The organism is Actinacidiphila polyblastidii, assembly GCF_036353415.1.
In the GTDB taxonomy this organism is placed as follows: domain Bacteria; phylum Actinomycetota; class Actinomycetes; order Streptomycetales; family Streptomycetaceae; genus Actinacidiphila; species Actinacidiphila polyblastidii.
The window spans coordinates 1-57192 of the sequence record NZ_JAZEWV010000010.1 but is presented as its reverse complement, the minus strand read 5'-3'; the positions used below and the strand labels follow the sequence as shown (position 1 = coordinate 57192).

Sequence of the window (57192 nt, the reverse complement as noted above, 5' to 3'; positions counted from 1 at the left end):
CCTCGACGTCCGCGAGGTAGACCGCGATGCGGAACTCCTCGGGGATCGACTGCAGGGCCGACTTCACGTCGGAGTCGGGCAGGTGGTCGAGCGCCTGCGACTCCGCCGACCGCAGGCCGGTCGACATGTGCGACTCGGCGCGCGCCAGCTGCCAGTCCTCGATCTCCTCCGAACCGCTGCGCAGCGGTTCGCGCTGCTTCTTGCGGTAGGAGTTGATGAAGCTGTTGGTGAGGATGCGGTACAGCCAAGCCTTGAGGTTGGTCCCCTCGCGGAACTGGTGGAAGGAGGCATACGCCTTCGCGTACGTCTCCTGGACCAGATCCTCCGCGTCGGCCGGATTGCGGGTCATCCGCAGCGCGGCCGAGTACATCTGGTCGAGGAAGCCCAGGGCGTCGCGTTCGAAGCGCTCGGTGCGCTCCACGTCGCTCTCCTGCGCGGCCCCACCGGACGTACCCGCGGTGTCCGCCGAGCTGTCGTCGGTGCCGGTGACCGGACCCACCTCCTCAGAAACGCGTGCGTGTCCCAAAGCGGACACGCTCGTCTCGGAGGATATGACACGCGGGCCGACCACGCCTGATCCGGCCTTTCCGTGGTCCTTCCCGGACCACTCGGCCGCCCAGTCCAGGAAGGGCGCCCCGGTGGCCGCCGGGCCGCCCGCCGCACTGGCTGCGGCGACCTCTGCCTGGGGCCGGCATGCGGCTGAAACCATGCGGCTGCCTCTCTCACCGTGCTCGTCGCTACTTGCTGGTTGTTTCGTCGGTCGCTACCCACAACACACTGCCCGGTGTCGTCATTCCCGGGGAGGACACGGCCCCGCGAGCCTGGTGGCGCCGATCCCGGGACACGGCACGGGAGCGCGCCGGCGAGGAGGCGGGGCGGGGCGATACGGGGTGAGGCGGGCTACGCGGGACGCGCCGCCGGTCAGCTCCTGGCCGGTCCGAGGCCGGCCAGGAAGCCGGCGGCCGCGCCGGTGACCAGCTCCAGGGCGGCCTGCTGGGTGAGGCCGGCCCGCTTGGGCACCGCGAAGCCGTGGTCGGCGTACGGGACCTCCACCGGCGCACGGCCCGCGGGGAACTCCTCGGGCCGGCCGAACGGGTCGTTGCCGCCCTGGACGATCAGCAGCGGGCAGGCCGCGGCGCCCGCCGCCAGCTCCTGCGCGCGGGACTTCTCCGGGCGGCCCGGCGGGTGCAGCGGGAAGGCGAGCAGCAGCAGCGCGGCGGCGCCCAGCTCGGCCGCGGTCCGGCAGGCGACCCGCGCCCCGGCGCTGCGCCCGCCCGCGACGACCGGCCGGCCGGACGCGGCCAGCGCGGGCCACACCCCCGCCCACCCGGTGTCGAGCGTGCGGGGCGCGGGCGCGAGCTTCCTGCCGGCGACCCGCCAGGGCTGCTCCACCAGGGCGACGGTCACCCCGCGCGGGGGCAGCGCGGCGGCCAGCGCCACCAGGTCGCGGGCCTCGACGCCGCCGCCCGCGCCGTGGCCGAGTGCGAGCACGCACCGGGCGGCGGTGCGCGCGGGCGGCCGGTGCCAGGTGATGCGGGCCTCGCCCGCGCCGGTGTCGACGATCTGACGGGTCGGCGCCGGCGTCTTCGGCGCGGGGTGCGGGTCGTGCGGGTCGTTCCCGGGGTCCATCAGAACAGCGTCTCCTCCTCGGGCCCGGCCAGCTCCTCGACCAGCTCGGGCCCGTTGTTGCGCACGCTGCTCACCGCGCTGCCGACCGGGTACGCCCGCAGCAGCCCGGTCGGCGGCGCGGCGAGCAGCGCGCGCACCTCGTCCGGGTCGGTGGTGCCGGGGTCCAGCCAGGCGTCCCAGCGGTCGCGGGTCATCATCAGCGGCATCCGCGGATGCAGGTCGGCCAGCGCCCGCGGCCCGGTGCCGCCGTATCCGGCCAGGTCGGTGGTCTCGGCCTCGGTGGTGATCACCGTGCAGGTGCTCCACCAGGCCCGGGGGTGGTCGTCGGGCAGCGTGCGGTCGCGCCAGAACTCGTACAGCCCGGCCATCGCGAAGACCGAGCCGTCGGCGGGCGTGACGAAGTACGGCTGTTTGCGGGCCCGTTTCCTCCTGCCCTCCTCCTCCAACTGCCGCTCCTGCGGGGCGGTCTGCCACTCGTAGTAGCCGTCGGCGGGTATCAGGCAGCGGCGGGCGGTCAGCGCCCGGCGGAAGGACGGTTTCTCGTGCACGGTCTCGGACCGCGCGTTGATGAGCTTCGCGGCGCCGTCGGGGCTCTTCGCCCAGGACGGCACCAGGCCCCAGCGCAGCACCCGCAGCTGGCGCACCGGATCGGGGGAACCGGAATCGCGTACCGGACGGTCCAGTACGACGTGGACCTCCTTCGTCGGGGCCACGTTCCAGTCCGGCGCGAGCGCCTCGGTGGGGTCCCACTTGCGGACCTCGAAGAGTTCCGCGAGATCCTCGGGTTTCCGGCTCGCCACGTATCGACCGCACATAGCTGCCACACTGCCACGACCCGGCGGCAGAACAGGCCCCGATCGCGCGCAACGGGCCGGAAAACGCCGGGAACGCACGGCGAACGACCAAGGAGTGGGCGAGGAATGAACGTCGCGAGCATCACCGAGATGTGGCACCGGCTGACCGGTACCCAGCCCGACCCGTCGCGCTGGCTGGTCCTGGTGACCGCCCTCATCGCGCTGGGCGCGGTGGCGTCGCGCGGGGTGTGGCACGTCACGCGGAACGCGGTGACCATCGCGCACGAGGGCGGCCACGGGCTGGTCGCGCTGCTCTCCGGCCGCCGGCTGGACGGCATACGCCTGCACTCCGACACCTCCGGGCTGACGGTCTCGCGCGGCAAGCCGTACGGCCTCGGCATGGTGCTGACCGCCGCGGCCGGCTACACCGCGCCGCCGCTGCTCGGACTGGCCGGCGCCGCGCTGCTGGCCGCCGGGCACATCACCGCCCTGCTGTGGGGCGCGACCGCGCTGCTCCTGGTCATGCTGGTGATGATCCGCAACGCCTACGGCGCGCTGACCGTCGTGATCGCCTGCGCGCTCTTCCTCGCCGTGTCGTGGCTGACGAAGGCACAGGTGCAGGCCGCGTTCGGGTACCTGGTGGTGTGGTTCCTGCTGCTGGGCGGCGCCCGTCCGGTCGCGGAGCTGCAGCGCACCAGGCGCCGGGACGGCAGCAGGTCCTCCGACCCCGACCAGCTGGCCTGGCTCACGCACACCCCGGCCGCGCTGTGGATGCTGCTCTTCTACACGGTCGCGCTGTGCTCGCTCCTCGGCGGCGGCAGCTGGCTGCTGCGGGCCTGATCCGCGGCGGTCCTGGCGTGACGGATGGGACAAGGAAGAGTGACCTCCTGTTTCCAGTGGGTTTCGCCGGATTCGCCGACTTATCTCCCCGTACTCAAGCCACTACGCTTGCGCCCATGACCGACAGCACCGCTCAGCGCGACCTGTGGCCGGCGCCTGGCGCGCCCGCTGCGGTGGACGCCACCGTTCCCGTACCCGGTTCGAAGTCGGTGACGAACCGGGCCCTGGTGCTGGCCGCGCTCTCCGCGGAACCCGGCTGGCTGCGCCGCCCGTTGCGCAGCCGCGACACCGTGCTGATGGCCGAGGCGCTGCGCACGATGGGCGTGCAGATCGACGAGACCGTCAACCCGGACGGCGGCGAGGCGTGGCGGATCATCCCGGCCGGGCTGCACGGCCCGGCCACCGTCGACGTCGGCAACGCCGGCACCGTGATGCGCTTCCTGCCGCCGGTCGCCGCGCTGGCCGACGGCCCGGTGCGGTTCGAGGGCGACGCGCGGGCGTACGAGCGCCCGCTGCACGGCGTCATCGACGCGCTGCGCGGCCTCGGCGCCAGGATCGACGACGAGGGACGCGGCTCGCTGCCGCTGACCGTGCACGGCGCCGGGTCGATGGCCGGCGGCGCGGTGGAGGTGGACGCCTCGGCGTCCTCGCAGTTCGTGAGCGCCCTGCTGCTGTCGGCGCCGCGCTTCAACAAGGGCCTGGAGCTGCGGCACAGCGGCCGTACGCTGCCCTCGCAGCCGCACATCCGGATGACCGTGGACATGCTGCGCAAGGCCGGCGCCAAGGTGGACGCCCCGCAGGACGGCGGCGCCGCGAACGTGTGGCGGGTCGCCACCGGGGCGCTGCTCGGCCGCGACCTGACGGTGGAGCCCGACCTCTCCAACGCCGCGCCGTTCCTGGCCGCGGCCCTGGTCACCGGCGGCCGGGTGACCGTCCCCGGCTGGCCGCGCCGCACCACCCAGCCGGGCGACGCGCTGCGCGACCTGTTCACCCGGATGGGCGGATCGTGCGAACTGACCGACCGGGGGCTGGTGCTCACCGGCAGCGGCCGGGTGCACGGCCTCACCGCCGACCTGCACGAGGTGGGTGAGCTGGCCCCGGTGATCGCCGCGGTGGCCGCGCTCGCCGACGGCCCCTCAGAGCTGACCGGGATCGCCCACCTGCGGCTGCACGAGACCGACCGGCTGGCCGCGCTCGCCAAGGAGCTGGGCGGCCTCGGCGGCGACGTCACCGAGACCGGTGACGGGCTGCGCATCCGCCCGCGCCCGCTGCACGGCGGGGTCTTCCACACCTACGAGGACCACCGGCTGGCCACCGCGGCCGCCGTGATCGGCCTGGTGGTCGACGGCGTCCAGGTGGAGAACGTGGCGACGACCGCGAAGACGCTGCCCGACTTCCCCGAGCTGTGGACCGCGATGCTGGCCGGCGACCCGGTGCCGGGCGCGGGCTCCGGTCCGGTGCGGGCGCAGGGCTGAGCGGTGCGGCGTTACGGCAAGAACCCCGACGAGGACGACATCCGCAGCCGTCCCAACCCCAAGGGCAACCGCCCGCGCACCAGCATCCGCCCCAAGCACGAGGACGCCAGCGCGGGCATGGTGCTCACCGTCGACCGCGGCCGGCTGACCGTGCTGGTCGACGGCCGCGCCGTCACCGCGATGAAGGCGCGCGAACTGGGCCGCAAGTCCGCGGTGGTCGGCGACCGGGTGGCCGTCGTCGGCGACCTGACGGGCGCGAAGGACACCCTGGCCAGGGTCGTCCGGGTGGAGGAGCGCCGCTCGGTGCTGCGCCGCACCGCCGACGACACCGACCCGTACGAGCGGGTGGTCGTGGCCAACGCCGACCAGCTGGCGATCGTCACCGCGCTGGCCGACCCGGAGCCGCGGCCGCGGATGATCGACCGCTGCCTGGTCGCGGCGTACGACGCGGGCCTCGAACCGCTGCTGGTGCTGACCAAGTCGGACCTCGCGCCGGCCGGGCCGCTGCTGGAGACGTACGGCGCGCTGGACCTGGCGCACGTGGTGACCAACCGGGACGACTTCCTGACCGGCGGCGTCGACCAGATCAGGGAGCGGCTCGCCGGGCGCGTCACCGCCTTCGTCGGGCACAGCGGCGTCGGCAAGACCACCCTGGTCAACGCGCTGGTCGAGCGGCAGCGCGTCACCGGCCACGTCAACGCGGTGACCGGCCGGGGCCGGCACACCACCACGTCCGCCCTCGCGCTGCCGCTGCCCGGTGACGCGGGCTGGGTCATCGACACCCCGGGGGTGCGGTCCTTCGGCCTCGCGCACATCGACCCGTCCCGGGTCATCCACGCCTTCCCCGACCTGGAGGCGGGCACCGAGGAGTGCCCGCGCGCCTGCTCGCACGACGAGCCGGACTGCGCGCTCGACGCCTGGGTCGCCGAGGGCCACGCCGAGCCCGCCCGGCTGGACTCGCTGCGCCGCCTGCTGGCCACCCGGGAGCGCCGGGAAGGCGACTGACGGTCCGCTTCAGGGGCAAGCTGTGTGATGATCGACGGCGGCGGTTCGGTGAAGTGGCGTGAAGTGAAAGACGGAGGCTCCGATGGCCTGGCTCCTCGTGGTGGTCGCGGGGCTCTTCGAGACCGGGTTCGCGGTGTGCCTGAAGCTCTCGCACGGGTTCAGCCGGCTCTGGCCGACGATCGCGTTCTGCCTGTTCGCACTGGGCTCCTTCGGCCTGCTGACGCTGTCCCTGAAGAAGCTCGACGTCGGCCCCGCGTACGCGGTGTGGACCGGCATCGGCGCGGCGGGCACCGCGATCTACGGCATGGCCTTCCTCGGCGACCTGGTCTCCTCGCTCAAGATCGTCTCGATCTCGCTGGTCATCGCCGGCGTCATCGGCCTGCAGATCTCCGGCTCGAGCCACTGAGCAGGGCGACCGGCCCCGGTCTCCCCCGCCTCGACCTCTGCCGCCTCGACCTCTCCGGCCCGGACCTCTCCCGCCCCTTCGGCCCCGGCCAGGCCCGCGCGCCCGACCGCCGGACGGACGGACGGCCCGTCAGCCGGGCGGTCAGGACAGCAGGCCGCGGACCAGCTGGGCGACGCGCAGGCACGCGGCCTCGTCGCTCGGCGCGGGCGCGATCACGTACGACAGGGTGAGGCGCACCGCCGCCTCGCAGGCCCAGGCGATGTCCGAGCCGGCCGCCCCCGGACCGCGCTGCGGTCCGGCGACGTGGCGCAGGTGCGGGAACTCGGCCTCCAGCGCGGCCACGGTGCGCGCGTGCAGCGCGGACACCAGGTCGGGCAGCACCGCGGGTGCGGCCGCACCGCCCGAGCCGGCCGCGGCGCCGCCCTGGGGGTGCGCGGCCCGCGGGTCCGCGGCGCCGGTCAGCGCGGCGCGGACCAGGGCGCTGCGGCGGGCGGTGCGCAGCGTCCAGCCGGCGGCGGCCGCGAAGCACTCCGCGGCGTCGGCGCCGCCGCGCCGGGCGAGCGCCAGCACCCGGTCGACGCCGGCGAGGTACGCCTCGCCCTCCCGCCGGGCGAGCGCCCTGGCCAGCCCCTCCTTGCTGTGGAACTCGTTGTAGAGGGTCTGCCGGGACACCCCGGCCGCCGCGGCCACCTCGACCATCCGGATCGCCGTCCACGGCCGGTCGCCGAGTGCGGCGGAGGCGGCGTCCAGCAGCGACTCCCGTGCGGTGGGCATCGTCGCCTCCAAACCGCCGCGTGCGGTCCGTGCGTCCTGCCGTCCCCGGCCGCGGCCGCCGTCGGTTGAGAATTGACGCGCCCCGCACCGCTGTCAAGGCTCCGCGCACCGGCGGACGATGGCGGGCCGGGGCCGTCGGCGGATGCTACCGCTACTGTTCGGCTCATGCCCGACTACAACGACGACCTGCGTCTGGCCCACGTGCTCGCCGACGCCGCCGACGCCGCGACCATGTCCCGTTTCAAGGCACTTGACCTCAAGGTCGAGACGAAGCCGGACCTGACGCCGGTGACCGAGGCGGACCGGGCCGCCGAGGAGCTGATCCGCGGCCAGCTCGGCCGCGCCAGGCCGCGCGACGCCGTCCTGGGCGAGGAGTTCGGCAGCGACGGCGGCGGCGCGCGCCGCTGGATCGTCGACCCGATCGACGGCACCAAGAACTACGTGCGGGGCGTGCCGGTGTGGGCCACGCTGATCGCGCTGGCGGTCCGCGGCGAGCAGGGCGACGAGGTGGTGGTCGGCGTGGTCTCCGCCCCGGCGCTGGGACGGCGCTGGTGGGCGGTGAAGGGCGCGGGCGCGTACACCGGACGCAGCCTCAGCTCGGCGAGCAGGCTGCGCGTGTCGCGGATCGCGAGGCTGGAGGACGCCTCGTTCGCGTACTCCTCGCTCAGCGGCTGGGAGGAGCAGGGCCGGCTCGACGGCTTCCTGCACCTGTCGCGCAACTGCTGGCGGACCCGCGGGTACGGCGACTTCTGGCCGTACATGATGGTCGCGGAGGGGTCGGTGGACATCTGCGCGGAGCCCGAGCTGAGCCTGTGGGACATGGCGGCGAACGACGTGATCGTCCGCGAGGCGGGCGGCCGCTTCACCTCGCTGGACGGCGTGCGCGGCCCGTACGGCGGGAACGCGGCGGCCTCCAACGGCCTGCTGCACGAGGAGCTGTTGGGGTATCTGGGGCGCGCCTGACCTTTGAAGTGCGCGGGAGTTGAGCCCCGCGCGCCCCCTTGCCCGGCCCGGGTGGGCGTGTGACCATCAAAGTGCCCCCGCTTGTGAATTTGTGAAAACATTCACGCACGGCACCCGGCCGCTCACAGAAGGCCCCCACCCCCAAGGAGGTGCACCTTCATGCTGGTCCGCGACGCGATGAGCACGGTGGTACTCACCATCGGCCCCGCCCACACCCTGCGCCAGGCCGCCCAGCTGATGTCCGCCCGCCGAGTCGGCGCGGCCATCGTCCTCGACCCCGACACCTGCGGCCTCGGCATCCTCACCGAGCGCGACGTGCTCGACGCGATCGGCGCGGGTCTCGACCCCGACGGCGAGCACGCGCACGCCCACACCACCACCGACGTCGTCTTCGCGGCCCCGCGGTGGACCCTCGACGAGGCCGCCGCCGCGATGCTCCGCGGCAACTTCCGCCACCTGATCGTGCTGGACGGCAGCGACCTGGTCGGCGTCGTCTCGGTCCGCGACATCGTCCGCTGCTGGTCGCCGGCGCACGCGCGGGTCCCGGCGTAGCCGCGCCGCCACTCGGGCGCCCGGACACGGCGATGGGGCCGGAGCCCTTTGGCGTCCGGCCCCATCGGCCTCACGGTCAAGCGCCGGGCCGGCCGCGGAGGGCCTGGACCGCGGCCTCCAGCGGCTTGCCGTAGTCGCGTGCCGTCCGCCGTGCGCAGTCGTCCTGCGTCATCGGCGCCGCCGGCATCGTCGGATCCGATCCTACGATGGACTCTGTCCAAGTCAAGAAAAGAGCCAGTAACGGATTCATTCTGCTTCAGGAACCCCGCTGCTACGCTGATACACATGAGCGACCTGCTGGAACGACTGCGCGACCGCGGCTGGCGGATGACCGCCCAGCGGCGTGTCGTCGCCGAGGTCCTCGACGGCGAACACGTGCACCTGACCGCCGAGGAGGTGCACGCCCGCGCCATCGCGCGGCTGCCGGAGATCTCGCGCGCCACCGTGTACAACACCCTCGGCGAGATGGTCACCATCGGCGAGATCCTCGAGGTCGCCACCGACGGCCGCGCCAAGCGCTACGACCCGAACGCGCACCGCCCGCACCAGCACCTGGTCTGCTCGTCCTGCGGCACCATCCGCGACGTGCACCCGCAGGGCGACCCGCTGAGCGCGCTGCCCGCCGGCGAGCGGTTCGGCTTCGCGGTCTCCGCGGTCGAGGTCACGTACCGGGGCCTGTGCCCGGACTGCGCGCGCTGACGCTCGCCGATCCTGGCGGCCAGCCGCCGCACCGCGGGCTCCGTACGGGTCCTGCCGATCCACAACGTCTCCGGCAGCACGTCGTGCGGCGCGCGGCTCAGCCCCTCGAACACCTCGCGCGCCACCCCCGGGTCGGGGTCGTTGGCCAGCGGGGCGAGCAGCCCCGGCAGGTCGTCCCGGCGGGCCAGCCGGGCCACCGCGCGGGCGGCGGCCCGCCGCACCGACGCGTGCGGATCGGCGAGCAGCCGCGCCAGACGCGCCGCGTCGGAGGCGTCACCGCACTCCCCCAGGCCGGCCGCGAGCCCGGCCAGCAGCCGGGGCTGCCCGCCCGGCCTGCCCTCCACCGCCTTGCCCAGCTCCCTGCGGTAGACGCCCGCCGGCGGCTCCCCGCGCTGGTAGAGCTGCCAGCGGGCCTGCGCCCTGACCATCCTGGCCCGGTCGGCCAGCAGTGGCGCCAGGCGCTTGGCCGGCACGTCCGCCGGCAGCGCGGCCACCGCCAGCTCCCGCACCCCCGCCGCCCGCGCGCTGAGCAGCGGGCCGGCCTGCTCCGGGTCGATCTCCAGCAGCCGCTGCGCGCACAGCCTGCGGCACACCTGGTCGCGGTCGTGCAGCGCCGCCCGCAGCAGGTCGCCGCGGACGTACTCGCCGAGGTCCAGGGCGAGTTCCACGCCGAAGCGGCGCGCGGCGGGATCGGCGTCGACGGCCAGCGCGCGCACCGCCCTGCGGTGCGGCGGCCCGACCAGCACCCCGCGGTAGGCGGACAGCGCCGCCGCACCGTGGCAGCGGCCGCGCAACGCGAGCAGAACCCGCACCGCGGCGGCCGCCTCGTCCGGGTCGGTGCGCAGCACGAGCGCGCCCAGCGCGCGCCCCCGCACCTCCGGCACGTGGTCGGCGCAGCGCAACGCCAGCAGCGCGGCGGCCTGCGGACCACCGCTGCGCGCCAGGCCCGCCACGGCCTGCTCCCGTACGTGGCCGTCCGCGTCCAGTGCGGCGAGCAGCAGATGCAGCGGGCTCGCCGGTCCCGTCGCCGCCGGGCCCGGCCTGGCCCGGCGGTCCAGGAGCAGCAGCAGGCGGGCGGGCGCCCGGCCCAGTTCCTCCATGGCGGCGGCCCGGTCGTACGGGTTCCCCGCCGCGGCCCGGTCCGCGGCCCGCAGATGCGCCAGCAGGGCGGCCACGTCCTCGCCCCGCCCGGAGAGCGCCGCGGCGCACCGCTCCGGCCAGCGCCCCGGCTCCCCAGGCCCCCGGCCCCGCCCCCGCTGTCTGCGCAGCATGCCTCCAGGATCACCGCCGCGCCCGCGCCGACCAAGCGGCTTCACCACGACTTTGCCCAAGCAAGTCCCAGACAAGGCGAAAGGCCCGGAAGCGTGTGCTTCCGGGCCTCTGCCTTTGGTAGCGGGGACAGGATTTGAACCTGCGACCTCTGGGTTATGAGCCCAGCGAGCTACCGAGCTGCTCCACCCCGCGTCGTTGTGCCTTCACCATACCCGCCCCCCACCCCACCACCAAATCCGTTCCCCCAGGCCCGGCCCGGGCGCGGACCCAGCGCCATCCGGGCGCAGCCCGGGCCTTTCAGGGGCGCGGGGAACGGCGCGACCAGCCACGACGAGGCTGCACCTCGCCACTGGCCCCAAGGGGCTGATGCTGTCGCAGACGGACCACCGGCCGGCGGCCGGTGGTCCGCGCAGTTCCCCGCGCCCCTGGCAGCGCGCAACGCCCACCGCGATCCGGGCACAGCCCCGGGGAAACGGGCGCGGACCCAGCGCCATCCGGGCGCAGCCCGGGCCTTTCAGGGGCGCGGGGAACGGCGCGACCAGCCACGACGAGGCTGTACCTCGCCACCGGCCCCAAGGGGCAAATTGCTGTCGCAGACGGACCACCGGCCGGCGGCCGGTTGCCCGCGCAGTTCCCCGCGCCCCTGAGGGGGCGCAAGCCCCACCGCAGTCCGGGCGCAGCCCGGGGGCAGGGCGCAAGCCCCCACCGCGAACCGGGCGCAAGCCCTACGCAGTCCCGGCGCCGGCGCGCGGACGGGGCGCGACGCCCAGCGCAATCGGGGCGCCGGCCCGTCGTCGGGGCGCGAGCACTACGCGGTCCGGGCAGGGCACGGCGGTCACGCCGTGAGCTCGTGGGCGACCGCGTCCGTGAGCCGGGCGGCGCGCTCCGCGACCTCGGCGGGACCGTTGGCGATGGCCCGCGCACACCAGGACTGCGCCTCGGCGAGCGCACCGCGCCGGGCGGAGAGCAGGGCGAGGCGCAGCGCCGCCCGCCCGTGCCCGGCCTCAGCCGCCCGCGTCCACCACAGCGCCGCCTCCGGCTCGCTGCCCTGCCGGGCGAGCAGCAACCCGAGATTGAACGCGCCGTTGCGCGAGCCGGCCTCCGCCGCCAGCCGGTACCAGTGCGCGGCCTCGGCGACCTCTCCGCGCCGGGACGCGCACATGCCGAGCCGCACCTGGGCGCGGCGGTGCCCCTGGCGGGCAGCCCGCGCGTACCACTCCGCGGCCTCCTCGCTGACCACGACCTCGCCCGCGGCCGCCTCCGCCGCGGCCCCGGCCGCGCTGAGCAGCGAGCCGAGCCGGAAGGCCGCCTCGGGGCTGCCGCCCCCGGCCGCGCACCGCAGGTGCCGCTCGGCACCGTGCAGGTCGCCTTCGCGCTGGAGCGCGATCGCCACCTGGAGCGCTGCCTCGGCGTGCCCGGCCGCGGCGGCCCGCTCGTACCAGCGCCGCGCGGCGTCCTCGTCCTTGCGTCCCGCGTGCAGGATGCCGAGGTTGAAGGCCGCGTCGATGCTGCCCGCCTCGGCCGCCTTGGAGAACCACGGCTCGGCGCCCGCCGCGTCACCGCGCTGCAGCAGCAGCACCGCCAGCGCGTTGGCCGCCTCGCGGTGCCCCGCGTACGCCGCCTTGCGGTACCACTGCTCGGCCTGGGTCGAACGCCCCTGGCCGGCGCAGAGCAGGCCGAGGTTGTACGCCCCGTTGACGTCGCCGGCCTCCATGGCCGTGCGGTACCAGCGCTCGGCGGTCTGCGTCTCGCCCTCCTGGGCGTGCAGCGCGCCGAGCGCGTTGGCCGCGTTGCCGTCGCCGGCCTGGGCGGCGCGCCGCCACCACGTGGCGGCCTGGTCGAGGTCGCCGGCGTCGCGCAGCAGGAACGCCAGCGCGCAGGCGGCCTTGGCCTCGCCGTCGCGCGCCGCGGTCAGGTACCAGTGCTGGGCCTCCTTGGTCTCGCCGCGCTCCTCCAGGAGCGTGCCGAGCCGGAGCGCGGCACGCCGGTGGCGGCGCGCGGCGGCCTGCCGGTACCACTGCTCGGCCTCGCGGTCCTCGCCGCGCTCCGCGCACACCCCGGCCAGCCGGTAGGACGCCTCGCGGTGTCCGTGCTCGGCGGCGACCCGGAACCAGCGCTCCGCGCCGACGTCCTGCCGGTGGTCGAGCAGGTCGGCGAGCGCGTAGGCGCCCAGCGTGTGGCCGGACTCCGCGGCCTGGCGCAGCCAGTACTCGGCGCCGGGCTCGTCGCCGCGCTCGCGGTAGTGCCGGCCGAGCGCGTGCGCGGCGGCGGCGGAGCCGGCGACGGCGGCGATCCGCCACCAGTCGGCCGCCTCGTCGGCGTACCCGCGCTGGTGCAGCAGCAGCGCCAGGTTGTTGGCGGCCGCCCGGTCGCCGTGCCGCACCGCCTCGCGCAGGAACGGCTCCGCGCCGTCGAGGTCGCCGCGGCGCAGCAGCAGGGTGCCCAGCGCGCTCATCGCGGCCGGGTCGCCCTGTTCCGCGGCGCGGCGGTGCCGCACCTCGATCTCCGCCTCCTCGCGCATGGCGAGGGTGTCCTCGTCGGGCAGTTCGGTCAGCAGCACCGGCAGCGCGCCGTCGGGCGCGGCCGGCTCTGCGGCGGCGGCCTCTCCGGTGCGCGGTGCGGGCAGCAGCTCCGCCACGGTCGGGGGCTTCCCCTCCCCCTCCACGGACGTCGCCGACCGACCCGACGACCCACGCTTCTCGCGAATCTGACGAGCGTTCAGCAGTCTTGCACCATCCCCCATGAGCTCCATCGTTGCACCCCTGATACCGGCGTACACCTGGTATACCGCAACCCAGACGGTCACTTCAGCGTTTTGTCGACTTCCCGACAAGGCGTCACACCAAACGCTGACGACGTGCTTTCCCCCATACAAGTGAAGAGGCCCGAAGTCGATTGACTTCGAGCCTCTTCATACAGTAGCGGGGACAGGATTTGAACCTGCGACCTCTGGGTTATGAGCCCAGCGAGCTACCGAGCTGCTCCACCCCGCGTCGTTGTGCCTTCACCGTATCACGGCGCGGGGGGCAAGATCAGCGCGTGCTCTTCTGCGCCTCCCTGGCCCGGCGCAGAGCGTCGGCGAGACGGTCCTGCGCGTCGCCGTACGCCTTCCAGTCGCCCTTCCTCATCGCCGCCTGGCCGTCGTCGTACGCCTGCTGGGCGTCGGTCAGTGCCGCGCTCATCGCGGCGCGGTCGCCCGCGGACGCCGGCGGCTGCTTCCCGGCCGTGCCGCCGGACGCGGGCGGCGCGGCGGCCGGCGGGGGCGCGGCGCTGGAGAAGACGGCGTCGAGCGCCTGGTCGAGCGTGTTCTCGAAGGCCATGGTGCCGTCGAAGTCGACCATGACCTTCTGCAGCTGCGGGTTGTCGGCGTCCGCGGGCCGCACGTACACCGGCTCCACGTAGAGCAGGCCGCCGTCGAGCGGGATGGTCAGCAGGTTGCCGTACTCGATGGTGGAGTCGCCGCGTTTGAGCAGGTTGAGGTCGGGTGCGAAGTCGCGGTTGGAGTTGAGCTTGCTCTGCACCTGCTGCGGGCCCTCCACCTGGGCGCTGGACGGCAGTTTGAGGATGCGCATGGTCCCGTAGTCGGGACTGGTGGCGTCGGAGTCGACGGCCATGAAGGCGGCGAGGGTGCCGCGCCGGTTGGGCGTGAAGGTGGTGGTGAGGGAGAACGCCTGGTCGCTCCGCCCGGGCATCTTCATGCTCAGGTAGTACGGCGGCACCGCCTTGCCGGACTTCGACGCCGGGTCGTCCGGCACCTGCCACACCTCGCTGCCGCTGTAGAACTGCGCGGCCTTCGTCACGTGGTACGTCGTGAGCAGCTGCCGCTGGACCTTGAACAGGTCCTGCGGGTAGTGCAGGTGGGACAGCAGGTCGGCGGGGATGTCCGCCTTGGGCCGCACCGTGTCCGGGAAGGCCTTCATCCAGGTCTTCAGCACCGGGTCCTGGGTGTCCCACTGGTACAGCTGGACCGTGCCGTCGTAGGCGTCCACGGTCGCCTTCACGGAGTTGCGGATGTAGTTGACCTGGTTCTGCTGCGCGACCACCGAGCGCCCGCTGTCGGTGAGCGAGTCGGCCGTGGTGTCGCCGAGCGTGGTCCGCGAGGCGTACGGATAGCTGTTGGTCGTGGTGTAGGCGTCCACGATCCACTGCACCCGGCCGTCCACCACCGCGGGGTAGGGGTCCCCGTCGATCGTCAGCCAGGGCGCGACCGCCTCGACCCGCTGCTTGGGCGTGCGGTTGTAGAGGATCTTCGAGCCGTGGCCGATCGCCCCCGAGTACAGGATCTGCGGCTCGTCGAAGGTCAGCGCGTACGCCGCCCTGGTCAGCGGGTTGTCCAGGCTGACGCCGCCCTTGCCGCGGTAGGAGGTGGTCCGCTCACCGCCCGTCCCGGCGTAGTCCAGCTCCTTGGTGGGGCCTCCGACGATGGCGTACTGCCTGGTCTGCTCGCCGAAGTAGATCTGCTGCGTGTACGGGCCCATGGCGCCGGTCGTCGGCAGGTTGTGCTCGGTGTAGACGGGCTGCCCGTTCGGGTTGCCGGCCAGGCCCGCGGCGTTCGCCGCGCCGTCGGCGCCCGCGCTCCCGGCGCCCGTGCCGCTGCCGGAGCTGCTGCTGTCCGCGTCGCCGCCGGTGACCTCGGTGCTCTTGGCGGCGACTATGCCGTAGCCGTGGGTGTACTTGAAGTGGTCGTTGATCCAGTTCTTCTCGGGGATGCCGTCGCTGTCCAGCTCCCGCACGCCCACCACGGTGTCCTGCTTCTTGCCGTCCACCGTGTAGCGGTCGACGTCCAGCGTGGAGGGGAAGGAGTAGTAGCTGCCGGACTGCTGCATCTGCTGGAAGGTCGGCGCGACCACGTCGGGGTCGAGCAGCCGGATCGACGCGGCCGTGGCGGTGTCGGCGCGCAGCGCCGGGTTCGCGGTGCCGCTGGTGCCGCTGTAGTCGGACACGTCGGCGCTCTTGATGCCGTACGCGGCCCGCGTCGCGTCGATGTTCTTCTGGATGTACGGCGCCTCCTTGGCGGCCTCGTTCGGCTGCACCTGGAACTTCTGCACGATCGCCGGGTAGAGCCCGCCGATCAGGATCGCGGAGAGCACCATCAGGCCGAAGCCGATCATCGGCAGCGACCAGGTGCGGCGCCAGAGGGTGGCGAAGAAGAGCACCGCGCAGATCGCGGCGATGAAGAACAGGATCGTCTTGGCCGGCAGGTAGGCGTTGGCGTCCACGTAGCGCAGGCCGGTCCAGTCGTCGGTGGAGCGCAGCCCGCTGGACTTCACCGCCAGCCCGTAGCGGTCCAGCCAGTAGGCGACCGCCTTGAGGGACACGAAGACGCCGAGCAGCACCGACAGGTGGCCGGTCGCGGCCCCGGTGGCCCGGCCGCCGCCCGCCGCGGTCAGCCGCAGCCCGCCGTAGAGGTAGTGCACGAGCGCGGCGGCGATCAGCGAGAGCACCACGGCGGCGAAGCCGAAGGCCAGCAGGAAGCGGTACCAGGGCAGGTCGAAGGCGTAGAAGGACACGTCCTTGTGGAACTGCGGGTCCTTGGTGTGGAAGGACGTGGCGTTGGTGTAGAGCAGCCACAGCCGCCAGTGCGCCGAGGCCGATCCGCCGGCGATGAGCCCGACCACCGCGCAGATCCCCAGCAGCACCCATGTCTTGTACGGCGCGACGCCCATCCGGTAGCGGTCCAGGCCCTGCTGCTCGGCGGACATCGCGCTCAGCGGCGGCCGCAGCCGGTGCGCCAGATAGACGTTCACGCCGATCGCGACGGACATCAGCAGCCCGAAGGAGCAGAAGAGGCCGACCTTCGTCCACAGGGTGGTGGTGAAGACCGAGGAGTAGTGCACCGAGCGGTACCAGAGCAGGTCGGTCCACAGACCCGCGAAGGTCACGAACACGATCATGAGGAGGGCGAGGACGCCGATCGTGGTGACCAGCGTCCGCGCCCGCCGGGACGGACGGCCGAATCCCGCCCGTGGTCCCGTCGGCCCTCCGTCGCGGTCCGGCATCTGGAATACCAAGGTGCGCACCTCGAAATGTCATGGTTTCAGGGGTGTCCCGGGTCGGACGCCCACTGGTGCAACTTAACTATGCTTTGGCCGGTTCCCGATTCCGGTTGCGGAAGAGGCAGGATATGAACCATGTCCACCATTGCTAACGGGGGGACGCCGCTCGCGGCGAACCCGCTGACCCGGGCCGTACTCGAGATCGACACCTACGCGTCGGGCCTGGGCTGGGACCAGCCCGCCCGGCTCTTCGCCCTCGTCGACACCGCGCAGCTGCGCTCCCAGGAGCCGGGGCTGGCCGACCAGCTGGGCCTGGCCGAGGAGGGGGCCGGCGGCCTGACCCCCATCGAGCAGGAGGAGCTGCCGTCCGGGCAGGCGCTCGACGAGTTCCTCGCGACCATCGCCTGGCCTGGGGTGATCGCGGGCTGCGCGCTGACCGTGGAGCGGCTGATGCTGCCGCCGTCGGCCGAGGCGGCGCTGCCCGAGGACCTGGACGACGCCGCCCTGGCCTCCTGGGTGGCCGGGCACCCGGAGCGCCAGGAGGTGCGGATGACGGTCGCGGTGCTGCGCGACGGCAGTCGCGAGTCCGCGGTGCGGCTGCGCGCCAAGGACGCGCCGTCGGAGGTACTCACCGGGCCCGAGCTGGTGCCCGGTCTCGCGGACGCGCTGACGGCGACCTTCTCGTAGCCCTGCCGGGCCGGTCCGCGCCGGTCCGCCGGCGGGCCGGTCCGCCGGCTTGTCAGCGGGGCCGGCTCAGCTCTTGCAGGACGGCAGCGCCTTGTCGTCGCCCGACTTGATGTCGGCGAGGGCCGCCATCGCGTCGTCCAGGGTCTTCACCTTCACCAGGGTGAGGCCCTTGGGCACGTCCTTGGCGGCCTCCTCGCAGTTGTCCGCGGGAGTGAGGAAGAACTGCGCGCCCTTGTCGCGGGCGCCGATCGTCTTCAGGCTGATGCCGCCGATCGGGCCGACGTTCCCGTTGTCGTCGATGGTGCCGGTGCCCGCGACGAAGTGCCCGCCGGTCAGGCTGCCGGGGGTGAGCTTGTCCACGATGCCGAGCGCGAACATCGTGCCGGCGCTCGGACCGCCCACGTCGGCGAGCTTGATGTCGATGCTGAACGGGAAGAGGTGCTCGATCCCCGCCTGGATGCCGACGACCGCGCGGGTCGGGCCGGAGTCGTGGGACGTGCGCGTGGTGAGCGTCAGGTGCTGCACGGGCGGCGTCTTCTGCTTCACGTCCGCCGCCCGGACGATGGCGAAGGCCACCTTCTCGCCCGGCTTGTGCTTGGTGACCAGCGTGGCGACCTGGTCGGCCTGGGTGACCGCGGTCCCGTCGACCGCCTTGATGACGTCGCCGGCGTGCAGGGTGCCCTCGGCGGCGCCGCCCTTGACCACCGCGGCGACGATCACCCGGGACTGCACCGGGATGTGCAGCTCGCGCAGCGCCGCGACCTTGGCGCTGTCCTGCGACTGGCTGAACTCCTCGGCGTTCTCCTGGTCGGCCTGTTCCGCCGTCTGCCCCTGGGGGTAGAGGGTGTCGTGCTCGACCACCTTGTCGTCGTGCCTGGCCCAGCCCATCACGGCCTCGACGAGGTTCATGTCGTAGTCGGCGCCGGTGACCCGCACGGTGGTCATGTTCAGGTGGCCGGTGGCCGGGTAGGTCGGGTGCCCGGAGATCTGGATCACCGTGTCGCCGCCGTAGTCGCCGAGGGTGTTGACCGTCGGGCCGGGCGACATCTCCGCGTACGGAGTCGGCGTCAGCAGCGCCACGCACAGCAGCGCTATGAGCGTCAGTGTCGAGGCGATCAGCGTCGCGGTGCGGCGTGGCATGGGGTCGACCCTACGGGACAGGACCGGCGACCGGCCCGCGGGGTGAGTCCTCCTCGCCCGCCTCTCCCTGGGCCTGTGCGGCGGCTGTGCGGCCCTTCCTGGCGGCCTTGCGCGCCGCCTTCCTGGCGTCCGCCGCGGCGGCGCGGGCGTCCCGGGTCTGCGTGCCCGCGTCGGCGGCCTCGGCCTCCGCGGCGGCGTTCTCCATCGCGGTCCGGAACCGTTCGTAGCCGGCGAGCGACGCGCCGTCGCCGGTGGAGCGGCGCCGTCCCGCCCAGCGGCCCCAGAACGCCGCCGCGACCGCCGCGACGAGTGGAATGATCAACCAGGCGAGTGCTGCCACTGCGGACTCCCGACCCCGTGCGCCAAATCGGACCAATGAGACGTATCAGCAGATTAATCGCTCATGGACTCAACGCTCGGCCGGGGCGCGGGGTTACGCATCCGGAAATCCCACCAACGGACGGTTACGTCATCAGAGTGGCCCTCGCCGCCGCTCGGGCGGCCGCCGCGGGCGCGGTCGGCGCCCTACGCGCCGACCCAGTCCTCCCGGCCGTCCTCGAAGGTCTGCTGCTTCCAGATCGGCACCTGGCCCTTCAGGTCGTCGATCAGCCGGCGGCTCGCCGCGAACGCCTCCCCACGGTGCGCGCAGGCCACCGCGACCACCACCGCGATGTCGCCCACCCGCAGATCGCCCACCCGGTGGACGGCGGCCAGCGCCCGCACCGGGAAGTCCGCGGCGACCTTCTCCGCGACCCTGCGCAGCTCCGCGCCCGCGGTCGGGTGGGCGGAGTACGACAGACCGGTCACCGCCGCATCCGGGCGGCCGTCGTGGTCGCGCACGGTGCCGACGAAGAGGGTCGTGCCGCCGGCCGCGTCGTCGCCGACCGCGCCGACGACCTCGTCGACCGACAGCGGGGTGTCGCGGATCGCCAGCAGCCGGATCGGGTCGTCGCCGTCGCCGCGCTCTTCGTATGTGGGTGCCATGTCATCCATGCTGCCTCACCTTCCCGCATCGCGGAAAGACTCTTCCGTTTCCACTCCGTGACGCCGGACCGGCGCCGGTGCGGCGAGTGCGCTCACAGCCCGCGGCGTCTGCGCGCCCGGCGGACCGCCGCGGCCGCGCCCACCAGCGCGACGGTGGCGCCCGCCGCGCCCAGCGCGGTCGCGTCCTTGCGGCCGAGCCGGCGGCCCGCCAGCGAACTGCGGCCGGTGACCTCCTCCAGCAGCTCCGTGAGCACCTCCTCGTTGGTCCACCGCGGCCGCCAGCCCGCCTCGTGCAGCCGGCTGCCGCTCACCACCCAAGGGTGCATCGTGTACGCCAGGTCCCCCGCCGGCGAGGGCGTCAGGCCCAGCCGGTGCAGCCGGGAGGCGGCGCCGAAGGCGATCGCGGGCGGCAGCTCCATCCGCCGGATGCCGGACAGCTCCTCCACCTCCTCCTGCTCCAGCCAGCCGTCGCAGCCGACCGCCATCTCGCCGTCCACCTTCTCCAGCACCGCGTACTCCAGCGCCGACACCAGGTCCTCGACGTGGCAGAACTGCCAGCAGGGCCGGCTGCCGGCCACCACGAGCAGCCGCGGCGACTCGAAGTAGCGGGTCAGCGCCGTGTCGGTGCCGCCGACCAGCACCGCGGGACGCAGCACCGTCACGTTCAGGCCCGGGTGGGCGCGCGGCGCGCGGCGGCCCAGCCGCTCGATCTCCAGCAGGTCGTCGACGAAGCTGGCCTCGGAGGTGGCCCGCAGCGGCGCGTCCTCTGCGAGCGGCACGTCGTTGTCGGCCTGGGCGCCGTAGACCATCGCGGACGTGCACAGCACCACCCGGTGCACGCCGGCGGCCGCAGCGGCGGTCAGCACGGTCTGGGTGCCCCGCACGTTGAACGCCGAGCGGGCCTTGGCGTCGGACTCCAGATCGAGGTCGAGCGCGAGGTGCACCACCACGTCCGCGCCGCGCAGCTTCTCGGCGATCGCCGGGTCCCGCACGTCGAGCACCCGCCAGGTCGCCCCGGGCACCTCACCGCGCCGCTCGTCGATCGCCAGCACCTTCCTGACCTGGTCGGACGCGACGAGGCGCAGCGCGAGCGCCTGGCCCACGCCGGAGGCCGCGCCGGTGATCGCGACCACCGGCCCGGCCGCCGCCCGGCCGGTGCTCCGCTCTGGGCGAACGTGTTCTTCTGGGGAACTCACCGGGTGTCTCCCACGGTTGTCTCAGATACGTACGCAGCCATCCTGCCGGACAGGTGTCTAGGCTGGAGGTACAGCCCATCACACCACCCCACACCGACACAGAGCCGAGGAATTCCCGTGAGTGACATCCCATTCGGATTCGGCGTCCCTCCCGAGGAACCCGAGGACGGGGACGAGGGCGCCCCGCGCAAGGGCCGCGGCGACAGCGGTGGCCAGGGCGGCGGCGGCCAGGGCGGCCCGCCCGACCCCTTCGGCTTCGGCGGCGCGAACCCCTTCGGCGGCGGCGGGGACAACCCCTTCGCCGCGATGTTCGGCTCGCTGAACCCCAACGACCTCGGCGCCGCCTTCCAGCAGCTCGGCCAGATGCTCTCGTACGACGGCGGCCCGGTGAACTGGGACATGGCCAAGGACATCGCCCGGCAGACGGTCGCGCAGGGCACCCCCGACGGCGTGAAGGACGCGTCCGTGGGCCGCGCCGACCGCTCCTGGGTGGAGGAGGCCGTGCGGCTGGCGGACCTGTGGCTGGACGGCGCGACCTCGCTGCCCTCGGGCGCCAACTCCGCGGTGGCCTGGAGCCGCGCGGAGTGGATCGAGGCGACGCTGCCGGTGTGGAAGGACCTCGTCGACCCGGTCGCCGAGCGGGTGGCCGGCGCGATGGGCGACGTGCTGCCCGAGGAGATGCAGGCCATGACCGGCCCGCTGCTCGGCATGATGCGCTCCATGGGCGGCGCGATGTTCGGCTCCCAGATCGGCCAGGCGCTCGGCACCCTGGCCGGCGAGGTGGTCGGCTCCACCGACGTCGGCCTGCCGCTCGGCCCCGCGGGCAAGGCCGCGCTCCTCCCGGCGAACGTCGCGGCCTTCGGTGAGGGCCTCGGCATCCCGCAGGAGGAGGTGCGGCTGTATCTGGCGCTGCGCGAGGCCGCGCACCAGCGGCTGTTCGCCCACGTGCCGTGGCTGCGGGCGCACCTGTTCGGCGCGGTCGAGGGGTACGCCCGCGGCATCAAGGTGGACACCGCCCGCCTGGAGGACGCCGTCGGCCAGCTCGACCCGTCGCAGCCCGAGCAGCTCCAGGAAGCGCTGCAGCAGGGCATGTTCCAGCCCGAGGACACCCCGGCGCAGAAGGCGGCGCTGGCCCGGCTGGAGACCGCGCTGGCCCTCGTCGAGGGCTGGGTGGACGCCGTGGTGCACGAGGCGGCGGCCCCGCACCTGCCGTCGGCCGGCGCGCTGCGCGAGACGCTGCGCCGCCGCCGCGCCACCGGCGGTCCCGCCGAGCAGACCTTCGCCACGCTGATCGGCCTGGAGCTGCGGCCGCGGCGGCTGCGGGACGCCTCCCGGCTGTGGGCCTCGCTCACCGACGCCCGGGGCGTCGACGGCCGCGACGGCCTGTGGGCGCACCCGGACATGCTGCCGACCGCCGCGGACCTGGACGACCCGGACGGGTTCGTGCACCGCGAGGGCTTCGACGTCTCCGAGCTGGACAGGATCCTCGGCGAGGCAGCGGGCGGCCACGTGCAGGAGAAGAGCTCCGACCCGGACTCCGGAGCCGATCCGGCCGGCGCCGAAGCCCCCGACCCCGAAGGCCCCTCCGGCGACGCGGGCTCCGGAGAGGCCGGCTCCGGCGGCAAGGGCGACGACGGGAAGTGAGCGCGCTGCACGCGGACGCCGTCGGCGTCCTCCAGGGCTGGACCGCGCCCGACGCCGGGCAGGACGCCCTTCGCCATGAGTATCTGGAGCACCTGGCCGGGCACCCGGACGGCCTGCTGAAGTCCTGCCGCGCCGGGCATCTGACCGGCAGCGCGCTGGTGGTCGACCCGTCGCGCGACCGGGTGCTGCTCACCCTGCACGCCAAGCTGAAGATGTGGCTGCAGATGGGCGGCCACTGCGAACCGCAGGACGCCGCCCTGCGGGAGTCGGCGCTGCGCGAGGCGGTCGAGGAGTCCGGCATTCGCGGCCTGCGGCTGCTGCGCGAGGACCCGGTCAACCTCGATCGGCACCTGACGCCCTGCGCCTGGCACCTGGACGTCCAGTACGCGGCGCTCGCGCCCGAGGACGCCGTGGAGGCGATCAGCGACGAGTCGCTGGACCTGCGCTGGTTCGGGTACGACGAGGTGGCCGAGGTCGCCGACGCGTCGGTGGTCCGGCTGCTGCACAGGACCCGCGCGCTGCTGTAGGGACGGCGGCGGCCCGGCCCCGTATGCCGGGGGCCGGGCCGCCGGTGGTCTGCGGCGCGGCGGCTGGTGCTCCGGCCAGAGCCTTAGCGGTTGGACCAGATGTTGCCCGGGTTCTGGCCGTGTGCGCCCTGTGCGCCGACGCCGAACTGGGCGCGCAGGCCCTGGCCCAGCTCCGCGTTCTGCGGCGGCATCAACTCGCTGGGCTGCACCAGGACGTAGCCCTGGCCGACGAAGTTCAGCTCCCAGCCCTCGCCGGTGTTGCCGCGCCGCCGGAAGACCGAGGAGCTGCTGGTCTGGGCCTGCATCTGGACCCGCAGGCCGGTCGACCAGGCCACCACGGCGTCCGCGTCGCACGACACGTACTTGTCCGGGGTGACCGGCATCATCAGCGGCTTGCCCGAGGTCATCAGGGCGACCTTGCCGCTGCCCGCGATGTTCAGGTTGTACTGGCCGGTGCCGGACAGGCCGAACTGGCTGTCCACCGCGATGACGTCCCAGTGCAGGCCGGAGTCGAGCGCGAGCACGTACGCGCTGTCGACGGTCAGCCCCTCGTGGTCCACGTCCAGGACGTGGATCTGCTGGGCGAGGTTGGCGAGGTAGACGGTGCCCTGCCCCGAGCACCGCATCAGGTCGAGGCCCTCGCCGGTGTGCCGGCGGCCGCTGCGCTGGTGGTGGGACTGGTACTCGCCGTCGAACTCGATCATGCCCTGGTAGGCCACCATCGACCCCTTGCGGGCGAGGCAGTCGGGGCCGGTGCTGCCGTCCAGCCGGACCCGCAGCAGATAGGCGTTCTGCAGGCTGTAGTGGTCCTGGTTCTGGACCTCGGTGAAGGCGAAAAGCGGGCTCTGCATGATGTGTCGCTCCCCCTCAGCCCCGGACCCGGAGCCGGTCGGTGCTGTCCTCGCTGGGCTGTACGACGACGAAGCCCTGTCCGGAGAAGCCGATCTGGAATGCCTCGCCGCTGCCGCGCCCGATCAGCGACGACGCCTTGAAGCTGCGCTTGGCCTTCATCTTCAGCCCCGACGACCAGGCGACGAGCGCGTCGGGGTCGACGTACGTCTCGTCGGCGCCGCTGCCGCAGTCGACCACGATCGGCGTGCCGCGCGAGGTGACGGCCACCCAGCCGACCCCGGACACGCCGACGTTGAACAGGCCCTGGCCGGCGAACTTGGCGAGCCCCTTCACCCGCTCCACGCCCCATGTCAGATGGGCGTCGAAGGCGAGCAGGTTGGTGCCGTTGACCGACACCGACTCGTTGTCGAGGTTGAGGCAGACCACGTCCGCGCCGTAGTCGGCGAGGTAGAGCAGGCCGTCGCCGGTGCACTTCATCAGCGGGGTGCTCTCACCGGTCAGCCACGCGGAGGCCATCTGCCGCACGGCGGGCGGGTTCGGCTCGTACTGCACGAAGCCCTCGTAGGCGACCATCGAGCCGGTCCTGGCGAAGAGGTCCTGGCCGGTCTGCATGGCGACCTGGAGCATCGAGGAGCCGTGGTTCTCCATCCGGGCGGCGACCGGTGCCGGTGCGTACCCCGCGATCATCTGCTGGTCCATGGCGGGTCACACCTCGTAGGGCTGGACGACGATGAAGTTGCCGGGAGCGCCGCGGAACTGGAGGTTCACGGTCTCGCCGCTGTGGCCCGGGTAGGCGCTCCGGCGCAGCCGCACCTGGCTGGAGACGATCACCTGGGCGGCTGCCGACCAGGCCACGATCGCGTTGCTGTCGGCGTAGGTGGTGGGGGTGACCGGCAGGACGACGGGCGTGCCGTGGGTCTTGACGATCACCGTGCCGGTGCCCTGGAACTGCATGGTGAACAGGGCGCCGCCGGGGATGCCGTGCCCCTCGATCCTGCGCACCTCGTGCTGCAGGCTCTCATCGAAGGCCAGCACGTTCTCCGCGGAGACGCACAGGGCGTCGCCCTGCAGCTCGACGGGGTGCAGATAGGCGGCGCTCTCGGCGAAGAAGACCTGGCCGCCGCCGGTGCAGCGCATCAGCTGCATCTCCTGGCCGGTCATGTTCCCGACGACGCGCCCGGTGAAGCCGGCGCCCTTGTAGTTGAAGTCGACCTTGCCCTGGTACAGCACCATGCTGCCCTGACGCGCCAGCACCGGCTGGCCGCCGGCCTGGCTGAGGTCGGCGCGCATCATCTTGGCGTTCTGCTGCGTCCAGCGCTGGCCGGTGGGCAGTTCGCGGTATTTCTGCATGCCGACGGCGATGCCGGCGCCCTGGGTGGGCACCGCGGGCTGCGCGTACGCGGGCTGGCCGAAGCCGGGCGGCTGGGCGTAGCCCGGGGGGGCCGCGCCGGGTTGCGGGCCGCCGAAGGGCGGCTGCTGGTAGCCGGGAGGCGCCGGCGGTCCCGGGGGGCCGGGCGGGCCCGGCTGCCCGGGGAAGGGCGGCGGGGCGAGCGGCGCGATCATCGTCGGCGCCTGGTGGATGTCGGGGGCGCCCGCGCCCGGCGGCGGGGTGAATCCGGGCTGGTGGGCGACGGGTTGCGGCGGCGGGACGGGGGCGCCGAAGGAAGGCGCGGGCGGCGGGGTGGGCGCGGGGCCGCCTGGCGGCGGGGCGAAGCCGGGCGCGGGGGCCGCGGGCGGGGGCGCGAAGCCGGGGGCGGCCTGGGGGGCGGGCGCGGCGGGCGCCGGCTCCTCCTCGGCGACCTCGCCGCCGAAGTTGCGCAGCAGCGCGGCGAGTCCGCCGTCGAAGCCCTGGCCGACGGCGGCGAACCGCCACACGTCCTTGAGGTAGATGTCGGCGAGCATCACGGCGCGCTCGGTGCTGAACTCCGCGCCGGTGAACGCGTACCGGGCGACCTCCTCGCCGCCCGCGACGATCCGCAGGTAGCCCGGCGCGATCTGGGACATCCGGCCGTCGCCGTCGATGGTCGCGGTGAACGACAGCTTCTGGACGGCGGCGGGGACGCGGTCGAGGGTGACCCGGAAGGACTCGGTGTCGCCGGACTGCGCGCCGAGCAGCTGGATGGACTCCTCGGGCGACTTCGGCTGGTTGAAGAAGATGAAGTACCGGTCGTCCGACAGCTCTTCGCGGGCGTCCAGCCCGAAGCAGCTGATGTCGAAGGTGAGGCCCGGTCCGGTGATCTGCACGCCGACGTAGAGATCCGTGCCGGCTGTCAGATCGCTGATCTTGGCCTTGTGGCCACGCTGGAATTCCCTGGCCATGGTGCGACCTTCCCCCATCCCCTCAGTGCTGCTGTGCGCGTTGCGACAGGCTAACCGGTCGCAACGACAGCGGCTATTCCTCGTCGGGCCCCGGCGGGTTGGGCAGCCGCTCGGCGGCGACCACGCCCTCCAGGAAACCGCGGGCCCGCTCGGTGCGCGGATAGCCCTCCAGCAGTTTCCAGAACCGCGGGCCGTGGCCGGGCACCAGGAGGTGCGCGAGTTCGTGCAGCAGCACGTAGTCGATGACGTACTCGGGCATGCCCCGCAGCCGGTGGGACAGGCGGATGCTGCCCTCGGAGGGGGTGCACGAGCCCCAGCGGGAGTTCTGGTTGGTGACCCAGCGGACCGTGTCGGGCACCGCGCGGCCGTGCAGGTACTGGTCGGAGAGGCGTTCGGCGCGGGCCGCCAGCTCGTCGTCGCCGGGCATCCGGCGGCTCTCCTGCGCGGCGAGCTTGTCGAGCATCGTCGCCACCCAGCGCTGCTCCTCGGCGGCGGACATCCGGGCCGGGATGAGGACCACCGTCCGGTCGCCGTCGCGGTACGCCGAGACCGTACGGCGCCTGCGGGCGCTGCGGCGCACCTCGACGGCGCTCCTGCCGGCCGCGGCGCCCAGCGATCCGGGCGCGGCGCCCCCGGCCGTCCCGCCCGCGGCACCCGTCCCACCTGCGCCACTCGCCCCGCTCAGCCCGCCGGGCCGGGCACCTGGGGCAGGCTGACTGGTGAGATTGCGCACTGGATCGGCGGCCACGGCTCGACGTTACCCGCTGTGCCTGTGGGAAGTCCCGTCTCCGTGCCGGTTGCTCCGGGAATCACCTCGGTTCGTACGCATATTGAACGACGATCCCCCACAACCTGTGGATAACTTCGCGGCGCGCGAGGCCGAAGCGGGCATTCTGGGACGCGTCGATGACGGAGAGTGCTCGACAGGTCGCTCCAGGTCCGCGAGGGCGGGTGGAGCGGGTCCGGGCGGATGCGAGGGAGGTGAGGGCGGTGCGACCGGTGCTGAAGTCCGCGCTGCGGCGCGGCTGGCGGGACGGGGAGAGCCTGCAGTTCGGTGTGGACCCGCGGCACGCGGTGGTCCTCGCGCCGGTGGACGGCGCGGCGGCGGCCTTCCTGGAGCTGCTGGACGGCACCCGCGGGATGGACACCCTGACCGTGGACGCCGCCGCGCTCGGCCTCGGTCCCGAACAGGTGCGGCGCCTGCTCGCCCGGCTCGCGGAGGGCGGCGCGCTGGACGACGCGGCGGCCCACTCCGCGCTGTCCACCGCGGTGCGCCACCGGACGCCGCTGCTGGACCGGCTGCGCCCCGACCTCGCCGCCCTTTCCCTGGTCCATCCGGCGCCGGGCGCGGCACCCGCCCGGATACGGCACCGGAGGGCATCGCGGGTGCGGGTGCTCGGCGCCGGGCGGGTCGGCTCCGCGCTGGCCGCGGTGCTGTCGGCTGCCGGGGTCGGCGCGGTGGACCTGGTGGACAGCGGGCGCGTCGAGCCCTGGGACGCCGGTCCCTGCGGCATCCCGGCCGAGCACGTCGGCGACCGCCGCGACGCGGCCGGCCGTGCGGCGGTCCGCCGCGCCGCGCCGGAGGAGCGGCGCCGGCCGGCCGACGCGGGCGGCGGCAGGGGAAGGGCCGGGCCACCCGCGCCGCCGGGCCGCGCCCGGGGCGGTACGGGGCCGGGGTCCGGCGCCAGGCCGGGCCCGCGGTGGAGCGCGGGGCCGGGGGCGGGCGCCGTGGTCACGGTGGTGGCGCCGCGCGACGGGTTGGACGCCTTCGCGCCGGAGGAGGAGCAGGCGCGCGCGCTGGTCGCCTCAGGCGTGCCGCACCTCTACGCGGGGGTGCTGGAGGGCACCGGCGTGGTGGGTCCGCTGGTGCTGCCGGGCCGCACGGCCTGCGGGCAGTGCCTGGGCCTGCTGCTGGCCGGCCGCGATCCGGCCTGGCCGCTGCTGCTGGCGCAGCTGCGGTCCGGCCGCCGGCCCGCGGTCCCGGCCTGCGACATCGCGCTGGCGACCACCGTCGCGGGGACCGCCGCGGGCCACGTGCTGGCCCAGCTGGACGGCCGGCTGCCGCCGAGCGCGGGGGCGCGGCTGGAGCTGCCCTCGGCCGGCCCGGCCGTGCGGACGCTGCCGGTGCCGGGTGACGCCCGCTGCGGCTGCGGGGCGGCGGCGGCCGCCCGGACCGCCGGGCAGGAGGAGCGGGACGAGCGGGACGAAGCGCCGCGCCCCGGCAGAGCTGACCCACTCTTGGCCGGGAGCTTCGCGGCCACCTGGGCGCAGAGAGGCACAATGGCCATGTGACCGACCGGAAATGAGGAGCGCATGTCTGATCTTCCGCGCAAGGCGGTGACCCGCACGGCGAAGCTGGCGGCGCTCCCGCTGGGTTTCGCCGGCCGGGCCACGCTGGGGCTGGGCAAGCGCCTGGGCGGCCGGCCGGCCGACGAGGTCGCCACCGAGCTGCAGGAACGCACCGCGGAACAGCTCTTCAAGGTGCTCGGGGAGCTGAAGGGCGGGGCCATGAAGTTCGGCCAGGCCCTGTCGGTCTTCGAGTCCGCGCTGCCGGAGGACGTGGCCGGCCCCTACCGGGCGGCGCTCACCAAGCTCCAGGAGGCGGCGCCGCCGATGCCCGCACGCACCGTGCACCGGGTACTGGCGGAGCAGCTGGGCTCGGAATGGCGGTCGCTGTTCGCCGAGTTCGAGGACGTGCCGGCGGCGGCGGCGTCGATCGGGCAGGTGCACCGCGCGGTGTGGAGCGACGGGCGCAAGGTCGCGGTGAAGGTCCAGTACCCGGGGGCCGGAGACGCGCTGCTCTCGGACCTGTCGCAGCTGGGCCGGGTGGCCCGGCTGTTCGGGCCGCTGATCCCCGGGATGGACGTCAAGCCGCTGCTCGCCGAGCTGCGCGCCCGGGTCGCGGAGGAGCTGGACTACGGGCTGGAGGCCGCGGCGCAGCACGTGCACGCGGTGGAGTTCGCCGAGGACCCGGACGTGGTGGTCCCGGACGTCGTCCACCAGGCGGACCAGGTGCTGGTCACCGAGTGGATGGACGGGGTGCCGCTGTCGGAGGTGATCTCCTCGGGCAGCCGGGAGATGCGGGACCGGGCGGGGCAGCTGCTGGCGCACTTCCTGTTCGCCGGCCCGGCCCGCACCGGGCTGCTGCACGCGGACCCGCACCCGGGGAACTTCCGGCTGCTGACCGACGGCGGCCCCGCGCAGGGCTGGCGGCTGGGCGTGCTGGACTTCGGCACGGTGGACCGGCTGCCGGAGGGGCTGCCGCTGCCGATCGGCACCGCGCTGCGGCTCGCCCTGGCGGGCGAGGCCGAGCACGTCTACGCGATGCTGCGCAGCGAGGGCTTCGTCAAGCCGACGATCACCCTGGACGCGGACGCCGTGCTCGACTACCTGCGGCCGATCATCGAGCCGGCCGGCCGGGAGGACTTCCCGTTCGACCGGGCGTGGATGCGCGCGCAGGCGGCGAGGATCGCCGACCCGCGCTCCCCGGCCCACCAGTTGGGGCGGCAGCTGAACCTGCCGCCGTCGTATCTGCTGATCCACCGCGTGACGCTGAGCACCGTCGGGGTGCTCTGCCAGCTGGGGGCGACGGTGCGGCTGCGCGAGGAGCTGCGGGAGTGGCTGCCCGGGTTCGAGGCCGGGGGCGCGGCGGAGTCCGCGTGATCCGGTCGCCCGCACCACGGGCGGCCGGTCACCACCAGGCGGAGTCGAGCCTGCCCTCGATGCTGCGCAGATGCCGGCGCGCGCAGCTCTCGCAGAAGTAGACGCGGCGGCCGTTCTCCACCGAACACGTCCAGGTCAGCGGCAGACCCTCGTGTGTGGCGCCGCAGCGGCCGCACGTCGTGCTCTGACCCGTGGTCTGAGAGGTCTTGTGATCCACCGGTTGACGATACCTCCGCGGACGCCGGGTTTGTCGCCGTAACGCACCGCGGGGCCGGTCGGTGTCGACCGGCCCCGCGATGGCGGTGGCGTCAGTGGGCCGGACGCGCGGATGCGGGGAGCGGTTCCGCGCGCGGCCGTTCCACGCTGTTACTGCATGACGGCCATGGCCAGCGCGCGGCGGGCGCGCAGCGAGGCGCGCTCGGCGCGGCGCTGGAGGCGGCGCGCCGCGAGCAGTCGGAGCGACCTGCGTTCGTGCTCCGCCTCCTGCAGGCGCTGTTGCATATGGGCACGGGCCAGGGCTTCTGGCATGAGTTGCATTTCGAGGTTCCTGTTCTGGTGCGACGCGAAGGCGCCGGAGGAGCGTGCGGGGCGTTCGGTGAGCGAGGGGGTCATCGGGGCCTGATTCTTGGGGTCATGCGTCCGGGGACGGTCGATGGTTCCGGGGGCGGTGGTCTTCCTGATGTTCATGCTGCGACAGCGTCCTTGCGCGGGCGGCCACGCGGCCGCTTGCGGGGCACGACGACGCCCTGGATGAACAGCTCGCCGCCCCAGACACCCCAGGGCTCGCGGCGGTCCTTGGCGCCGGCCAGGCAGGCGTCACGCACCGGACAGGTCTGGCAGAGGGACTTGGCGTACTCGACATCGGCCGGGGACTCCGCGAAGAAGACCTCGGGGTCGTAGGTCCGGCACGGGACGGGCACGCCGAGTCGCTCGATCTCGTCGTCGAGTTCGGTCAGGGGCAGCAAGGGGGTCTCCGAGGGGGGCGTTGCGGGCGGGTGGCCGAGGTCGGGCTTGGTTCCGGAGGTGGCGTGCTGGGCGGTATGCACGGTGGCTGCGTTCCTCGTCTGTCGTCCGGCCGCTCTGTGGTTCGGCCGGTTTCCCGGTGGTGCAGGTCTGAAGAAAACAGAAGGGCCGCGGATCCCGGTCTGGGATTCCGCGGCCCTGAAGGTGCCGACCTGATGTGTCGTCAGGCTGGATCACTCCAGGGTTCGAGCCCGCGGAAGGCCCACTTGCCGTGCTGCTGCGTCTTCTGCTGTCCGTTCGCGTGTCCATTGGCGCCTTCTGCGCCCTCGGCGGTACCAGCGCCGGCGCCGTTGGCCGCCGCCGCGAAGGCATAGGCCGTGGCCTCTGCCTTCGCCGCCGCCGCGGGCGCCTCGATCGGTCGCTCACTGCGCACCCGCACCGGCAGGACCGGGAGCAGAGCGGAGGAGACGGACAGACCGGTGCCACGCATGCCGGTGCCGGCAAAGGAGACGTCGAGCGAGCAGGCGGCGATGACCGGACGATCGGTCATTTTGATGGTGGTCATCTGGCTGATCATGGGGCTCGCCTCCTCTCGGCGTCTCGTAAGGACAGTGGAACGGACTTGCTTATTACATCACGACCGGGCGGGCTCTTGGAAGAGCCGTTCTCGACCGCGCTCGTGAAGGCTATGGGGCTCTCCGCGGGATGCGCAAACTATTTTTCTGCTTCTTCTTCAGAAGATTCTTCGGGCAGGTCGGGGGCCTGGTCGGGGAGTTCGGGCAGAGCCGAATCCGGAATCCCCGGTTCCTCGCCGGCGCACAAGGCGAGTACGTCCGCGCCGAACTTCTCGAGCTTGCGCGCACCCACTCCGGGGATCTGCGCCAGCTCCGCCTCGCCGGACGGCCGGACCTCCGCGATGGCCAGCAGCGTCTTGTCGGTGAAGACCACATAGGCGGGATGGCCGACCGCCTTCGCCTGCTCCATACGCCAGGCCCTGAGCCGCTCGTAGAGCGCCTCGTCGAGGTCCGACGGGCAGTCCTCACAGCGCATCAGCTTGATCTCGCCGGCCTCCGACAGCGTGCGCCCGCACACCCGGCACTGCACCGGGCCGCGCCGCTTGCGCCCGCCGGAGCCGCGCTCTGCGCCGGCGCCGCCGCCCGCGCCCCGGGCGCCGCGCGGCGTGGAGCCCGGACGCAGCCCGTCGAGGAACCGGGACGGCCGCCTGCTGCCACGGCCGCCGGGCGAGCGCGACAGCGCCCAGGACAGGCCGAGGTGGAACCGCGCCCTGGTCACCCCCACGTAGAGCAGCCGGCGCTCCTCCTCGACCTGCTCGTCGGTCTTGGCGTAGGTGATCGGCAGGGTGCCCTCGGTCAGCCCGACGAGGAACACCGCGTCCCACTCCAGGCCCTTGGCCGCGTGCAGGGACGCCAGGGTGACGCCCTCGACGGTGGGGGCGTGCTGCGCGTTCGCCCGCTCGTCCAGCTCGGCCACGAAGTCGCCGAGGCCCGCGTCCGGGCGGGCGGCCGCGAAGTCCTCCGCCAGCCGGACCAGCGCCGCGAGCGACTCCCAGCGGTCGCGCACCGCCCCCGAGCCGGCCGGCGGCTCCGAGGCCCAGCCGCGGGAGCTGAGCACCGCGCGCACCTGGTCGGGGATGCCTGACCCGGCCTGGTCGGGGTCGGCCGCGGCCCGTGCGGCGCCGCGCAGCAGCAGCCCCGCCTCGCGCACCTCCGGGCGCTCGAAGAACCGCTCGGCGCCTCGCAGCTGGTAGGGCACCCCGGCGTCGGCGAGCGCCTGCTCGTAGACCTCCGACTGCGCGTTGATGCGGTAGAGCACGGCGATCTCGCTCGGCCGCACCCCCGCGTCCATCAGCTCCCTGATCCGCCGCGCGGCGCCCTCGGCCTCGGCCGGCTCGTCCGGGTACTCGGCGAAGGACGGCTCGGGCCCCGCCTCGCGCTGCGAGACCAGCTCCAGCCGGTGCGCGGCGGCCTGGCCGCGCGCCTGGGCCAGCAGGCCGTTCGCCAGGCCGACGACCTGCGGGGTGGAGCGGTAGTCCCGCACCAGCTTCACGACGGTGGCCTGCGGGTGGCGGCCCCGGAAGCCCAGCAGGAAGTCGGGGGTGGCGCCGGTGAAGGAGTAGATCGTCTGCGAGGCGTCGCCGACCACGCACAGGTCGTCCCGCCCGCCGAGCCACAGGTCGAGCAGGCGCTGCTGCAGCGGGCTGACGTCCTGGTACTCGTCGACGACGAAGTGCTGGTACTGCGAGCGCACGGCCTCCGCCACGTCCGGCCGGTCCTGCAGCACCCCGACGGTCAGCAGCAGCACGTCCTCGAAGTCGATCACCCCGCGGTCCCGCTTGAGCTGCTCGTACGTGGTGTAGACGCGGGCGACCTCGGCCGGGTCGCGCGGCACGTCGCGGCCGGTCTTGGCGGCGGCCGTCGCGTACTCCTCCGGGACGGTCTGGGTGACCTTGCACCATTCGATCTCGCCGGTGACGTCCCGCAGCTCGTTGCGGTCCAGGCGGATGCGGCAGCGCGCGCCGGCCTCGGCGACCAGCTGCACCTTGCGCTCCAGCAGCCGCGGCATCTCGCCGCCGACCGCGCGCGGCCAGAAGTACTGCAGCTGGCGCAGCGCGGCGGAGTGGAAGGTGCGCGCCTGCACGCCGCCCGCGCCCAGCAGCCGCAGCCGGCCGCGCATCTCCCCCGCGGCCCGCGCGGTGAAGGTCACCGCGAGCACGCTCGCGGGCTGGAGGATGCCCGCGCGCACCCCGTAGGCGATCCGGTGGGTGATCGCCCGGGTCTTGCCGGTGCCGGCGCCTGCCAGCACGCACACCGGGCCGCGCAGCGCCGTGGCGACGGCGCGCTGCTCGGGGTCGAGTCCGTCGAGCACCGCGTCGGCGGAGTCCGGCACCGCGGGGAAGAGCGAGTCGTGGAGTGTCGCGTTCACCCCGCCACTGTGCCACTTCCGGCCGTCGGCCCGGGACCGTTGTCCACAGGCGGCCGTCGGCCGGACGTTGTCCACAGGCCGGGTTCTGGCGGCCCGGTCCCGGTGCGACGATGGAACGGACGATGGATCCCCGGGACGGTATTCCCGTTCCGGGGCACGGATCGCGCCGGCGGCCTTCGGGACGGAATGTCCGGGCCCCGCGGGGCGTTCCGCCTAGCACCGGTCGCACGACCGGCCCCCTTGGACGAGGAGCGAGAAGCGATGTCGGGCACTGTGACCATGTACAGCACCTCCTGGTGCGGCTACTGCCGCCGGCTGAAGTCCCAGCTGGATCGCGAAGGCATCACGTACAGCGAGATCAACATCGAGGAGGACCCCGCCTCGGCGCAGTTCGTCGAGAAGGCGAACGGCGGCAACCAGACCGTGCCGACCGTCCTCTTCGCCGACGGCTCCACGCTGACCAACCCCTCGCTGGCGCAGGTCAAGGAGAAGATCGCCGTCTGACCCGGGCACCCGCCGATGCGCCGGGCCGGCCGGCCCGGCGCGGGGTCAGCGTCCGGCGGTGGGCCGGCGTCAGGCGCGGGGTCAGCGTCCGGTGCCGGGCCGCGGCAGCGGCTTGCCGTACCACTGCTCGATCAGGCGGGCCGCGATCGAGATGCCGAACGGAGGCAGCACCTCCCCGGACTCGAACGCGGTCCGCAGGTCGTCCCGGGAGAACCAGCGCGCCTCGTGGATCTCCTCGCCGTCGACGGTGATCTCCGAGGTCGTCGCCCGTGCGGTGAAGCCCAGCATCAGGCTCGACGGGAACGGCCAGGGCTGGCTGGCCATGTACTCCACCTCGCCGACGGTGACGCCGACCTCCTCGGCGACCTCGCGCCGCACCGCGGCCTCTATCGACTCGCCGGGCTCCACGAAGCCCGCCAGCGTGGAGAAGCGGCCCTCGGGCCACAGCACCTGCCGGCCGAGCAGCGCGCGGTCCTCCTCGTCGGTGACCAGCATGATCACCGCCGGGTCGGTGCGCGGGTAGTGCTCGGCGCCGCAGGCGGGGCAGCGCCGGATGTGGCCCGCTGCGGCGATGACGGTGCGCTCCCCGCAGCGGGAGCAGAAGCGGTGCATCCGCTGCCAGTTCTCCAGCGCGACCGCGTGCACCATCAGGCCGGCCTCCAGCGGCGAGAGCAGGCCGCCGACCTCGCGCAGCCCGGCCGGGCGGGCGGCCTCGTCCATCCGGCCGGGCAGCGTGTCCTTCTGCAGCGCGAAGTAGCGCACGCCGTCGGGGTCGATGCCCAGGAAGTAGCGGTGCGTCTCGGTCTCCGGCGCGTCGAACGCCGGTGTCATCACCAGTTCGGTCGTGCCGTCCGGTGTCTCCTCGACCAGCACCTGGCCGCCCGAGACCACGAACACCCGGGTGCTGGGGTGGCTCCAGGCCGCCGCCAGCCACACCTCGTCGAGGCGGTGCTGGGCGGCGCGGTCCACGCCGCTGGAGGTGAGGGCCACGGGTCGCGACGTCGAGTCGAGTCCGGTCAAGGTGCTTCCTACTTCCCCGTCGATCGTTGCCGTGCCGCGGCTCGCCTGCGGGCGGCGGCCGGCTCGTCCCACCGGTAGTGCCAACCGCCGGACGGCACGGAAATTCCCAGGGGCTCGGCGAGGAAGGGGCCGCGATGGTCCTGGTCGTGCCGATCGTGCGTACGGACGGCGCTGTCCGGGGTGAAGCTCATGACCAGCAGCCTAGCGGGGCGCTCCGGACGTACCGGGCGGCGGGCACGCCTACCGTGCACGCCTACCGGGCCGGGCCGGGACGGGCCGGTGCTCAGCCGAGGAGGCGTTCGAGCGCCGCCCGGTCGGGCAGGTCGCGCGGCCGGGAGATCTCCCCGGTGCGCACGTAGAGGAAGGCGGCCCGCACCCGGTGCAGGGGCACACCCGTCCGCTCCGCCCACGCCAGCCGGTAGACGGCGAGCTGCAGCGGGTCGCCGCGGCTGGTGGCGGGATGGCCGGTCTTCCAGTCCAGTACGTCGTACGTCACACCGCCGTCCGGGTCCGCCCGGCCCGGCTCCGCGCCGTCCGGTCCTGCGCCGGCCTCCTCCCGGTACACGGCGTCGATGCGGCCGCGGATCACCCGCCCGCCCAGCGCGAGCTGGAACGGCTGCTCCACGGCGTACGGCCTCCGGTCCGCGTACGGGGTGCGCAGGAACGCCTCCTTCAGCGCGGCCAGGTCGCGTTCGTCGGCGATGTCGTGGACCGCCTCCCCCGCGACCCCGGGCAGGTCCTCGGGCCCGAACAGCGGCCGCACGTCGAACCGCGACTCGACCCAGGCGTGGAAGCGGGTGCCGCGGCGGGCGGCCGGCGCGGGCGGCCTGGGCATCGGCCGGGCCAGCTCCCTGGCCAGCCCGTCGGGGTCGGCGGCGAGCCGCATCAGCTGGGTGGCGGTCAGCGACGCCGGCAGCGGCACGTCCCGCACGGTCGACCTGGCCCGGCGCAGCTCGTCGGCGAGCGCCTCCAGGTCGCGGTCCCAGGAGGCGGCGAGCCGGGTCTCCTCCGGTACGAGCCCGTCGTCGTCGCCGGGCCCGGCCGGCCCCGCCGCACCCGTCCGCGCGTCCGCCGCGTCCGCCGCGGCGTCAGCGTGCGCGAGCACCGTCTTCGCGGCCTGCCGGCGCCGCTCCAGCGCGGCCGGGTCGAGCGGCAGCGGCCACGGCGGCTCGGTCGCGTCCGCCAGCGAGGGGTTCTCCTCGCCGTCGGCGGGCGGCTCCGCCCACGCCTCGACCTCGCCGTGCCCCGCCTCGCAGTGCTCGCGCAGCGCCTCCAGGAAGGCGGAGGGCCCGAACGGCGACTTCTGCGTCGGCCCCCACCAGTGCCCGGAGCCGAGCAGCAGCGACCGCGGCCGGGTGAAGGTGACGTAGCCCAGCCGCAGTTCCTCGACGCGCTGGTGCTCCTTCATCGCGGCGCGGAAGCCCTCGAGTCCGCCGCGGGTCCACTCGGCGACCTCGGGCAGGGTGGCCGTGTCACCCCGCAGGCCGTGCGGCAGCACCTTGGCGTTGACCGGCCACAGCTCCCGGCCGCGGCTGCTGGGGAAGCCCTTCTCGACCAGCCCCGGCACCACGACGACGTCCCACTCCAGGCCCTTGGACTTGTGCGCGGTGAGCACCTTGACGGTGTTCTCGCCGCCGGGCAGCGAGCTGTCCAGGCCCTTCTCGTACTCGGCCGCGGTGCGCAGGAACCCCAGGAACGCCAGCAGCGTCGCCTCGCCGTCCAGCGCGGCGAACCCGGCGGCCACGTCCAGGAAGGCGTGCAGGGTCTCGCGGCGGCGCGCGGCGAGCGCGTGCGGGGACGCGGACAGCTCCACCTCCAGGCCGGTGACGGCCAGCACCCGGTGCAGGACGTCCATCAGCGGGTCGGCGAGCGCCCGGCGCAGCTCCCTCGTCTCGGCGGCGAACCGGGCGAACCGTACCCGCGCCTCGGCGGAGAACGGCAGGTCGGCGCCGTCGCCGGGGGCCAGCGCCGCGCTGTCGAGGAAGGTCTCCAGGGCGTCGGCGAGCGAGACCACCTCGGCCGGGTCGACGCCCTCGACCGCGGCGGCCAGCGGGTCGGCGCCGTCCGCGGGCCGCCCGTGCCGGACCAGGGTGCGGGCCAGCCGGCCGAGCAGCGCCAGGTCGCGCGGCCCGATCCGCCAGCGCGGGCCGGTCAGCAGGCGCACCAGCGCGGCGTTGGCCGTCGGGTCGTGCAGCACCTCGCAGGTGGCGACGAGGTCGGCGACCTCGGGCAGGTGCAGCAGCCCGGACAGGCCGACCACCTCGACGGGCACGTCGCGGGCCACCAGCGCGGCGTGGATCTCGGGGAACCGCCCGGCGGTACGGCACAGCACGGCGATCTCGCCGGGCGGCGTGCCGGTGCCCACCAGGTGGGCGACGGAGTCGGCGAGCCAGGCGGTCTCCTGCTCCTGCGTGGGCAGCAGGGCGCAGCGCACCAGGCCGTCGCGCTCGGCGCCAGGCGCGGGACGCAGCGCCTCGACGCCCTCGTGGCGTGCGCGCAGTTCGGTGGCGAGGGTGTTGGCGAGGTCGAGCAGCCGGCCGCCGGAGCGGCGGTTCTCGCTGAGCGCGTAGCGGTCGGCGGGCCGGCCGTCGGCGTACGGGAAGTGGCGCGGGAAGTCGTCGAGGTTCGCCACCGACGCGCCGCGCCAGCCGTAGATGGCCTGGCAGGGGTCGCCGACCGCGGTCACGGCGTGGCCGCTGCCGCCGCCGAAGAGCCCGGCGAGCAGCAGCCGCTGCGCGACCGAGGTGTCCTGGTACTCGTCGAGCAGCACCACCCGGTACTGCTCGCGGAGGATCACGCCGACCTCGGGTCTGCTCTGCGCGAGGCGGGCGGACAGCGCGATCTGGTCGCCGAAGTCGATCAGGTCGCGGCGCCGCTTCTCCTCGCGGTAGGCGGCGGCGAGGCCGGCCAGGTCGCGGCGGGCGGCGCCGGCCTGGACGACGTCCTTCACCCAGGCGTTGCCGCGCCGCGCCGGGTCGACGGCGGCCAGCTCCGCGGCCAGCCGCTCGTCGTAGCCGCGCAGCCGCTCGGCCGGCACGAGGTGCTCGGACAGCTCCCCGCTCAGCGCGAGCAGGTCGGCGACCAGCGCCGGCAGCCCCTTGGTGAGCGCCGGATACGGGCCGGGCGCGGTCCGCAGCACCTTCGCGGCCAGCTGGTAGCGGGTCGCGTCGGCGAGCAGCCGCGCGGTCGGCTCCAGCCCGATCCGCATGCCGTGGTCCTTCAGCAGCTGCCCGGCGAACGCGTGGTAGGTGGAGATCTGCGGGTCGCCCGCCACCGCGTCGGGATCGCCCGGCTCCCGGCGGCCCGTCCCGGCGGCCGGCGCCGGGATGCCGCCGGGCTCGCCGTCGCCGGTGACACCGGCCTGGGCCAGCGCCCTGCGGACCCGCTCGGACAGCTCGCCCGCCGCCTTGTTGGTGAAGGTCAGGCCGAGCACCTGCTCGGGCGCGACCTGCCCGGTGCCGGCCAGCCACACCACCCGCGCGGCCATCACGGTGGTCTTGCCCGACCCCGCTCCGGCCACGATCACGCCCGGCGCGAGCGGCGCGGTGATGCACGCCAGCTGCTCCGGGGTGAACGGGATGCCCAGCAGCTCGTGCAGCTGCTCGGGTCGGGTGATGCGGGTTGCCACCCTGGTGAGGCTATCCGGCCCGGCCGACACCCCTCACCCGCCCGCCCCGCGCCGGGGGCCGCGCAGCGGCCGCTGGACCGCCGCGGACGGCTCGGAGCGGCGGTCAGACGGACAGGTGGGAGACGCCGAGTGCGGCGAGGGCCACGGTGGCGCCGGGCGGCGGCGGGGATATGCGCGGGGGCCTGCCGAACCCGCTGAACGTCACCGATTCGGTCGCCGCGTCGGTCGCCGCCGAGCCGGTCCCCGCTGAGCCGCCGGCGCCGGAGATGTCGGAGCGCAGGATGTACGGGGTGCCGGTGGCGGCGACGCGGACGGTGGCCCTGTGGCCGGGGGTGGTGTGGACGAGGGTCAGGACGGCTTTCCCGTCGAGGGTCGCCGGGCGGCCCCGCACGACGGCGCCCTGGCCGAGGTTCGACGAGGTGGCGCTCATGAAGCCGGCCACCGAGCAGTATCCGGCGAACTCCGTGGCGGACGGGCGCTGGTCCAGCCTGAGCCACTTGCCGTCGAGCGCCGCGGCGACGCGCGACCCGTCGGGGCCGCCGTGCGCCCGCCAGAACGCGTCGTCCGCCTTCAGATACGTGTTGTCGCGGGTGCCGATGACCTGGACGGAGTCGCCGGCCGCCTGCTCGGCCAGCGCGCAGCCGCCCCCGGCGGTGATCGCCGCGGTCAGGTGGACGCGGCGGCCGCCCTGCTGCTGGTCCATGTCGACGGTCATCGCCGACACCTGCCGCATGGCCTCCTCGGCCTTCGCCAGCTCCTGGCGCGGCGTCATGCCCCCGTACGGTCCCGCGTCGTCGGTCGTCCTGACCGCCACATGGGCGATCGGCGCGTCCCCGCCCTCGTCGCGCCCACCGCCGCCGGAGCAGCCGGCCAGCACCAGGACGCCCACGAGCGCGCAGGCCGCCACGGCGGCCGCGCGCGCTCCCCCGTTCCCCGGCACGCCCCCGCGCGTCGCCGAACGCGACGCACCCCCCGCCTTCGCGCCCCTCACGGCCGCCCCCGCATCCCCATGTCGTTCCGCATCGTCGTTCCGCCCCCTTGGCACCGCACACGATAGCCGCGGGGTACGACAACGCCGGAGCGCGCGCCGCCGCCTGACCTGCCGTCATCGGGCGGGAGCAGGGCGAGACCGGACAGGCGCCGGACGAGACCGGACGTGGCGGCGCGCCGGCGGCGCGCGAGTCGCTCACTCCACGACGTGGCGTCCCTCGGGCCGGGCGGTGCACGCCGCGCGGAAGGCGCAGTGCGCGCAGTGCTGGCCGGCGGCCGGGGTGAAGCGCTCGTCCAGGACCCGGCCCGCCGCCTCCGCGAGCAGGTCCCCCGCCCACTCCCCGGCCAGCGGCTCCTGCTGCTGCACCGCGGGCAGCGTGTCGCCGCCGTCCCGCCGGGTGGCGCCCAGCCGCAGCTGGACCAGCTCCGCGCCGCCCGGCCGCGGGCGCTCCCCGCCGAACAGCGGGTCGACCGCGCCCTCCCGTACGGCCAGCTGGTAGACGGCCAGCTGCGGGTGCCGATCGACCTCGGCCGCCGTCGGCTTGGCGCGGCCGGTCTTGAAGTCCACCACGTAGGCGCGGCCTTCGGCGTCGGTCTCGACGCGGTCCATGCTGCCGCGGATGCGCACCTGCACGTCGCCCGCGTCGAGGGTGACCGCGAACTCCTGCTCGGTGCCGACGACCGTGCGGCCGCGCTCCATCACGTGCCAGCGCAGGAAGCGTTCCAGCGCGGCGCGGGCGTTCTCCTTCTCCTGCCGGGACTTCCAGGGCGCGTCGAAGGCGAGCGCGTCCCACACCGAGTCCAGCCGGGTCATCAGCACGTCGAGGTCGGCGGGGGCGCGCCCCGACGCGACCTCGTCGGCGAGCACGTGCACGACGTTCCCGAAGCCCTGCGCGGCGGTCGCGGGCGGCTCCGCCCTGACCTCGCGGCCCAGGAACCACTGCAGGGCGCAGGTGTGGGCGAGCTGGTCGAGGGCCGACCCGGACAGCGCGACGGGATGGTCGCGGTCGCGCACCGGCACGGCCGAGCGGGTCGGCTCGTACAGGCCCCACCAGCGGTCCGGGTGGGCGGCGGGGATCAGCGCGTGGCCCTCGTCGGTCAGCGCGGCCATCCGGGCGAGCCGGCGCGCGGCGGCCTCGCGCAGCCCGGGGGCGGCGTCCGGGTCGACGGTCGTCGCCCGCAGCTCCGCGACCAGCGCGGCGACGGCCAGCGGGCGGCGCGGACGCTGGGCGACGTGCTCGGGTTCGATCCCCAGCTCGGCGAGGAAGCGGGACGGCTGGTCGCCGTCGTCCGCGGCGGAGCGCACCGCGGTGACGAGCAGGCGTTCGCGGGCGCGGGTCGCGGCCACGTACAGCAGCCGGCGCTCCTCGGCGAGCAGGGCCGCCTGGCCGAGCGGGGGCGCCAGGCCGTCGCGGCCGATCCGGTCCGCCTCCAGCAGCGAGCCGCGGCGGCGCAGGTCGGGCCAGACGCCCTCCTGCACCCCGGCGACCACGACGAGCCGCCACTCCAGGCCCTTCGCGCGGTGCGCGGTCATCAGCCGTACCGCGTCGGGGCGCACGGTACGGGTCGTCAGGGTGTCGGCCGCTATGTCGAAGCCGCCCAGCTCCTCGATGAGGTTGAGCGCGCCGCGGCCGCCGCTGCGCTCCTCGGCGCGGGCCGCGGTCTCGAACAGCGCGCACACCGCGTCGAGGTCGCGATCGGCGTTCCGGCCCGCGGCGCCGGGCCGCAGCGCGGCCCGCTCCAGCCGGGCGGCCCAGCCCGAGCCGTCCCACAGCAGCCACAGCGCGTCCTCGGCGGTGCCGCCGCCCGCCAGCGTGTCGCGCGCCTGCCGCAGCAGCCGCCCGAGCCGCAGCGCGCCGCGGGCGTACGACCGGTCGTGCGTGGTCAGCCGCTCGGGCTCGGCGACGGCCTCGGCGATCAGCAGGTCCGACGGGCGGGGCACGGCCTGCCCCGCGGCCCGCTCCTCCTCGCGCAGCGCCCGCCCCAGCCGCCGCAGGTCGGCGGTGTCCATACCGCCGAGCGGCGACACCAGCAGCTCCACCGCCTCCTCGGGCGTCCCCGGCCATGCTCTGCGCTGAGCCGCGGTGTCGAACGGCCCCCCCAGCGGACCGCCCCCCGCCCCCGCGCGGGCCTCCGCGGCAGCCGAACCCGCCTCGGCCGCGCCCGAGCCGGCCGGTGCTCCGCCGGACGCCGGGGGGCTGTCGGCGGTCGATCCCGCACCCGCAGGGGCCACCGGCCCGGCACCGGCCGAGCCTGAATCAGCCGCGCCCCCGGCGGCAGCCGACGCCGACCCACCCGCAACCCCGGCTTCGGTCTGGGCCGATCGAACCGGACTCCCGGCGGCAGCCGGGGCTGACCCACCCGACCTCTCGGCGGCATCCGAACCCGCCTCGGCCGCGCCCGAGCCGGCCGGTGCTCCGCCGGACGCCGGGGGGCTGTCGGCGGTCGATCCCGCACCCGCAGGGGCCACCGGCCCGGCACCGGCCGAGCCTGCATCAGCCGCGCCCCCGGCGGCAGCCGCACCCCCGTCGGCGGACGCCAACCCATCCGCGCCCCCGGCGGCAGCCACGGCGGCAGCCGAGTCCGCCGATGCCCAGAGCGCCGCGAGGCGCAGCGCCTGGAGGAGGGGGGCGACGGCGGGTTCCGCGTGGAGGGGGGCCGACTGGGTGTCGACGTCGGTGGGGACGCCCGCGGTGGTGAGGGCGCGGCGCAGGGGCGGTACGGCGGCGCCGGCCCGCACCAGGACGGCCATGTCGCGCCAGGCGACCCCGTCCTCCAGGTGGGCGCGGCGCAGCGCGTCGGCGATCGAGTCGACCTCGGCGCCCGGCGAGGGATACGTGCGGACGGCGACCGCGCCGCCGTCCCGTACCGCCCGCAGCTCGCGGTGGTCCGGGGGGCGGCGCAGCGGGATGCGGGCGGCCAGGCGGCGCGTCGCGGCCAGCAGGGCGGCGCCCGAGCGGCGCGAGGTGGTGAGCGGGATCACCCGGGCCGGGCGGCCCGCGCGGTCGGGGAAGCGGTCGGGGAAGTCGAGGATGCCGTTGACGTCGGCGCCGCGGAAGGCGTAGATCGACTGGTCGGGGTCGCCGAAGGCGACCAGGGTGCGGCCCTGCCCGGCCAGCCCGCGCAGGAGGCGGACCTGCGCGGGGTCGGTGTCCTGGTACTCGTCGACGAACACCGCGTCGTAGCGGCCGGCGAGGCGCGCGTGCACCTCGGGCCGCTCGACCAGCCGCACCGCGCGGTGCACCAGCTCGGTGTAGTCGACGACCCCCATCAGGTCCGTGACGTCGAGGTACTCGCCGAGGAACGCGGCCGCCGCGAGCCAGTCGGGGCGGCCGACGCGGCGCGCGAAGCCGGCCAGCTCGGCGGGGCCGAGGCCCAGCTCGCGGGTGCGGGCCAGCACCGCCCGTACCTCGTCGGCGAAGCCCCGGGTGGCGAGCGCGGCCCGCAGGTCGTCCGGCCAGCGCACCGCGCCGCGCCCGGCGCGCGCCGACTCCGCCTGCCCGGCGAGCAGCTCGCGCACGACCAGGTCCTGCTCGGGCCCGGACAGCAGCCGCACCGGCTCGGCGTACGCCTCCGGCTGCTGGTGCGCGCGGACCAGCGCGTAGCAGAACGAGTGGAAGGTCACGGCCTGAGGCGCCTCGCCGCTGCCGCCGTGGGCGCCGCCCGATCGTGCCGCCATCCGCTCGCGCAGCTCGGCCGCGGCCTTGCGGCCGAAGGTGAGGACGAGGATGCGGTCCGGCGGGGTGCCCGCGCGCAGCCGCGCGGTGACCGCCTCCACCAGCGTGGTCGTCTTGCCGGTACCGGGTCCGGCCAGCACCAGAAGCGGCCCCTCGCGGTGCTCAACCACCGCGCGCTGTGCCGCGTCCAGCACAGGGGGCGGTGCCGCCGTGAGGGGCGCGCGCACCAGCCGGTAGCCGTCCGCGGCGGCCGACCGCGCCCGCGGCACGCCGCCCACGCCGGGCGGCGCGTCGCGCACGTCGGATGCGGTCGGAGAAGAGTGGGCGGGAGTGTCGGGGGAAGAGAATGTGGGCTTCACGTGGTTGGCCGGTTTCGTGGTGGTCAGGGAATGTACTCCGTCCGGACGGACCTCGGCATGCCGTCGGTCCGGATGGCGGAAGCTGGATGACATGACCTCCCGGCCGTCACCCGCCGCCGGCGCCACCCCCGGCCTCGCCGTCCGCGCCGCCGCCTGCGCCGCGCCCGTCCCAGCGGGCCCGGCGCATGTCGACGCGCGGCACGTGCCCGTCGGCCGCGGGGCCGCTCCGCCGCAGCGGTGTGCCCTCGGCGAGGTACTCCGCGAGCGCGGCGAACTCGTGTCCTGGCAGCAGCGCGCCGTCGGCCCTGACCACGCGCCACCACGGCACACCGCTGCCGTAGAGCGACAGCACCCGGCCGACCTGGCGCGGCCCGCCCTCGTCGAGCCATTCGGCCACGTCGCCGTAGGTCATGACGCGGCCGGCCGGGATCAGGTCCACGGTGTCCAGCACGCGTTCCGCGTACTCGCCCGGCGCTCCCGGGTCGTGCTCCTCGCTCATCCGCCCCATCCTGCCCGAGACCACCGACACCGGGGGGTTCCGGTGCCATCCGGAGACCGAGCGTGCCACCATCGTCCGGGCGGTGACTGGTGATACGAGATCAAGAGGAAACGACGGGCGACACCACGGGCGCGCAGGAGGCCGAAGAGGCCACCGGCGCCCGTGAGGCGCTGCCCGCCTCCGGGGGCGGCCGCAGCGCCGGTTTCCCCCGCGCTGACGGCTCCGCCGCCGCTCCCCCGCCCGACGCCTCGAACGCCCCCGACACCCCGGACACCCCGGGCGACGGCTCCGGGACGCCGGGAGCGGGGCGCGGGCGCGAACGGGACCAGGACCCGGACCGCGACCCCGGCGGGAGGAGCACCTCACGCACCGGCCACGGCGGCGCCGCAGGCGAGCACGGCGCCGCGGGCGACTCGGTCGGCGGCGACGGCGCGACCCGGCATGACGCGTCCGGCGGCGCTGCCGCCGAGGGCGCGCGCAGGCCGGACGCGGACGGTTCCGCGTCAGGGGACGCCGATCGCGGCGGCAGCGGTGACCACGGCGACGCCCCCGGCCCCCCGGGCGACTCGGAGGAGCCCGCGGAGTGCGAGCCCGAGGAGTGCGAGCCCGAGGAGTGCGAGCCGGAGGTGGGCGCGACCCGGCTGCCGGTGTCGGGGGACGAGCCGCTGCTCGCCGCCCGGGTGCACCGCCCGGCCGACCTGGTGCGGTTCCTCTTCGGGCTGCTCGGCATCGCCGTGGTACTGGCCATCGCCGGGTTCGCGCACGCGACGACGAGCGGCCTGGAGACGGACATCAGCAAGGGCGCGGACCACGCGCCGAGCGTGCTGTCCTCCTTCGCCGGGCTGACCGCGAGCATCGGTGTGCTGATCGTGCCGGTGGCCTTCGCCGTGGAGCGGCTGATCAAGCGCGACGGGCTGCGGATCGCCGACGGCGTGCTCGCGGCGGTGCTGGCGCACGGCACCGCGCTCGCCACCGACCTGTGGGTGACGAACTCCGCGCCGGACCCTATCCGCGACGCGCTCTCGCACAACGCGCCCGGCGGCGTCGGGATGACCGACCCGGTGCACGGCTATCTCGCGCCGGTGATCGCCTACGTCACGGCGGTCGGGATGGCGCGCCGTCCGCGCTGGCGGGTGGCGCTGTGGTGCGTGCTGCTGCTGGACGCCTTCGCGGTGCTGGTCGGCGGCTACACGACCCCGTTCTCGATCGCGCTGACCGTGCTGATCGGCTGGACCGTCGCCTACGGCACGGTCTACGCGGTCGGCTCGCCCAACGTCCGCCCGACCGGGCACCAACTGCTGGCCGGGCTGCGCCGGGTCGGCTTCGCGCCGCTGACCGCGCGCCGGGTCGACGACCCCGCCCAGGAGAGCGCGGACTCCGACCGCGGCCGGGCCTACCTGGTGACGCTGGAGGACGGTCCGCCGCTGGACGTCACGGTGGTGGACCGCGAGCAGCAGGCGCACGGCTTCTTCTACCGCGCGTGGCGCCGGCTGTCGCTGGTCGGCGGGATCACCCAGCGGCGCAGCCTGCTGTCGCTGCGGCAGGCGCTGGAGCAGGAGGCGCTGCTGGCGTACGCGGCGATCGCCGCGGGCGCCAACGCGCCACGCCTGATCGCCACCTCCGAGCTGGGCCCGGACGCCGTGATGCTGGTGTACGAGCACATCGGCGGCCGCAGGTTCGACGCGCTGCACGACGACGACATCACCGACATGCTGCTGCGCGAGACGTGGACGCAGGTGCGTTCGCTGCAGTCGCGGCGGATCGCGCACCGGCGGCTGGCCGGCGACGCGCTCCTGGTGGACCGCAACGGCCGGGTCTTCCTGACGGACCTGCGCGGCGGCGAGATCGCCGCGGGCGACATCGTGCTGCGGATGGACGTCTCGCAGCTGCTGACCACGCTGGCGCTGCGGGTGGGCCCGGAGCGGGCGGTCGCGTCCGCGCTCGCGGTGCTCGGCCCGGACGCGGTCGCGGACTCGCTGCCGCTGCTGCAGCCGATCGCGCTGAGCCGTTCGACGCGCGCGGAGCTGAAGGTGCTGGGCCGGGAGCGGGCGCAGCGTGAGCGGGACGCGGTGCTCGCGGCGTCGGCGCACGACAAGGAGGAGCGCGAGCGGCACCGGGCGGCCGAGGCGGCGCACGCCCACGATCCGGCACCGGCCAGGACGCCGTCGAAGGCGGAGCGCAAGGCCGAGGACAAGGCGGAGAAGCGGGCCATCGAGGACGCGCTGGACGAGGCCCGCGAGGAGGACCTGCTGTCGCTCATCCGGCAGCAGGTGCTGCTGATCCGGCCGCAGGCCCCGGTGGAGCCGGTCCGGCTGGAGCGGATCAAGCCGCGCACGCTGGTTACGGTGATCGCCGGCGCGTTCGCCGCGTACTTCCTGCTCTCCCAGCTCAGCTCGGTGCCGATCGGCGACGCGATCCTGAACGCGGACTGGCGCTGGGCGGTGATCGCGGTGCTCGGCTCGGCCGCGAGCTACGTGGCCGCGGCGTGCGCGCTGTCCGGGTTCGTGCCGGAGCGGCTGTCGCTGCTGCGGACCGTGCAGGCGCAGGTGGCCGGGTCGTTCGTGAAGCTGGTGGCGCCGGCCGCGGTCGGCGGTGTCGCGCTGAACACCCGCTATCTGCAGAAGGCGGGGGTGCGGCCGGGCCTGGCGGTGGCGAGCGTCGGCGCCTCGCAGCTGGTGGGCCTGGGCTCGCACGTGGTGCTGCTGATGACCTTCGGCTTCATCACCGGCACCGAGAAGACGCCGTCGCTGTCACCGTCCCGTACGGTCATGGCCGGCCTGCTGACCGCCGGTGTGCTGGTGCTGGTGGTCACGGCGGTGCCGGCGCTGCGGAAGTTCGTCTCGACGCGGGTGCGGGCGCTGTTCGCGGGCGTGGTGCCGCGGATGCTGGACGTCCTGCAGCGCCCGGCGAAGCTGCTCACCGGCATCGGCGGCACGCTGATGCTGACGGTGACGTTCGTGATCTGCCTGGACGGCTGCGTACGGGCCTTCGGCGGCCACCTGTCCTACGCGGCGATCGCGGTGGTCTTCCTCGCGGGCAACGCGCTGGGCTCCGCGGCCCCCACCCCGGGCGGCGTCGGCGCCGTCGAGCTGGCCCTGACCGGTGGTCTGATCGCGGCCGGCCTGCCGAAGGAGGTGGCGACGCCCGCGGTGCTGTTCTTCCGGCTGCTGACGTTCTGGCTGCCGGTGCTGCCGGGCTGGCTGTCCTTCACGCACCTGACCCGCAAGGGCCAGTTGTAGCCCCCCGCGACGCCGTGTGCCCCGCCCCCGGTCCGGTGGCGGGGCACACGTCCGTGCGGGCCGGCGGCCCGCCGCGCGGGGTCAGCGCGGCTCGATGTCCGAGATCTTCCGGGTGGACAGGTCCGACTGCACCTTGAGGTAGGTGTACGTGGGGTGCGCCGGGTTGCCCCACTGCAGCCGGACCACGGTGAAGGCGTGACCCGCGCCGCTGCCGTCGTACGTGACCGTCCAGCCCCGCGGGACGTCCTGGGCCCGCAGCACGCCGTCGGCGTGCTGGGACTTCTGCCACGCGGCGAGTCTGGTGCGCAGGCCGCTGGTGAGGTAGTGCGTCCGCAGGTCGGCGGCCAGCGGGTCGTTGCCGCCGTCCCAGACCGCGTCGATATAGGCGCCGTAGAAGTCGGCCACCCGGTCCACGGTGGACTGCGGGTCACCGGCCCGGCCGGACGCCGCGGCCTGCGGGTGCGCGGCGGCGTTCTGGACGGTGTGCGGCCCGGGGCGCGCCTGCGCGGCGACGGCGGGCACGGCCACCGCGAGGCTCAGCGCGGCGGCGGCGAACGCGCCGCGGCGGACGGCGCGGGAGCGGGACGTGCCGGGCGTACGGGTGCGGCTGCTGCTGCGGCTGCTGTTCATGGGTCCCTTGCCTTTCGGATGGATTTCTCGCTGATATCCATACTTAGCTGACAAGTGATATGACACCCCGTAAGACCCTGTGTGTCCTGGAGCGGTTCCGTTCCATTCGGGGGGAGTCGGCGAAGATCACCTCGACGGCCCGACCGGCGCGCGAACCGGCTTCCGTATGTGACATGTCCGTGACCGGATCCGCACAGACCGGGGCTCGAAGGGGCAGTGGCGCTTGGGTAGGGTGAGATTCCTGGACACGGGGACCAGAGGGCGTACGGCTCTGCAGCCGTACGCGTGGGTTCCCCTGACGACCGATCGGGAGCCTTCCACGATGCGAGCCCGTACCGCTGTGACCACTGCCGCGCTGGCGGCGACGGCCGCTCTCGTACTGACCGCGTGCGGTGGGGGCGGCGGATCGGGGGACTCCGACAAGATCGCGTCGTCGCCCACCGCGACGACGCCCTCAGCCGCCCCCACGACCGCGGCCACCCCGACGGGGGGCGCTCCGCTGCGGATCGACCCCTCGCTGGCCCTTCCGGCGGACCTGAAGGTGAGCTTCGACTTCCCGGCCCCCGCCGACCGCACGGAGTCCGTCGCGCTGTCGGCGAGCGCCAACTTCATGCAGTCGATGATGTTCGCCGTCGTCAAGCAGAACGCTTCGACGAGCGGCCTGCACACCTACGGCTCGGGCAAGGCGTACACCTACGCCCAGCAGTACGTGCAGAACCACATCGCCGCCAAGAAGTCCCTGACCGGCACCGATCTCTTCTACCGTCCGGTGGTCAAGCTCCAGTCGAACAAGTCGGTCGCAGAGGTGACCTTCTGCGAGAACCAGAGTCACCTCTACAGCAAGGAGATCCGGACCGGAAAGGTGCACACCACCGCGCCCAGCGACGAGGACTACACGTCGTACGACATCGTGCTGACCAAGGCGCCGACCCAGGCCGAGTGGTGGCAGGCACAGTCGGTCGACTACAAGGAAAGGGCCCTGGAATGCAAGCAGTGAGGCTCACCGCGAACGCCGGCCGGGCCCTGCCCCTGGCAGTGGCAGCCGTCCTTCTGGCCGCCGGCACGAGCCATGCGTACGACGACACCAAGAAGCCGCCCGCCAAGCAGCAGGGCGGCGATCACGATCGCACGATCGACGCCAGCGCGGCCGGATACCGGCTGACGTACTCGTCGGGCGGGCCGTCGACCACCAACAAGCCGCTGCGATCCTCCGATGTGACGTGGACGCCGCCGCCGTGCTGGTTCGGCCCCAAGTACACCGCCGAGCAGTTCAAGGCGGAGTACACCACGAACTTCAACAAGGAACTCCCCGACGTCACAGGGACGTTCCGCACCGCCATGGGCATGGACAGGGACCACTACGCGAACGGGCTCGACTACCCCGACGAGAAGGGGTACAAGGACTTCAACGTCGCCGACAACGACAAGGGCCAGTGGTGGGCGGTCTCCGTCAACCCGAACGCCGATCCCGTCGCCCAGATGTCGTGCAACGACGAGCGCCCGCAGTGGGTGCTCAACGGGCAGCGGCCCCGCGGCGGCACACAGCACGTGATCAGCGCGGAGATGCTCTCCCGGCTGGCGTACGCCGCAACCCAGGTGCCGGGGGTGACCGTCCAGGTCAATCCGCGGGGGGTGCAGACGGTCAACATAGCGACGTGGACGTGGCTGAAGCAGAAGTACACCACCGTGTCCGTGCGGGCGTCGGTGGACCTCGGCGGGGGGCAGGAGATCTGGGCGGAGACGACCGCCAGGCCGGCGAGCGTGCACATCACGCCCGGGACGCCGTACGCGAAGCTCTTCCCCCGGTCGGGGGACTGCCCGATCGGGGCCGGCGGGCAGGTCGGCGCGCCGTACGACGGCGACGCGAAGGCCGACCCGCCGTGCGGGGTGACCTACCTGGCCCCGACCACGAACCGGCCGCCGTTCCAGCTGGACGTGACGGCGAAGTGGGACGTGTCGTGGAGCGGCTCGGACGGGACGCGGGACAGGCCGCTGCCGGAGGGCGTGATCGACGATCCGCGGGACGTCACCGTGCAGGAGTACCAGTCGGTCAACCGCTGACCGGCGCGACGGACGGGACGCGGTAAGGGGCGGCGCCCAATGGGTGCCGCCCCTTACCGATGCGCGTCGCGACCTAGTAGATCGGCTTGTCCGGCTCGATCGTGTTGACCCAGCCGATGACGCCGCCGCCGACGTGGACCGCGTCGGCGAAGCCCGCGGACTTCAGCACCGCGAGCACCTCGGCGCTGCGCACGCCGGTCTTGCAGTGCAGGACGATCCGCCTGTCCTGCGGCAGGTGCTCGAGCGCCGAGCCCATCAGGAACTCGTTCTTCGGGATCAGCTTCGCGCCGGGGATGGAGACGATCTCGTACTCGTTCGGCTCGCGGACGTCGATGATCTCGATGTTCTCGCCGTCGTCGATCCACTCCTTGAGCTGCTTGGGAGTGATCGTCGAGCCGAGCGCGGCCTCCTGGGCCTCCTCCGACACGACGCCGCAGAAGGCCTCGTAGTCGATCAGCTCGGTGACCGTCGGGTTCTCGCCGCAGACCGCGCAGTCGGGGTCCTTGCGGACCTTGACGGTGCGGTACGTCATCTCCAGGGCGTCGTAGATCATCAGCCGGCCGAGCAGCGGCTCGCCGATGCCGGCCAGCAGCTTGATCGCCTCGTTGACCTGGATCGAGCCGATGGAGGCGCACAGCACGCCCAGCACGCCGCCCTCGGCGCACGACGGGACCATGCCGGGCGGCGGGGGCTCCGGGTACAGGCAGCGGTAGCAGGGGCCGTGCTCGGACCAGAAGACCGACGCCTGGCCGTCGAAGCGGTAGATGGAGCCCCACACGTAGGGCTTGCCCAGCAGCACGCACGCGTCGTTGACCAGGTAGCGGGTGGCGAAGTTGTCGGTGCCGTCCACGATCAGGTCGTACTGCGCGAAGATCTCCATCACGTTCTCGGCTTCGAGCCGCTCTTCGTGGAGGACGACGTTCACGTACGGGTTGATGCCCTGGACGGAGTCGCGGGCGGACGCGGCCTTGGAGCGGCCGATGTCGGCCTGGCTGTGGATGATCTGGCGCTGCAGGTTCGACTCGTCGACCTCGTCGAACTCGACGATGCCGAGCGTGCCGACGCCCGCCGCGGCCAGGTACATCAGGGCCGGCGAGCCGAGGCCGCCGGCGCCGACACACAGCACCTTGGCGTTCTTCAGCCGCTTCTGCCCGTCCATGCCCACATCGGGGATGATCAGGTGACGCGAATACCTGCGGACCTCGTCAACGGTGAGCTCGGCGGCCGGCTCGACCAGGGGTGGCAGCGACACAGAGACCTCAGCAATACGGTTGGTCGGTCATCAGAGCACGCACGGGCGGCTGCCCGGACGCTCTGTTTCTGCAACAGTGCCACGCCGGTCTTCATTCCAAGACACCCGGTCCGAGGAACGAGACGTCTTCCGGCCACATGCTGGGCGCTCGCCGCCCGGCGCATGCCCGGCGCCCGCCTAGCGCACCTTTCGCACCGCTTCGTGCCAGTAGCCGGGGAGCCCCGCCCACGGGTCGCCGCCGGCGCGGTCCGAGCGGTCGGTCAGGCACACCGTTCCCGCGCCCTGCCAGCGGGCGATCCGCAGCGCGGTGTCGAGGTGCGCGACCGGCAGCCCGTGCACGAGGTGCGCGAAGCGCGACGGCGGATACCCGGCGGACCACTCGGGCGCCTCCGACCGACGGTAACGGGTCCAGGGCCCGTCGAAGACCACCAGCTGGTCGGCGGTCTCGGCGTAGCCGGGGTGCGGGTACGCGCCGGGGGCCAGCACGACGAGGCCGCCGTCCGGGCCCGCGCCGCCGCCCTCCCCCGGGTTCCCCGCGGCGCGCCGCGTCCGCTCCTGGCCGAGCACCGCGCGCAGCGTGCTCACCACCCGGCGGCACTCCGCGAGCTGCGCGCGCAGGGTGGGCGCGCGGTCCAGGTAGAAGCCGTCGACGCCGTACCAGTCGAGGTGGTGCGACGCGTCCGCGACCAGGTCGCCGAACGGCCGGGCGCCGTAGGAGCAGTCCAGCAGTCCGAGGACCGGGACGCGGTTCTCACGGACGCGCTCCAGCGCCTCCGCGTACAGCGGGTCCCGCCGGCTCCCGGGGCCGCGCCGCACATCGAAGGCGGCCCAGTGCAACGGCGCGCCCGGCCGGGCCAGTTCGGCCCACTCGGCGGGCGCGACCAGCGGGTGGGCGAAGGCCGGCACCCCGAGTCCGGCACGGTCCCGCGGCCGGGCGCCCGGTGCCGGCTCCGCGCGCGCCGGGATTCCGGACGCGCTCCTGGACGAGGCCCGCGACGAGGTCCTGGACGGGATCAGACGCGGCATGCCGCCTCCATCCACACGTCGGCGAGCGACTCCTCCAGGCCGATCCGGGGCCGCCAGCCGAGCCGGTCGCGCGCGGTGCGCACGTCGGCCTGCTGCCAGATGCCGCAGCCGTCGGGGTACGGCGGCTGGCCGGGGCCGGCGTGGGTGTCGTCCAGCTCGTGCAGCACGCCCTCGTAGCCGGCGACGTGCGCGAGGGCGGCGGCCATGTCGCGCAGCCGCACGGCCCGCCCGCTGCCGATGTTCACCACGCCCTGCGCGGCCGACAGCGACGCGGCGTGCACCGCGCGGGCCACGTCGCGCACGTCGATGAAGTCCCGCTGGAAGCCGAGGCCGCCGATCTTCAACTCGCCGTCGCCGTTCTGCATGGCGCGGCGCAGCGCCTCGGCGACCCGGCCGAGCGGGGCGCCGGTCGGCGTGCCGGGGCCGACCGGGCTGAAGATCCGCAGTACCACGGCGTCCAGGCCGGAGGCCAGGACGAGTTCGGTGGCCGCCAGCTTGCTCACGCCGTACGGGCCGCCCGGGCGCGGCACCGCGTCCTCGCCGGTGGACGCGCCGGGCTGCGAGGGCCCGTACTCCGAGCCGCAGCCGAGCTGTACCAGCCGGGCCGCGGTGGAACTGCGCCGCAGCGCCTCGCAGACGGTCGCGACGGCGACGGTGTTCTGCCGGGTCAGGTCGCGCGCGTTGCCCCGGGTGGACCCGGCGCAGTTGATCACGACGCCCGGGTGCACGGCGTCCATGAAGCGGGCGAGCACCCCGGGCGCGCCCGAGGACAGGTCGAACCGCACGTCGGCGTCGTCGCTTCTCCCGAGCGCGGTCAGCTGCACGGCGGGGTCGGCGAGCAGCCGCTCCGCGACATGTCGGCCGAGGAAGCCGTCGGCTCCGAGCAGCAGGACTCTCATGTGACGTTCTCCAGGTGTGGGCGGTACGGGGTCAGGTCGGATGGTGGGCCGAGGCGCGCGGCAGCAGGCGGAACGCCCGTACGGCCATCGCGAGGGCCGCGGCGGCGCAGAGCAGCGCCTGCGCCGGGCCGGCCGCGCCGATCAGGCCGAGCCGGTCGGCGAGCAGCGCGACCGCCTGCGCGGCGCAGGCGGCGGCGAGGCCCGCCGCGGCGGGCGCGGCGCGGCCGTGCACGGCGAGCAGGCGCGCGGTGAGGAGCAGCGCGCCGAGCGCGAGCGGCAGCGGTGAGGCGGTGACCAGGGCCAGCAGGGCCGCGGTGTACGCGGCGAGGGCGGCGGCCAGCCGCGGCCGCACCGCGTCGGCGAAGTCGGACAGCCCGTGGCTGGGCGCGAGCTGGGCGCGAGCCCGCACCGCGAACCAGCGCGCCGCCCAGGCGGCGGGCGCCAGGCTGAGCGCGAGCCCGGCGAGCGCCGGGCGGCCCAGCCCGGGCAGCGTCAGGGCGAGCAGCGCGCCCGACCACACCGCGCCCGCGCCGGTCGCCGCCCGCAGCGGACCGCGGCGGGTCACCGCCGCGGCGGCCAGCACCAGCAGCAGCGCGGCCAGCGGGCGGTACGGGGCCGCGCACGCGGCGGCCGGCAGCAGGTGCAGCGCGGTGGTCCGCCACCCCGGCCACGGGCTGGTGCGCGCCCCCGGTCCCTCCTCCCGCTCCGCCGGATACGGCCGCCGGGCCCGCGGCGCCCGCGCGTACAGCTCCTCGGCGAGGCCGAACACGTCCCGGTGGCGCAACCGCCGCGCATCCGCGTCGGTCAGCCCCTGCGCCTCGAGCCCCGCGGTGATCTCCCACACGTCGACGCACCCGTCGAGCAGCGCCTGATGCCGGTGCATCACCCCGCGCACCGGGTCCGCCGGCCCCCGCCGCCGCGCTGCGGCCTCCGGCCGCGCCCCCCGAACCCCGACGCCCGCCCCGGCCGCGGGCGCTTCGCCGTCCCGGCGCGCGTCCACCGACGCACTCGCGCCGGCCACAGGCCGCTCCAGCTCCGCCGGAAGTCGTTCACCATCCCGGCGGGGGTCAGAATCCGCCCCCGCTCGGGGCCACGCACCCCCCGCGCGAGTGCGCGCCATGTCGGTCTCGCCGTAGGGCCGTTGGCCGTCCAGGCGAGGGTCCGCCGACGCACCCCGCCCGGCCGCAGGCCGCTCCAGCTCCGCCGGGAGGCGTTCGCCGTCCCGGCGAGCGTCCGCCGACGCACTCACCCCGGCCGCAGGCCACGCACCCCCCGCGCGGGTGCGCGCCATATCCGGCTCGGCGGCGAGCCGTTGGCCGTCCCGCCGCGCGTCCACCGACGAAACCGCCTCGGCCGCGGGCCGCTCCAGCTCCGCCGGAAGTCGTTCGCCATCCCGGCGGGGCTCCGCCGCGGAATCCGCCCCCGCTGGGGGCCACGCACCCCCCGCGCGGGTGCGCGCCATGTCGGTCTCGCCGCAGGGCCGTTGGCCGTCCAGGCGAGGGTCCGCCGACGCACCCACCCCGGCCGCAGGCCGCTCCAGCTCCGCCGGGAGGCGTTCGCCGTCCCGACGCGCGTCCGCCGACGCATCTGCCCCGGCCGCAGGCCACGCACCCCCCGCGCGAGTGCGCGCCATGTCGGTCTCGCCGTAGGGCCGTTGGCCGTCCAGGCGAGGGTCCGCCGACGCATCCGCCCCGGCCGCAGGCCACGCACCCCCCGCGCGGGTGCGCGCCATATCCGGCTCGACGTCGAGGCGTTGGCCGTCCCGACGCGCGTCCACCGACGCACCCCGCCCGGCCGCAGGCCGCTCCAGCTCCGCCGGAAGTCGTTCGCCGTCCCGACGCGCGTCCGCCGACGCATCCGCCCCCGCCGCAGGCCACGCACCCCCCGCGCGGGTGCGCGCCATGTCCGGCGCAGCCGAGAACGGTTCGCCGACCCGGCGGGGGGCCGCCGACGAAAACGCCCCGGCCGCAGGCCGGTTGGGCTCGGCCGCGAGCTGTTCGGGCTTGCGGCCGGCCGCAGGACGTTCGGCGGAGGCGTCCCGCGCGCCCGCGGTGCGCTCTCCTTCCGGGCGCGGGGCGGACTCCGCGGGGGGCCGCTCGGCGTCGGGGCGGCAGCCCACCGCCTCGGCGGCGGGTATGACCTGCGGGGCTGGGTGGCAAATCGATTCGCCAGCGGGCGGGCGGGGGCTCATGGGCGGAAGCCTTTGGTGAGGGGGGCGAGTCGGGTGGGCGACCAGGATTCGGCGGGGGCGGTGAAGGGGCGGGGCGCGCCGGCCGCGCTGAGCAGGGGCTCGCGGGGGACGGGGTGGTGGGCCACCACGTCGACGTAGCTCTCGCGGAAGGCGTCCACACAGCGGGCCACGGTGAAGAGCGCGAGTGCGCGCTCACGGGCGGCGGCGCCGAGCCGGGCGGCCCGCTCGGGTGCGCGCAGCAGCGAGAGCGCGGCCTCGGCGAGGGCCTTGGGGTTGCGCGGCGGCACGACGAGCCCGGTGCCGCCGATGACCTCGCGCACCGCCCCCACGTCCGTGGACACCGTGGCCCGGCCGCAGAACATCGCCTCGACGAGGCTCAGCGGGAAACCCTCCGCGCTGCTGGACAGCAGCACGACGTCGCCCGCCGCGTAGGCGTCGGCGAGTTCGGGCGCGCCGGGCGACCCGATCTCCTCGAAGGCGACGGGGCTCTCGCCCACCGCGTGCGGGTCGGCCGCCTCGTCGGGGAAGAGCTGCGCGGCGAGCGTCCTGCAGTGGTCGAGGTAGCGGACGGACGCCTGGCCCGCGCCGCGCAGGTGGAAGATCCTGAGCCTGGCCTGCGGTTCCTCCTGGCGCAGCGCGTGGAAGGCGTGCAGAAGGGCGATGAGGTCCTTGGCGGGGTCGGGCCGGCCGACCCACGCGAGCACCGGGTCGGCGTGGCCGGCCGGCGTGACGGCCTCCGCCTCGGCCGCCTCGCCCGCGCGGGCGAACCGGGCCGCGTCGATGCCCGGCTGGACGGTGCGGATGCGCTCGTGCGGCGCCCCGCACCGCTCCTGCCAGCGCCGCACATGGGTGGACCCGGGGGTGACGAGGGCGGCCTGCCGGTACACCTCACCGGCCAGCAGCCGGTGGTAGTCGCCGAGCAACGCCCGTACGGCTGGGGCGAATCCGGCCGCGCGGTGGGCGAGCAGCGCCTCGCGCAGCCGTACGGTGTACTCGGTGACGATCAGCGGGGTGCCGCAGAACCGTTTGGCCAGCAGGCCGGGCAGCGCGGCGGGGCCGCCGGAGGCGGCATGGCAGAGGTCGGCCGCGCCCAGCTCCTGCGGGCCGTACCAGGGCAGCGCGAGCGGCCGCAACTGGCGCTCCAGCAGGTCGGCGACGGCGAGGAGTTCGGTGACGGTGACGTCGCCGAGCAGCGGGCGCACACCGGGCGCCCGGCACGCGGACTCCAGGGCGCCGATCGCGTCGTCGCCGCGTAACAGCTCGGCCAAGCCGCCGTGTTCGACCGCGACGCCGGCCAGGCCGTAGAGCCCGGCGGCGAACCGGTCGGCGCGTGCGGCCGCCCCCAGGGCGGAGCCGCCGGCCAGCGCGGCGGCGAACTCCCCGAAGTGCCAGCGGAACGCGGCGCCCCTGGCGCGCCGGGCGGCCCGCCCGCGCCCGTCGCGCGGCCGGGCGGGCGGCGGCGCTCCCCACAGCCGCGCGCTGAGCACCCGCCGTACGTGCGGCGGCGGTTCGACGGTGCCGCCCTGCTCGGTGCGGGCGGAGCGGCTGAGCGCGTAGACCTCGAAGTCGTGGTGCGGCAGGCCGCGCACGAGCCGGTCGCACCACGCGCCGCCCTCACCCCGCGCGTACGGATAGCCACCCTCGGTGAGCAGCGCGATGCGCACGAGTGAGCCCCCTTTCGGCAACGGCGTCTCCCGGCCGCGGCACGCGGGGGCCGGAGCCGCGGCCGCCGGCCCGCCTCGCGGACGTCGGACGCAGATCCGGGCCCCGGATCCGGGCCCCGGGTCTTGCGGAACGCGACGACCGTATGCCTCGGGGACGGTGGCGGGGGGGGGGGGGGGGGGGGGCGCCCCCCCCCCCCCCTGCTGGGTACACTATACTCAAACACAACCCC

At 74.8% G+C, this 57192-nt stretch carries 47 protein-coding genes and 2 tRNA genes (1 of these 49 only partly in view); 16 read left to right on the top strand and 33 right to left on the bottom strand.

Translation table 11 applies throughout. The features are described 5' to 3' along the window. The 3 genes from V2S66_RS14750 to V2S66_RS14740 form a co-directional block, all read right to left on the bottom strand. On the bottom strand, positions 1-499 hold the 5' portion of the coding sequence (locus tag V2S66_RS14750; protein ID WP_413966396.1) for a sigma-70 family RNA polymerase sigma factor. The gene continues 167 nt to the left of window position 1, outside the view; only the first 499 of its 666 coding nucleotides appear in the window; the start codon lies at positions 497-499; its stop codon lies off the left edge, out of view. Positions 500-921: 422 nt separating this feature from the next. Further along, positions 922-1629 (bottom strand): alpha/beta hydrolase family protein, encoded by a 708-nt coding sequence (locus tag V2S66_RS14745; RefSeq protein WP_330795442.1) that lies wholly within the window; start codon positions 1627-1629, stop codon positions 922-924. Continuing rightward, on the bottom strand, positions 1629-2444 hold the full coding sequence (locus V2S66_RS14740) for an SOS response-associated peptidase (RefSeq protein WP_330795440.1): 816 nt from the start codon (positions 2442-2444) through the stop codon (positions 1629-1631). Before V2S66_RS14740 ends, V2S66_RS14745 begins: the two co-directional genes overlap by 1 nt. A 105-nt stretch (positions 2445-2549) precedes the next feature. Between V2S66_RS14740 and V2S66_RS14735 the strand changes: the two genes are divergently transcribed. The 4 genes from V2S66_RS14735 to V2S66_RS14720 all read left to right on the top strand — a co-directional run bounded on the left by V2S66_RS14735 (position 2550) and on the right by V2S66_RS14720 (position 6149). Beyond that, on the top strand, positions 2550-3263 hold the full coding sequence (locus V2S66_RS14735; protein ID WP_330795439.1) for a M50 family metallopeptidase: 714 nt from the start codon (positions 2550-2552) through the stop codon (positions 3261-3263). 116 nt (positions 3264-3379) lie between these two features. After that, positions 3380-4738, top strand: a complete 1359-nt coding sequence (aroA, locus tag V2S66_RS14730) for a 3-phosphoshikimate 1-carboxyvinyltransferase (protein WP_330795437.1) — start codon at positions 3380-3382, stop codon at positions 4736-4738. A 3-nt stretch (positions 4739-4741) separates the two neighbouring features. After that, positions 4742-5743 carry a ribosome small subunit-dependent GTPase A gene (gene rsgA, locus V2S66_RS14725; RefSeq protein WP_330795435.1) on the top strand — a complete coding sequence of 334 codons (1002 nt, stop codon included), beginning with the start codon at positions 4742-4744 and terminating at the stop codon, positions 5741-5743. Positions 5744-5825: 82 nt separating this feature from the next. Continuing rightward, entirely contained in the window at positions 5826-6149 is a 324-nt protein-coding gene (locus tag V2S66_RS14720) for a DMT family transporter (RefSeq protein WP_330795433.1), read from the top strand. 141 nt (positions 6150-6290) lie between these two features. Here V2S66_RS14720 and V2S66_RS14715 read toward each other — a convergent pair whose 3' ends face one another. After that, positions 6291-6923: a TetR/AcrR family transcriptional regulator gene (locus V2S66_RS14715; RefSeq protein WP_330795431.1), complete on the bottom strand. Its 633-nt coding sequence runs from the start codon at positions 6921-6923 to the stop codon at positions 6291-6293. A gap of 165 nt (positions 6924-7088) precedes the next feature. On the opposite strand from V2S66_RS14715, the gene hisN reads away from it, so the two are divergent. The 3 genes from hisN to V2S66_RS14700 all read left to right on the top strand — a co-directional run bounded on the left by hisN (position 7089) and on the right by V2S66_RS14700 (position 9137). Continuing rightward, the gene (hisN, locus tag V2S66_RS14710; RefSeq protein WP_330795429.1) at positions 7089-7886 is read left to right on the top strand and encodes a histidinol-phosphatase; all 798 of its coding nucleotides are present in this window, start codon (positions 7089-7091) and stop codon (positions 7884-7886) included. A gap of 159 nt (positions 7887-8045) precedes the next feature. Then, positions 8046-8438: a CBS domain-containing protein gene (locus V2S66_RS14705; RefSeq protein WP_330795428.1), complete on the top strand. Its 393-nt coding sequence runs from the start codon at positions 8046-8048 to the stop codon at positions 8436-8438. A 285-nt stretch (positions 8439-8723) separates the two neighbouring features. After that, the gene (locus tag V2S66_RS14700; protein WP_330795426.1) at positions 8724-9137 is read left to right on the top strand and encodes a Fur family transcriptional regulator; all 414 of its coding nucleotides are present in this window, start codon (positions 8724-8726) and stop codon (positions 9135-9137) included. Between the two features lie 1387 nt (positions 9138-10524). Here V2S66_RS14700 and V2S66_RS14690 read toward each other — a convergent pair. The 4 genes from V2S66_RS14690 to V2S66_RS14675 all read right to left on the bottom strand — a co-directional run bounded on the left by V2S66_RS14690 (position 10525) and on the right by V2S66_RS14675 (position 16429). Next, positions 10525-10601 (bottom strand) — tRNA-Met (locus V2S66_RS14690). 643 nt (positions 10602-11244) lie between these two features. Further along, complete coding sequence (locus V2S66_RS14685) at positions 11245-12930, bottom strand: tetratricopeptide repeat protein (protein WP_330795748.1); 1686 nt, start codon at positions 12928-12930, stop codon at positions 11245-11247. A 398-nt stretch (positions 12931-13328) separates the two neighbouring features. After that, a tRNA-Met gene (locus tag V2S66_RS14680) sits at positions 13329-13402 on the bottom strand. A 39-nt stretch (positions 13403-13441) separates the two neighbouring features. Further along, positions 13442-16429 carry a UPF0182 family membrane protein gene (locus tag V2S66_RS14675; protein ID WP_330795424.1) on the bottom strand — a complete coding sequence of 996 codons (2988 nt, stop codon included), beginning with the start codon at positions 16427-16429 and terminating at the stop codon, positions 13442-13444. Between the two features lie 111 nt (positions 16430-16540). On the opposite strand from V2S66_RS14675, the gene V2S66_RS14670 reads away from it, so the two are divergent. Continuing rightward, on the top strand, positions 16541-17092 hold the full coding sequence (locus V2S66_RS14670; protein WP_330795423.1) for a PPA1309 family protein: 552 nt from the start codon (positions 16541-16543) through the stop codon (positions 17090-17092). A 66-nt stretch (positions 17093-17158) separates the two neighbouring features. Here the strand turns inward: V2S66_RS14670 and V2S66_RS14665 are convergent, their stop codons facing one another. The 4 genes from V2S66_RS14665 to V2S66_RS14650 form a co-directional block, all read right to left on the bottom strand. Beyond that, positions 17159-18232, bottom strand: coding sequence for a YlbL family protein (locus V2S66_RS14665; protein ID WP_330795421.1), 1074 nt, complete (start codon positions 18230-18232; stop codon positions 17159-17161). Between the two features lie 10 nt (positions 18233-18242). After that, positions 18243-18572: a hypothetical protein gene (locus tag V2S66_RS14660; protein ID WP_330795419.1), complete on the bottom strand. Its 330-nt coding sequence runs from the start codon at positions 18570-18572 to the stop codon at positions 18243-18245. A 185-nt stretch (positions 18573-18757) separates the two neighbouring features. Further along, on the bottom strand, positions 18758-19225 hold the full coding sequence (locus tag V2S66_RS14655) for a molybdenum cofactor biosynthesis protein MoaE (RefSeq protein ID WP_330795417.1): 468 nt from the start codon (positions 19223-19225) through the stop codon (positions 18758-18760). Positions 19226-19308: 83 nt separating this feature from the next. Next, positions 19309-20412, bottom strand: coding sequence for an SDR family oxidoreductase (locus V2S66_RS14650; RefSeq protein ID WP_330795415.1), 1104 nt, complete (start codon positions 20410-20412; stop codon positions 19309-19311). Positions 20413-20529: 117 nt separating this feature from the next. Here V2S66_RS14650 and V2S66_RS14645 point away from each other — a divergent pair, with 117 nt between their 5' ends. Both V2S66_RS14645 and V2S66_RS14640 read left to right on the top strand, forming a co-directional pair. Further along, positions 20530-22056: a zinc-dependent metalloprotease gene (locus V2S66_RS14645; RefSeq protein WP_330795413.1), complete on the top strand. Its 1527-nt coding sequence runs from the start codon at positions 20530-20532 to the stop codon at positions 22054-22056. Beyond that, positions 22053-22583, top strand: a complete 531-nt coding sequence (locus V2S66_RS14640) for an NUDIX hydrolase (RefSeq protein ID WP_330795411.1) — start codon at positions 22053-22055, stop codon at positions 22581-22583. The genes V2S66_RS14645 and V2S66_RS14640 overlap by 4 nt, the downstream gene beginning before the upstream one ends. Before the next feature lie 83 nt (positions 22584-22666). Here the strand turns inward: V2S66_RS14640 and V2S66_RS14635 are convergent, their stop codons facing one another. From V2S66_RS14635 to V2S66_RS14620, 4 genes are all read right to left on the bottom strand, one after another. Continuing rightward, positions 22667-23434, bottom strand: coding sequence for an AIM24 family protein (locus tag V2S66_RS14635; RefSeq protein WP_330795410.1), 768 nt, complete (start codon positions 23432-23434; stop codon positions 22667-22669). Between the two features lie 16 nt (positions 23435-23450). Further along, positions 23451-24134 (bottom strand): AIM24 family protein, encoded by a 684-nt coding sequence (locus V2S66_RS14630; RefSeq protein ID WP_330795408.1) that lies wholly within the window; start codon positions 24132-24134, stop codon positions 23451-23453. 6 nt (positions 24135-24140) lie between these two features. After that, positions 24141-25754, bottom strand: a complete 1614-nt coding sequence (locus V2S66_RS14625) for a TerD family protein (RefSeq protein ID WP_330795406.1) — start codon at positions 25752-25754, stop codon at positions 24141-24143. A gap of 73 nt (positions 25755-25827) precedes the next feature. Beyond that, on the bottom strand, positions 25828-26367 hold the full coding sequence (locus V2S66_RS14620) for a M48 metallopeptidase family protein (protein ID WP_330795745.1): 540 nt from the start codon (positions 26365-26367) through the stop codon (positions 25828-25830). 377 nt (positions 26368-26744) lie between these two features. Between V2S66_RS14620 and V2S66_RS14615 the strand changes: the two genes are divergently transcribed. Both V2S66_RS14615 and V2S66_RS14610 read left to right on the top strand, forming a co-directional pair. Continuing rightward, positions 26745-28046 carry a ThiF family adenylyltransferase gene (locus V2S66_RS14615; protein WP_330795404.1) on the top strand — a complete coding sequence of 434 codons (1302 nt, stop codon included), beginning with the start codon at positions 26745-26747 and terminating at the stop codon, positions 28044-28046. Between the two features lie 21 nt (positions 28047-28067). Beyond that, a complete protein-coding gene (locus V2S66_RS14610) occupies positions 28068-29417 on the top strand; it encodes an ABC1 kinase family protein (RefSeq protein WP_330795402.1) in 1350 nt (449 codons plus the stop codon). Positions 29418-29445: 28 nt separating this feature from the next. Here V2S66_RS14610 and V2S66_RS14605 read toward each other — a convergent pair whose 3' ends face one another. The 5 genes from V2S66_RS14605 to V2S66_RS14585 all read right to left on the bottom strand — a co-directional run bounded on the left by V2S66_RS14605 (position 29446) and on the right by V2S66_RS14585 (position 33323). Then, entirely contained in the window at positions 29446-29634 is a 189-nt protein-coding gene (locus tag V2S66_RS14605) for a hypothetical protein (RefSeq protein ID WP_330795400.1), read from the bottom strand. A gap of 149 nt (positions 29635-29783) precedes the next feature. Then, positions 29784-30104, bottom strand: coding sequence for a hypothetical protein (locus V2S66_RS14600; RefSeq protein ID WP_330795398.1), 321 nt, complete (start codon positions 30102-30104; stop codon positions 29784-29786). Next, a complete protein-coding gene (locus V2S66_RS14595; RefSeq protein WP_330795396.1) occupies positions 30101-30463 on the bottom strand; it encodes a WhiB family transcriptional regulator in 363 nt (120 codons plus the stop codon). Before V2S66_RS14595 ends, V2S66_RS14600 begins: the two co-directional genes overlap by 4 nt. Positions 30464-30603: 140 nt before the next feature. Further along, the gene (locus V2S66_RS14590) at positions 30604-30957 is read right to left on the bottom strand and encodes a hypothetical protein (protein WP_330795395.1); all 354 of its coding nucleotides are present in this window, start codon (positions 30955-30957) and stop codon (positions 30604-30606) included. Positions 30958-31094: 137 nt separating this feature from the next. Further along, positions 31095-33323 (bottom strand): ATP-dependent DNA helicase UvrD2, encoded by a 2229-nt coding sequence (locus V2S66_RS14585; protein WP_330795393.1) that lies wholly within the window; start codon positions 33321-33323, stop codon positions 31095-31097. Between the two features lie 261 nt (positions 33324-33584). Between V2S66_RS14585 and V2S66_RS14580 the strand changes: the two genes are divergently transcribed. Continuing rightward, the gene (locus tag V2S66_RS14580; RefSeq protein ID WP_330795391.1) at positions 33585-33827 is read left to right on the top strand and encodes a mycoredoxin; all 243 of its coding nucleotides are present in this window, start codon (positions 33585-33587) and stop codon (positions 33825-33827) included. 81 nt (positions 33828-33908) lie between these two features. On the opposite strand, the gene nudC is transcribed toward V2S66_RS14580, so the two are convergent. The 6 genes from nudC to V2S66_RS14550 all read right to left on the bottom strand — a co-directional run bounded on the left by nudC (position 33909) and on the right by V2S66_RS14550 (position 44000). Continuing rightward, positions 33909-34847, bottom strand: a complete 939-nt coding sequence (gene nudC, locus V2S66_RS14575) for an NAD(+) diphosphatase (protein WP_330795389.1) — start codon at positions 34845-34847, stop codon at positions 33909-33911. Positions 34848-34855: 8 nt separating this feature from the next. Next, on the bottom strand, positions 34856-35038 hold the full coding sequence (locus V2S66_RS14570) for a hypothetical protein (RefSeq protein WP_330795387.1): 183 nt from the start codon (positions 35036-35038) through the stop codon (positions 34856-34858). A 92-nt stretch (positions 35039-35130) separates the two neighbouring features. Then, positions 35131-38475: an ATP-dependent DNA helicase gene (locus V2S66_RS14565; RefSeq protein ID WP_330795386.1), complete on the bottom strand. Its 3345-nt coding sequence runs from the start codon at positions 38473-38475 to the stop codon at positions 35131-35133. 103 nt (positions 38476-38578) lie between these two features. After that, a complete protein-coding gene (locus V2S66_RS14560) occupies positions 38579-39415 on the bottom strand; it encodes a hypothetical protein (protein WP_330795384.1) in 837 nt (278 codons plus the stop codon). A 246-nt stretch (positions 39416-39661) separates the two neighbouring features. After that, positions 39662-43369 carry a UvrD-helicase domain-containing protein gene (locus V2S66_RS14555; protein WP_330795744.1) on the bottom strand — a complete coding sequence of 1236 codons (3708 nt, stop codon included), beginning with the start codon at positions 43367-43369 and terminating at the stop codon, positions 39662-39664. 238 nt (positions 43370-43607) lie between these two features. Further along, complete coding sequence (locus tag V2S66_RS14550; protein ID WP_413966395.1) at positions 43608-44000, bottom strand: MGMT family protein; 393 nt, start codon at positions 43998-44000, stop codon at positions 43608-43610. A 626-nt stretch (positions 44001-44626) separates the two neighbouring features. Here V2S66_RS14550 and V2S66_RS14545 point away from each other — a divergent pair. Continuing rightward, a complete protein-coding gene (locus tag V2S66_RS14545) occupies positions 44627-47239 on the top strand; it encodes a lysylphosphatidylglycerol synthase transmembrane domain-containing protein (protein WP_330795742.1) in 2613 nt (870 codons plus the stop codon). 81 nt (positions 47240-47320) lie between these two features. Here V2S66_RS14545 and V2S66_RS14540 read toward each other — a convergent pair whose 3' ends face one another. Further along, the gene (locus tag V2S66_RS14540) at positions 47321-47869 is read right to left on the bottom strand and encodes a hypothetical protein (RefSeq protein ID WP_330795382.1); all 549 of its coding nucleotides are present in this window, start codon (positions 47867-47869) and stop codon (positions 47321-47323) included. A gap of 322 nt (positions 47870-48191) precedes the next feature. Between V2S66_RS14540 and V2S66_RS14535 the strand changes: the two genes are divergently transcribed. Beyond that, entirely contained in the window at positions 48192-48866 is a 675-nt protein-coding gene (locus tag V2S66_RS14535; RefSeq protein ID WP_330795380.1) for a hypothetical protein, read from the top strand. After that, a complete protein-coding gene (locus V2S66_RS14530; protein ID WP_330795378.1) occupies positions 48854-49930 on the top strand; it encodes a hypothetical protein in 1077 nt (358 codons plus the stop codon). Before V2S66_RS14535 ends, V2S66_RS14530 begins: the two co-directional genes overlap by 13 nt. A 73-nt stretch (positions 49931-50003) precedes the next feature. Here the strand turns inward: V2S66_RS14530 and moeZ are convergent, their stop codons facing one another. The 5 genes from moeZ to V2S66_RS14505 form a co-directional block, all read right to left on the bottom strand. After that, positions 50004-51182 carry an adenylyltransferase/sulfurtransferase MoeZ gene (gene moeZ / locus V2S66_RS14525; protein WP_330795376.1) on the bottom strand — a complete coding sequence of 393 codons (1179 nt, stop codon included), beginning with the start codon at positions 51180-51182 and terminating at the stop codon, positions 50004-50006. A 177-nt stretch (positions 51183-51359) separates the two neighbouring features. Next, a complete protein-coding gene (locus V2S66_RS14520) occupies positions 51360-52208 on the bottom strand; it encodes a spherulation-specific family 4 protein (protein ID WP_330795374.1) in 849 nt (282 codons plus the stop codon). Next, complete coding sequence (locus tag V2S66_RS14515; RefSeq protein WP_330795372.1) at positions 52196-53107, bottom strand: NAD-dependent epimerase/dehydratase family protein; 912 nt, start codon at positions 53105-53107, stop codon at positions 52196-52198. Before V2S66_RS14515 ends, V2S66_RS14520 begins: the two co-directional genes overlap by 13 nt. Before the next feature lie 31 nt (positions 53108-53138). Continuing rightward, positions 53139-53990 (bottom strand): hypothetical protein, encoded by an 852-nt coding sequence (locus V2S66_RS14510; RefSeq protein WP_330795370.1) that lies wholly within the window; start codon positions 53988-53990, stop codon positions 53139-53141. Positions 53991-55294: 1304 nt separating this feature from the next. Further along, a complete protein-coding gene (locus tag V2S66_RS14505; protein ID WP_330795368.1) occupies positions 55295-56962 on the bottom strand; it encodes a DUF3492 domain-containing protein in 1668 nt (555 codons plus the stop codon). Positions 56963-57192 lie beyond the last annotated feature (230 nt).

What these genes read in the sequence shown, in the direction of transcription:
- V2S66_RS14745 (WP_330795442.1), bottom strand. Translation starts at nt 1,629, where the DNA reads ATGGACCCCGGGAACGACCCGCACGACCCGCACCCCGCGCCGAAGACG.
- V2S66_RS14740 (WP_330795440.1), bottom strand. Translation starts at nt 2,444, where the DNA reads ATGTGCGGTCGATACGTGGCGAGCCGGAAACCCGAGGATCTCGCGGAA.
- V2S66_RS14735 (WP_330795439.1), top strand. Translation starts at nt 2,550, where the DNA reads ATGAACGTCGCGAGCATCACCGAGATGTGGCACCGGCTGACCGGTACC.
- aroA (WP_330795437.1), top strand. Translation starts at nt 3,380, where the DNA reads ATGACCGACAGCACCGCTCAGCGCGACCTGTGGCCGGCGCCTGGCGCG.
- V2S66_RS14720 (WP_330795433.1), top strand. Translation starts at nt 5,826, where the DNA reads ATGGCCTGGCTCCTCGTGGTGGTCGCGGGGCTCTTCGAGACCGGGTTC.
- V2S66_RS14715 (WP_330795431.1), bottom strand. Translation starts at nt 6,923, where the DNA reads ATGCCCACCGCACGGGAGTCGCTGCTGGACGCCGCCTCCGCCGCACTC.
- hisN (WP_330795429.1), top strand. Translation starts at nt 7,089, where the DNA reads ATGCCCGACTACAACGACGACCTGCGTCTGGCCCACGTGCTCGCCGAC.
- V2S66_RS14705 (WP_330795428.1), top strand. Translation starts at nt 8,046, where the DNA reads ATGCTGGTCCGCGACGCGATGAGCACGGTGGTACTCACCATCGGCCCC.
- V2S66_RS14700 (WP_330795426.1), top strand. Translation starts at nt 8,724, where the DNA reads ATGAGCGACCTGCTGGAACGACTGCGCGACCGCGGCTGGCGGATGACC.
- V2S66_RS14685 (WP_330795748.1), bottom strand. Translation starts at nt 12,930, where the DNA reads ATGCGCGAGGAGGCGGAGATCGAGGTGCGGCACCGCCGCGCCGCGGAA.
- V2S66_RS14670 (WP_330795423.1), top strand. Translation starts at nt 16,541, where the DNA reads ATGTCCACCATTGCTAACGGGGGGACGCCGCTCGCGGCGAACCCGCTG.
- V2S66_RS14665 (WP_330795421.1), bottom strand. Translation starts at nt 18,232, where the DNA reads ATGCCACGCCGCACCGCGACGCTGATCGCCTCGACACTGACGCTCATA.
- V2S66_RS14655 (WP_330795417.1), bottom strand. Translation starts at nt 19,225, where the DNA reads ATGGATGACATGGCACCCACATACGAAGAGCGCGGCGACGGCGACGAC.
- V2S66_RS14635 (WP_330795410.1), bottom strand. Translation starts at nt 23,434, where the DNA reads ATGCAGAGCCCGCTTTTCGCCTTCACCGAGGTCCAGAACCAGGACCAC.
- V2S66_RS14630 (WP_330795408.1), bottom strand. Translation starts at nt 24,134, where the DNA reads ATGGACCAGCAGATGATCGCGGGGTACGCACCGGCACCGGTCGCCGCC.
- V2S66_RS14625 (WP_330795406.1), bottom strand. Translation starts at nt 25,754, where the DNA reads ATGGCCAGGGAATTCCAGCGTGGCCACAAGGCCAAGATCAGCGATCTG.
- V2S66_RS14610 (WP_330795402.1), top strand. Translation starts at nt 28,068, where the DNA reads ATGTCTGATCTTCCGCGCAAGGCGGTGACCCGCACGGCGAAGCTGGCG.
- V2S66_RS14600 (WP_330795398.1), bottom strand. Translation starts at nt 30,104, where the DNA reads ATGAACATCAGGAAGACCACCGCCCCCGGAACCATCGACCGTCCCCGG.
- V2S66_RS14590 (WP_330795395.1), bottom strand. Translation starts at nt 30,957, where the DNA reads ATGATCAGCCAGATGACCACCATCAAAATGACCGATCGTCCGGTCATC.
- V2S66_RS14580 (WP_330795391.1), top strand. Translation starts at nt 33,585, where the DNA reads ATGTCGGGCACTGTGACCATGTACAGCACCTCCTGGTGCGGCTACTGC.
- V2S66_RS14570 (WP_330795387.1), bottom strand. Translation starts at nt 35,038, where the DNA reads ATGAGCTTCACCCCGGACAGCGCCGTCCGTACGCACGATCGGCACGAC.
- V2S66_RS14550 (WP_413966395.1), bottom strand. Translation starts at nt 44,000, where the DNA reads ATGAGCGAGGAGCACGACCCGGGAGCGCCGGGCGAGTACGCGGAACGC.
- V2S66_RS14540 (WP_330795382.1), bottom strand. Translation starts at nt 47,869, where the DNA reads ATGAACAGCAGCCGCAGCAGCAGCCGCACCCGTACGCCCGGCACGTCC.
- V2S66_RS14535 (WP_330795380.1), top strand. Translation starts at nt 48,192, where the DNA reads ATGCGAGCCCGTACCGCTGTGACCACTGCCGCGCTGGCGGCGACGGCC.
- V2S66_RS14530 (WP_330795378.1), top strand. Translation starts at nt 48,854, where the DNA reads ATGCAAGCAGTGAGGCTCACCGCGAACGCCGGCCGGGCCCTGCCCCTG.
- V2S66_RS14520 (WP_330795374.1), bottom strand. Translation starts at nt 52,208, where the DNA reads ATGCCGCGTCTGATCCCGTCCAGGACCTCGTCGCGGGCCTCGTCCAGG.
- V2S66_RS14515 (WP_330795372.1), bottom strand. Translation starts at nt 53,107, where the DNA reads ATGAGAGTCCTGCTGCTCGGAGCCGACGGCTTCCTCGGCCGACATGTC.
- V2S66_RS14510 (WP_330795370.1), bottom strand. Translation starts at nt 53,990, where the DNA reads ATGCACCGGCATCAGGCGCTGCTCGACGGGTGCGTCGACGTGTGGGAG.